The following is a 50,557-nucleotide window of genomic DNA, read 5'->3' on the forward strand; positions in this document are numbered from 1 at the left end:
GACACCAGCGACGCCGCCGCGCCGGCCAGCCCGGCCACCGGCACGACCCCCAGGACGGCGGCCCTCCCGACCGCCGGCACCCCGGAAACGGCCTGGACGCCGGTCACCTCGCCGGCCACGCCGTACGCCAGCGGGTGCGCGTCGGCAACGGCGCCGTACGCCGGCGTGGACGCGTTGCCCGCCGCGTGCTGGGCGAGCGGCTGGACATCCGCCACGACCCCGTACGCCAGGTCGCTCGCGTTGCCGACGGCGTGCCCCGCGACCGGCTGCACGCCGTCGACGACCGTCCCGGCGACCGGCGGGAGGACGGCGGCGGCCGTCTCGGCGACGACCGGCGTGACGGTGCCGGGCACGCTGCCGACCGTGCCGACGACCTGCTGCTTCACGCCCCTGACAACGCCCGTGATGTGGCCCGGCACCGCTGCGACACTGGCGTCGGCGGCGTCCGTCACCTCACCGGCCTTCCCCTGCGCGGTGGCGACCGCACCGGCGGCCCGGCCCTGTGCCCCCGCGAGGTCCTGCTGCGCGGCGCCCTGTGCACCCGCCGCGGTGCGGCCGGCGCCCGCGACCGTGCTCTGCACCTTCGTACGGACCATGCCGTCGAGGCCCTGCGCCTTGGTGCGCGCGGCGTTCTGCACGCCCTGGAGCTTGGTCTGTGCGGCCGCGAGCGCCTGTTCCAGCTCGGGGGCGAAGGCCGACAGGGGGCCGAAGAGGTAGTCGATCTCCTGCTGCGGGTTGGCCGCGTCGGAGACGGCTGCCGTGGCCGCGCCCTTGGCATGATCCGCGACCGGGGCGGCCTTGGACGCGACGGTGTGTGCGGCGCCCTTCACCTGCGACAGGTGCGAGACGCGCACCTTGGCGTCCACGTACTGGCGGGCCTGGTCGGTGGAGGGCACCGCCTTCTTCACCTGGGTCCCGGCCTTGGCCTCGGCGGCGGCCGGGGTGCTCGTGGCGCCCGTGACGGTGGACTGTGCCTCGGCGGCGGTGTCCGTCACCGTCGAGGCCGCGTCGTTCACGGCCGTGCCGTGGGTGACACCGGAGACGGTGCCCTGCACGCCGGCGACGACGCCGTCGACGGTGCCGGCGACCGCGCCGACCGTGTCCGGGACGCCGATGCCGACGTCGGGCGTGGACATGGTGGAGGCCGGCAGCTCGTCCGCGCTGGCGATGGTCGAGCCGAGCGCCCATGCGCCGGTGACACCGGCGGCTATGACGATGGAGCGGCGGATGTTCTTGTTCATGCGTGCGTCAGATCCTTCGGGATTCCGGGAGTTCGGGACGTACCGGTGCCGGGGCCTGTCGCGGTGTTGGCCGGTGTCGGTGTGGGGCCGACGGATCCATGGGCGGTCCGGGGGTGGGACCGGCGGCCACGGATGCGGTCCGGCAGCGACGGCTCGGGGTCCGGTGGCTTTCCGTCCGGGGGTCGGAGGGGTGTCCGGACGGCGGGCAGACCTGTTCCGCCCCCGCGCGGCAGGTCTCGCGGGGAGGAGGTGCTGCCCTAGCCGGGGAACTCGGGGATGTCCCGGTGCCGGTCCCGGGTCCCGTCCACGGTGACGACCGCGGTGGCGCCGGGCACGAGCCGCAGCGGCGCCCGGTGGTTCGACGCGACGGCATGCCCGTCGCCGTGCCCCGGCGAACCGCCGTCGGTGGCAGGCTGCCCGCCGAACACGCCGGTCGGGTCACCGTCCGGCGCCTCATGCCGGGGCGGCTGCGCGGTCGGTACGAGGTGGGAGGCGCGGTGCGCGTACTCCTCCGCCGTCGCCCCGGCCGCCCCGGTGAGCAGCGGCCCGTAGGCAGCGGTCTCCCGCTGTTCCACCGTGCCCTGTCGTTCGGTCCCGGCGCCCGGCTGCTGCGGCGCCGACGGTGCGGGCACGGTGTGCACCGGGGACGTCGGCAGGCCGGGAAGCCCCGGCACACCGGCAAGCCCCGGGAGGCAGGGCAGGGACGGCAGCGACGGCCACTGCGCCGACGGATCCGCAAGGCCCTCGGTCACCGTCTGCACCAGACCCCCGATGGGCCGGTCGACCCTTTCGCCGACCGGCCGTACGAGACCGTCGGCGACGGGGCGCACGACCTTGCGGACGGTGTCGGAGAGGGCGGGGACCGTCCCGGTCACGGAGGTGACGGGGGCAGCAGGGGCCGCGGGGGCGCCGAGGGCCCCGGAAAGGGCCGCGGCGTGTCGGCCGGAGGACGGCGCAGGGAGCTTGCGGTGAGCCGGAGGCCCGACGGGAGCCGACGGGCGCACCCCGTGTGCCGTGGCTTGGGGTGCAGCACTCTGCAAGGCCTGCCCGGCCGCGCTGCTGACGGTCCCTTCGATGCGGTGAACCGCTTCCCCCACCGGCCGCACGGCACCGGCCGTGGCGCCGGGAGCGGCCGGGGCCGTCGAGGCCGCGGGCGTTCCGTCCGCCGCCTGTGCCTGTTCCCCGCAGAGGAGCCCCAGCGCGAACAATCCGCCCACCAGCAGTGCCAGATGCAGCGCACGCCGCCCGGCCGCCGTACGCATCGCGCGCAGTGCGGCACCCGTGAAGGGCAGTGCGGCTGGCAGGGTCAAGACGGGGAGAGCCTCCGTGCGGCGGAACTGAGAGGTGCGGGGCGGACACGGCGCACCGTCGATGGCGAAGCGCCGTCGATCCTCGCACGGAACGCCCGAGGTTGCGCAAGCCCCCTGTTACCGATGGGTAGTCATATCCGGTTTCCTCACTGCATTCCGCAGTGTCCGTTTTGGCGAGGAGCCGGGAGGGCCCCCGCCACCGGCATCACACCGTCTCCGGTATCGGCAGCGGCCGTTTCTCGATCGCCGCCGCCATCACCTCCGGGAACAGGTCGGGTGTGCAGGCGAACGCCGGTGCGCCCAGCGCCGCGAGCGCCGCCGCGTGTTCGCGCTCGTACGCGGGCGCCCCTTCGTCGGACAGTGCGAGCAGCGCCACGAACTGCACCCCTGAAGCCTTCATCACCGCCACCCGTTTGAGCATCTCGTCCCGGATCCCCCCTTCGTACAGGTCGCTGATGAGCACCACGACCGTCTCCGTGGGCCGCGTGATCTGCGACTGGCAGTACGCCAGTGCCCTGTTGATGTCCGTACCGCCGCCGAGCTGGGTGCCGAAGAGGACGTCGACCGGGTCGTCGAGCTGATCGGTGAGGTCCACGACGGCCGTGTCGAACACGACGAGCCGGGTGGCGATGGACCGCATGGACGCGAGGACCGCCCCGAACACGGACGCGTACACCACCGACGCCGCCATCGACCCCGACTGGTCGATGCAGAGGACCACTTCCTTCTTCACCGACTGGGACGCCCGCCCGTACCCGATCAGCCGCTCCGGCACGATCGTGCGGTACTCCGGCAGGTAGTGCTTGAGGTTGGCCGCGATCGTGCGGTTCCAGTCGATGTCGTGGTGACGGGGCCGGCTGACACGGGCGCTGCGGTCGAGGGCACCGGTGAGCGTGGCCCTGGTGCGGGTGGCGAGCCGGTTCTCCAGGTCCTCGACTACCTTGCGCACCACCGCCCGTGCCGTCTCCTTGGTGGTCTCCGGCATCGCCTTGTTCAGCGAGAGCAGCGTGCCCACCAGGTGCACATCCGCCTCGACGGCCTCCAGCATCTCCGGTTCGAGGAGGAGCGTGGACAGCCCGAGCCGGTCGATGGCGTCGCGCTGCATGACCTGGACGACGGACGAGGGGAAGTACGTCCGGATGTCCCCGAGCCAGCGGGCGACGGACGGCGCGGACGCCCCGAGCCCCGCCGAACGGTCCCGCCCCTGCTGGGGTTTGTCCCCCTTCCCGTACAGCGCGGTCAGCGCCCCGTCCATCGCCGCGTCCTGCCCGGTGAGCCCGTACCCTGTGCCGTCCGCCGTGTCTCCCCCGAGCACGAGCCGCCATCGCCGCAACCGCTCATCGGCTCCCGTCGTCCGGCCGTCCGAGGGCCTGGTGTCCCCGCGGTCGTTCGTGTGTGTGCTCATTGGGCCACCCCCACAAGGTCGTTGACTTCGCTGCTGTCGGATTCGTCCAGGCCGAGCAGCAGTCGCAGCACCGGGACCACCGCGTCCGCCCGCCCGGCGTCGAGGTCGGACGCGAACCCCGGCATGCCGGCACCGGCGGGCACCGCGCTCCCCCGCGCGCCCGGCCCGCGTCGCACCAGCTCGCCGAGCGTGCGCCGCACCCCCGGTTCGTACGCCGAGAACGTGCGCCGCAGCAGCGGCAGTACATCGGTGAACGCCTCCGCCGGTACCCCGGTCAGCCATGCGTCCACCAGGCCGAGCAGCCGCTCGTCGTGCACGAGCAGCATCCCGCCGCCGGAGCCGCCCCCGACGAACCCCTCGATCCATGCGGCCGCGTCCGCGGGAGCCGTTCCCGGCGACAGCACGAGTCCCATGAGCCGCGCGGCCTCGTCCTGAGTCAACTCGCCCTCGTCCAGGAGCAGTCGCACGGCACGCCCGCGGATGACCCCGGGAACGGTGTCCCGCCCGGACAGCACCCGCAGGACGGAACGCCACCTCCCGCGCAGGTCCCCCTCGGCCGCTCCTGTCCCTTCGCCGAGCAGCCCCACCGCCCCGTGCACCGCGTCCACATGGCGCCGCATCGCCTCGGCCGCCTCCGCGTCGAGCGACGCGCACGCCGGTGGCAGCCCGACGAACACACGCTCGGCGAGGCCCGCCGCGACACCCGCCAGGGCCCGGGTGTCCGTGGCGCGCACGTCTCCATAGCGCAGGGAGCGGACCAGGGCGGGCAGGGCCTGGGCAAGATGGCCGACGTCAGCGTCGAGGGCCGCGCGGTCGGCGAGGACCCGCATCACCGCGGGCAGCGCGTCCGGCAACTCGGCCAGCAGACACCGCTCGGCGAGCGCCGTGACATCGGCGAGCGTCTGCGCGGCGATCGCGTCCGCCTCGGCCCTGGCGGTCGCGGCGGCGAGCACGGTCGTCCCCCACACCCCGGCTTCGGCGACCCGCACCGCGAGCTCCGGCTCCCAGCGCAGCCGCCACGTCTCCCGGAACGTCCCCGTGCTGCCGCGCGATGCCGCCGGCTCGCCCCAGCCGATGCCGAGGATCCGCAGCCGGTGGAGCAACCGGCTGCGCTCGGCGTCGGCGTCCTTGCGCAGGTCCAGATCCAGCTCCCGCTCCAGCGGCTCAGGTTTGAGCCGCAGCCGCTTCTGGAGCCGGGCGAGGTCGCGCTGGAGGGGGACGGCGGGGGCCGAGGCCGGCACCTCCCCGAGGACATCCCCCACCACGAGCCGGTCGTGGACCAGTGCCAGCGGCACGTCCGAGCCCTCACACATCACCGCCCGCACCGCGTCGGTCGTCTCGGCCAGCCCCGGCAGCGGGCGCCCGCGCATCGCCGCGAGCGTCTCCGCGAGCCGCACCGCCTCGATGACGTGTGCGGACGACACGATCCGGTCCTCCTCACGGAGCAGCCCGGCCACCTTGGTCAGCCACCGCTCGACGGGCCGGTCGGGGGCGCCGAACAGATGGCCGTACCAGCCGGGCGAGTCGATCCCCGCGCCGTAACCGCTGGCCCGGGACAGCCTGCGGTGGGTCCAGGGCACCCAGGTCATGTCCGTCTTCACCTTGGGCAGCCCCTTCAGCAGGGCGCGGTCGGCGGCGACGGAGGTCCTCTGCCGCAGCGCCGGCACATGCCAGGCCCCGCACACCACGGCCACGTCGTCGCCGAACTCCCGCTGGACCGCGCGCACTTGGAGCCGCATGTACGCCTCCCGCACGAGGTCCCGCTCGTGTCCCCCGGTGCCGTATGTCTCCCGCAGCGCCGCCATGGCCTCCCCGAGCACGGCGAACGGCGCGAGCGCGTCGCCCTTCCCCACGCCCCGGTGCTCGACGACGTCCTCCCACCACCGCTCCGGATCGTCGTACCCGGCGGCCTCGGCGAGTACGGCGAGGGGGTCGACGCGGATGATGTCCTGGGTGGCGGGCGTGGACGCGTCCGCTTTCTCCTGCTCGCCCTTCCCCGCCTTCTCCTGCTCGCCCTTCCCCTCTTTCTCCTGCTCGCGCTCCCCCGCTTTCTTCTGCTCGTCCTCCTCGTCGCCCGGCAACGCCGTCGGCTCCTCCTTGTCCCACGCCAACGTGTGCGTGGCCGGCAGATCGATGAACCGAGCCGGAACGCCCTGCTCCAGGGCCCAGCGGATCGCCACCCACTCCGGGGAGAACTCGGCCAGCGGCCAGAACGCCGACCGTCCGGGCTCGTCCACCGCGTGCGCGAGCAGCGCCACCGGCGGCCGCATCTCCTCGTCCGCCGCGAGCGGGATCAGGGCGTCCGCCTCCGGGGGCCCCTCGATCAGCACGGCCCGCGGTCGCGCCGCCTCCAGCGCGGCCCGCACGGCCCGCGCGGACCCCGGCCCGTGATGCCGCACCCCGAGCAGCAGCGGGCCCTCGCCGGCCGGAGCGCCCGGCGGCCTGTCCATGCCCGTCACACGATCCCCCTCTCCGCCGGACCGCTCGCCCCGTTCAGGAAGTTCCACGTGGAGTCGGAGTCGGAGTCGTTCATGCGCTCACCTCCCGGCACGCGCGGTAGAAGTCCGTCCAGCCGTCGCGCTCGCGGACCACGGCCTCCAGGTACTCCTGCCAGACGACGCGGTCGGCCGCCGGGTCGCGGACGACGGCGCCGAGGATGCCCGCGGCGACATCGCTCGCGCGCAATACGCCGTCGCCGAAGTGGGCTGCAAGCGCGAGCCCGTTGGTGACGACGGAGATCGCCTCCGCGGTGGACAGCGTGCCGCTGGGCGACTTCAGCTTCGTACGGCCGTCCGCCGTGACGCCGCTGCGCAGTTCGCTGAAGACCGTGACGACACGGCGGATCTCGTCGATGCCGTCGGGCACGGTGGGCAGATCAAGCGAGCGGCCGATCTGGTCGACCCGGCGGGAGACGATCTCGACCTCTGCGTCGGCGCTCTCCGGGAGCGGCAGCACCACCGTGTTGAAACGGCGGCGCAGCGCACTCGACAGGTCGTTGACCCCGCGGTCGCGGTCGTTGGCCGTCGCAATCAGGTTGAAGCCGCGGACGGCCTGCGCCTCCTGCCCCAGCTCTGGTATCGGCAGGGTCTTCTCCGACAGGATCGTGATCAGTGTGTCCTGTACATCTGCCGGGATACGCGTCAGTTCCTCGACGCGCGCGATCATCCCATCGGCCATGGCCCGCATGACGGGGCTGGGCACCAGTGCGTCGCGGCTGGGGCCGTGCGCGAGCAGTTGCGCGTAGTTCCAGCCGTAGCGGATCGCCTCCTCCGGGGTGCCGGCGGTGCCCTGTACGAGCAGGGTCGAGTCGCCGCTGATGGCCGCCGCCAGATGCTCGGACACCCAGGTCTTCGCCGTGCCGGGCACACCCAGCAGGAGCAGGGCGCGGTCGGTGGCCAGTGTGGTGACGGCGACCTCGACGATGCGGCGCGGGCCCACGTACTTCGGGGTGATCACCGTGCCGTCCGGCAGCGTGCCGCCCAGCAGATATGTGGCCACGGCCCACGGCGACAGCTTCCAGCGGGCCGGGCGGGGCCGGTCGTCCTGCGCGCCCAGCGCGGCGAGTTCGGCCGCGAAGGCGTCCTCGGCGTGCGGTCGCAGCGCCTCGGCCCCCGCTCCCCCTCCCCCGCCCCCGTTCGCGGGCGCGGACTCGCTCGGGCTCGGTTCCACGGACTTCGGATCTACGGACACAGACATGGCCTCTTCCCCCTCCAGCTCGGCCGGTTCGGATCTGTCACCAACCGTGCACCACGCCACTGACAATGCGTTGTGACCTGCACAAACGCTCTCGCAGCGGTCGATTGTCAGTGCCGGGACCTACCGTCGACGACATGACTGAGCAGGGGGTGCGCTGGACTGCGGACCAGGTGCTGGCACTTGCGCCTGACGCCGCGTCACGCAAAGCGGGAAGCAAACTCGGCGCGGCCGGGCCGTGGTCGGAGGCGGGCAGTTCTGACGAGGGGACGGTGTGGGGGCTGTGCAAGGGCAGCGGCAGCAAGCCGTATCAGACGGTCATCGACATCGCGGACGCGGCGGGGCCGGCGTACAGGTGCAGTTGCCCGAGCCGCAAGTTCCCGTGCAAGCACGCGCTGGGACTGCTGCTGCTCTGGGCGGGCGGGGACGGCTCGGTGCCGCCGGGTCGGGCGCCGGACTGGGCCGAGCAGTGGATCAAGGGGCGCCGAGAGCGCGCGCAGGAGAAGCGGACGCCGGGCGGATCGCACACCGCCGGGTCCGCTGATCCGGAGGGGGCCCGGCGCAGGGCGGAGCGCCGGGCCGAGCGGATCACGGCGGGGGCGACGGAGCTGGAGCAGCGGCTGACCGACCTGCTGCGCGGCGGCCTGGCCTCGGCCGAACAGGAGGGGTACGGGCTGTGGGAGGAGACGGCGGCTCGCATGGTCGACGCGCAGGCTCCGGGACTGGCCGCGCGGGTGCGGGAGTTGGGGGCGGTCCCCGCGTCCGGACCGGGCTGGCCGGTGCGTCTGCTGGAGGAGAGCGCGCTGCTGCATCTGCTCGACCAGGGCTGGCTGCGCCGCGAGCGGCTGCCGGAGGGGCTGGCGGCGACGGTCCGTTCGCGGGTCGGCCTGCCGGGCTCGCCCGACGGGCCACCGGTCCGCGACCGCTGGCTGGTCCTGGCGCAGTACGACACCTCGGACAGCCGGCTCACCACGCGCCGGATCTGGCTGTACGGGGCGGAGTCCGACCGCACCGTGCTGCTGGTGTCGTACGCGCCGCCCGGGCGCGCACCGGAGCTGGCGCTGCCGGTGGGCCTGGCCTTCGAGGCGGAGGTGTCCGCGTATCCGGGGGCTGGGCAGCTGCGGGCCGCGCTCGGCGAGCAGTTCACGCCTCCCGCGCCGGCAGCGGTACGACCGCCGGGTGTGACCACACCACAGGCGGCGGCGCGCTACGGGGAGGCGCTGCGGGCCGACCCGTGGCTGGAGTCCTTCCCGGTGACGCTGAGCCGGGTCATACCAACTCCGGTCGAGGACTCCTGGCAGCTGGCGGACGCGGACGCGGGCACGGCCCTGCCACTCACGCCGCCGGCGGGCACCCGCCCCGGCCTGTGGCGCCTGGTCGCCCTCTCCGGCGGCGCCCCGGTCACGGTCTTCGGAGAGTGCGGCCACCGCGGCTTCACTCCGCTCACCGCCTGGCCGGAGGGCTCGGGAGAGGCGGTCCCGCTGTGCTGACGACACCCCCGAGCAGCTCCGCACCGACCTGGAAGGGACTGACATGAGTGCGACGCCCGCCCCGCCGGACACACCCTCCGCCGTGCCCTGGGAGGAGCTCGTGACCGTGGCCCTGCTGGGCACCGACCGGCGGACGCCGCCCTGGCTGCCGCCCGGCCGACAGGCGCCGACGGCGCTGCTGGACCTGGCCGCCGTGGAGACCGTGCGCCGCAGAGCCGGACTGCGCCCCTCACCGGCGGGGGCCCGGCCGGAACCCGCGGCGGCGGACCCACGCCCACTGCTGCCGCCCGCGGCGGCCCGCAGACTGGCCATGCTGCTGTCCGACCGCCCCGGCACGGGCGCCGGTGGCCGCCGGGGGGCGGCCCCGGACCTCATGGAGCTGCTGCCGCAGTGGCTGGCCCTGGCCAACGAACGCGGCTTCGCGCCGCCACCGGAAGCGCTGCCAGCGCTCCTGGACGCCGCCCGCGGCCGTACGGATCTGCGGCCGGCGGCGCTGGCCTTCGCCGGCCCGCGCGCCCTGTGGCTGGCCCGGCTGAACCCGGACTGGCGCTTCGCGCTGCGCTCCGCGCCCGGCGGCGGCTCCGAGCTGCCGCTCCCGGAGGAGACGGACCGCATCCAACGCCTGTGGCAGGAAGGTCTGTTCGCGGAACGGGTGGCCCTGCTCACCGCGCTCCGCGCACGACAGCCTGCCGTCGCCCGCGAACTGCTGGCCACCACCTGGGCGACGGAGCGGGCGGAGGACCGTCTGATGTTCCTCGACTCGCTCCGCACAGGGCTGGAGCCGGCGGACGAGCCGTTCCTGGAGCAGGCTCTCTCCGACCGGAGCCGCAATGTGCGGGCGACGGCGGCGGAATTGCTGTCGGCGCTGCCGGGTTCGGCGTTGGCCGGCCGGATGGCGGTGCGGGCGGCGGCCTGTGTGGCGGTCGACTTCACACAGGGGGGTCCGGCCCTCGTGGTCGAGGCGCCGCATGAGTGCGACCCGGGCATGGAGCGCGACGGGGTGGTGCCGAACCCTCCGGCCGGGCGCGGCGAACGGTCCTGGTGGCTGGGCCAGCTGGTGGAGGCGGCACCGCTCGGCTCATGGCAGGCCCGGCTCGGGGGGCGTACGCCCGAGGAGATCGTCGCGCTGCCGGTGGCGGACGACTGGCGGGGCGAGTTGCACGGGGCATGGTGCCGGGCGGCGGTACGGCAGCGGGACCCCGGCTGGTCCCGGGCCCTGCTCGGACCGCCCTCGGCGCCGGAGGCCGGGGGGCCGGGGGCGGTGTCCCTGGCCGAGCGGGCCAAGCTGCTGTCGACGCTGGGCGCTGAGGAACGGGCCGACTGGGTCGCGGGGTTCATCGCCAGGCACGGACTGTCGGAGGCGTTCCAGCTTCTCGGGGTGTGCGCGGTCCCGTGGGCGGCTCCACTGGGACGGGCGGTCGTGGACGCGCTCAACATCGCCCGGGACGCGGGAAGTTACCCGTGGAGCTTCAGCGGGGTGATGGGCCTGGCGGAACGCTGCCTCGATCCCGCGGAGGCAAGCCGCCTCGACACGCTGACGGCAATACCCGACGAGACCGAGGACTCTTCGCCGGGGGCTGGCAGTTACTGGGCGGAGGCGTTCCAGCGTCTGACGACGACGCTGCGCCTGCGCGCGACGATGCGAGAGGAAATGGGGGAGCCGTGAGGCGGGTGCGGGCAGGCCGCAGGGGACCAGGGGCCGGGGGCTTGTTCCGCCCCCGCCGCCCCTGCCCTCCCGCCCCGGGGCTGTGCCCCGGGTCCCCCGGCAGCGGCTCTACGCCTCTGCCGGCTGCCGTACGTTCGCCCGTACCCAGTCCACGATCGCCGCGGTCGTGGCGCCGGGCGTGAAGATCTCCGCGACGCCCTTCTCCTTCAGCGGGGGAATGTCCGCCTCGGGGATGATCCCGCCGCCGAAGACCAGGATGTCCTCCGCGTCCCGCTGCTTCAGCAGATCGATCACCGCGGCGAACAGCGTGTTGTGCGCGCCGGACAGGATCGACAGTCCGATCGCGCCGGCGTCCTCCTGGATCGCCGTGTCGACGATCTGCTCGGGCGTCTGGTGGAGGCCGGTGTAGATGACCTCCATACCCGCATCGCGCAGCGCCCGCGCGATCACCTTGGCCCCCCGATCGTGGCCGTCGAGCCCCGGCTTGGCCACCACCACGCGGATCGGACCGGCTGCCACACCCATCACTGCCTCCATGAAGCGACTACTCCACACCCTGTACCGATGTACTGCCCCGCCGCCACATCACCGCACCGGCAGACACGAACCGCACCATCGGCACAGTCCGCACCAGTGGACACACGGACCGCAACGGCAGCACAGTCCGCGCAGGCCACGCGCATCGCAACGCCCCACGGCACCGGCGCCCCGCGCCGCACCGACCCGGGAAGTGAACGAACGTTATCGCCAGCATCCCGCAACCGGCAGTTTCACGGTGCAGACCGAGGGGGAAATCACACGATGGGACACATTCGCCGCGTGGGGTCCTCTCTCCCCGCGGCACACGGGCCGCAGAACCAGCGGCTCGCGCGCCGTGGACCGAGGGGATCGCGCGCAAGGAGAGCCGCCACGAGGCGGCCGCACCACCGCATCGCCAGCGGGGCGCCGTGGTGGTGGGCCTCCTCGGCGAAAGGAATGCAAGGGCACGAAAGCGGGGAGCGAGCCGGAACCGTACAAGGAGGACGGGACACAGCGCCAGGCCGCACGGCGGGGTAACGTCATTACGACGACAAGTCGCCCGTCGCGCCACCGGCGCTTCGTATGCCGCATCCGCGGCACGGCCGTACCCGCGGCACCTGCCCCTCAGGCCACCGCCGCCACGGCTTTCCACGAGGGCACACGGGGGACAGAGGCGTCCTCGCGTGCGCCGACGGGAGGTCGGCCATGAAGGTCACCGGGGCAGTGCAGCCCTTGCTTCCGCTCTGCCAGCGCCTGTTCCCGACCAGGCTGGCCGGACTCTCCATCGCCCTCCTGAAGGCGACCGCCCTGGAGCTCGCGATCCTCGCCGGGCATCTGCTCCTCTACCCCTCGGGAATCATCCAGGAGCGGCATTCCGCCCCGCTCCTCCCCCCGCCGGACGCCGCACCGCTGCCCACCGAGGCCAAACCCCCGGTCATCCTGCTCCACGGGTTCATCGACAACCGCTCGGTCTTCGTCCTCCTGCGCCGCAACCTCGCGCAGCACGGCAGGCAGCACATCGAATCACTCAATTACTCTCCGTTGACATGTGACATACGTACCGCAGCCCAGCTGCTGGGTCGCCACATCGAGGAGATCTGCGAGCGCACCGGGCAGCCGCAGGTGGACATCGTCGGACACAGCCTGGGCGGACTGATCGCGCGGTACTACGTGCAGTGCCTCGGTGGAGACCTGCACGTCCGTACGCTCGTCACGCTGGGCACGCCTCACTCCGGCACCCGTGTCGCACCGCTCGCAAACGCGCACCCGATCGTCCGCCAGATGCGTCCGGGCTCCGCATTGATCGAGGAGCTGCGCGCGCCCGCCCCTGGCTGCCGTACACACTTCGTGAGCTTCTGGAGCGATCTGGATCCGCTGATGGACCCGCTGGAGACGGCCTGCGTGGACCACCCGGACCTGGTGGCACAGAACGTCCGGGTGACCGGCATCGGCCACCTCGCCCTGCCGGTGCACCCCGCGGTCGCGGCCGGTATACGGCAGGCACTCGACCTCGAGCAGCCGGGCACCACCGCCGCCCACAGCGACGGACTGACCGTGGCCTGAGCATCGGCGCGCGCCCGCCCGGGCACGGCGGGCAGCACACCCCGGCCGTCACGGGCCCCGGGACGACGCCCACTCGCCTCCGATCAAGCCGTCCGCCGGCTCCCGGACACCCATCGGCTATCGAACATTCATCGAACGCAGAGCCAAAGCCTCGCCGGAGCCTGCCGAAACACAGCCGAATGCCCGTTTCCTGCCTGCCGGAAACCTGCCGAAGATTGTCGCGCCCGCCTACCGCCGGGTACAGTCGCCGCACTGCTCTGCCAGCCCCTGTTGTCGAGGCGAAAGAGAAGTTGGTGAACGACCGTCACCCGTCGGGGACCGCAACTCCCCCGGCTCCGGCCTCCGATGCCGACTCGGCGCACTACGCGCCGTATGGCCAGCAGGGAGGTCAGTACGGTGAGTTCACGACGTACGCCGACCCCGCCACCCTCTACGGCGACAGCGGCCGGGCGACCACGACCTTCGCGGCCGACCCCCTCTTCGGCAACCTGCCCGTCGACGGCTCGACCGGCTCGTACGACACCACCCAGTGGTCCACCGGCAGCCACACGACCCTCGGCGCGGGCACGCACCAGACGCTGAACTACGACGCGTACGCCGCCCAGCACTATGCGGCGTTCGACACCGGCGCCCATGACACCACCGCCTGGGCGGCCGGTTATCAGCAGCTCGCCGGTATCCCCGCGCAGGCCACCGCTCCCGAGGGCACCGGCCAGTGGGACGCGCACGCCTGGCTCGAGGCGGGCCAGGCTGCGGACCCGACCCAGCAGTGGGAATGGGGCACGCAAAGCTTCGACACGGGCGCGTACGACGCCACGCAGTGGAACTCGGACGGCGCCCCCGAGCACGGGATACACGATCACCAGGCCGTGGCGACGGACACGGCGACCGCGATGGCTACGTTCGAGCAGGTCGTCCCGGAGTCCTTCGACCAGCAGGAAACCGCCCTCTTCGAAACGGCGGAATCCTTCGAGCAGCTCCCGTACGAGCAAGACGCCATCGACGACGCCGAGTTGGAACACGCTCCCGGGACCTCCGGTGACGCCCCGCTGCTCGAAGACCAGGAGGAGATCACCCCCCTCCCGGCCTCGCGTACCGCGTGCCGCACCGCGAACCGGTCCCGCCGCCGCACCCCGGCGAAGCGTTCCGCGCTGCTGACGGTCGCCGTACCGTCGGTGTGTGTGATGGGGGTCACCGGGATCGCCGCCGCGTCCGTCGGCATGGTCGGAAACGACAGCAAGGACACGACGGCCAGCACGCCCGACGCGGCTCCGGTGGAACCGTCCACCGTGAACAACAAGCTGGACTCCCAGCTCGAGAGCCTCTCCGCGGGCGCGAACGACTTCGCGGACCGGGCGAGCCGCACGCAGGAACGTATCGACCTCAAGGCCCAGCAGGAGGCCGACAAGAAGAAGGCGGCGGCGGAGGCGGCCCTCAGGGAACGGCTTCGCCCCAAGTTCGTACTGCCGGTCACACAGAGGGGGCTCAGCGCCTACTTCGGCCAGGCCGGCGTCAACTGGATGTCCGTGCACACCGGCATCGACTTCCCGGTGTCGTACGGGACGACGGTGATGGCCGCGACCGACGGCACCGTGCAGACCAAGTGGAACAGCGCGTACGGCAACATGATGATCGTGACCGCGAAGGACGGCACGCAGACGTGGTACTGCCACCTCTCCAGCTACCGCGTGCCCTCCGGTACGACGGTCAAGGCCGGCCAGCCGATCGCGTACTCCGGCAATTCGGGCAACTCGACCGGTCCGCATCTGCACTTCGAGGTGCGGCCAGGCGGAGGCGCCGCGATAGACCCGCTGCCCTGGCTGCGGAGCCACGGACTGGATCCGACCTGATCAACTGACTCCTGCGTGAGCCCCCGCCGTTCGGCGGGGGCTCAGCTGTGCTGACTACAGCTTCTCCACCGGCGCATAGCGCAGCAGCAGCCGCTTCGGCTTCGCGTCCCCGAAGTCGATCGTCGCCTCCGCGTTCATGCCCGTTCCCTTCACACCGACCACCGTGCCCAGACCGAACTGGTCGTGTGTGACACGGTCGCCGATCGCCAGGGCGATCACCGGCTTCTCCGTCGCACCGCCCCGGCGCGTGGCGAAGCCGGACGCGCCCGCGGCCGAGGACCTCGACCGGGACGACGACAGTGAGGCCGCCACACCCGAGACCGGACCCGATGACACGGGGGCGGAGGAGGCGCCCGTGCGCTTCCACTCCACGTGCTGGTCCGGGATCTCCTCCAGGAAGCGCGAGGGCGGGTTGTACGAGGGCTGGCCCCAGGCGCTGCGCATGGCCGACCGGGTGAGGTACAGCCGCTCCCTTGCGCGTGTGATGCCGACGTATGCCAGGCGCCGCTCCTCCTCCAGTTCCTTGGTCTGGCCGAGGGCGCGCATGTGCGGGAAGACACCGTCCTCCATGCCGGTCAGGAAGACCACCGGGAACTCCAGGCCCTTGGCGGTGTGCAGGGTCATCAGCGTGATGACGCCGTCGCCCTCTTCCTCGTCCGGGATCTGGTCGGAGTCGGCGACCAGAGCGACCTGCTCCAGGAAGTCGGCCAGCGTGCTCCCCGGGGCGGCAGCCCCTGATGTCGCTCCGCCCTCGCCGCGCTCCTGCTCGAATTCGAGGGCCACGGCCGCGAGTTCCTGGAGGTTCTCGATGCGGGTCTCGTCCTGGGGGTCGGTCGAGGCCTGCAGTTCGGCCAGATAACCGGTGCGTTCGAGGACCGCTTCCAGGACCGTGGCCGGGCCGGCTCCCGACTCCACGATCGTCCGCAGGTCCTCCATCAGCGCGTTGAACTTCTTGACCGCGTTCGTCGAGCGGGCCGCCATGCCGTATGCCTCGTCCACGCGGCGCAGCGCCTGCGAGAAGCTGATCTTCTCCCGCTGGGAAAGGGCGTCGATCATCGCCTCGGCGCGCTCGCCGATCCCCCGCTTCGGCACGTTCAGGATCCGCCGCAGCGGCACGGAGTCCTCCGGGTTCGCCAGCACCCGCAGATAGGCGAGGACGTCCCTGACCTCCTTGCGCTCGTAGAAGCGGACGCCGCCGACGACCTTGTAGGGCAGGCCGACGCGGATGAAGACCTCTTCGAAGACACGGGACTGGGCGTTGGTCCGGTAGAAGACGGCGACGTCGCCCGCCTTCGCCTCGGCCTTGTCGGTGAGGCGGTCGATCTCGTCGGCGACGAACTGCGCCTCGTCGTGCTCGGTGTCGGCGACATAGCCGGTGATCCGCGCGCCCGCGCCCGCGTTCGTCCACAGGTTCTTGGGGCGGCGGGACTCGTTGCGCTCGATGACCGCGTTGGCTGCGCTCAGGATCGTCTGCGTGGAGCGGTAGTTCTGCTCCAGGAGGATCGTCGTGGCGTCCGGGTAGTCCTCCTCGAACTGGAGGATGTTGCGGATGGTCGCGCCACGGAAGGCGTAGATCGACTGGTCGGCGTCACCGACGACGCACAGTTCGGCCGGCCGCAGGTCGTACTCGCTCGGCGGTACGTCCACGGGATGTTCGGAGCTGCCGACGAGTTCCCGTACGAGGGCGTACTGGGCGTGGTTCGTGTCCTGGTACTCGTCCACGAGGACGTGGCGGAAGCGGCGGCGGTAGTGCTCGGCGACGTCCGGGAAGGCGCGGAGCAGGTTGACCGTCGTCATGATCAGGTCGTCGAAGTCGAGCGCGTTCGCCTCGCGGAGCCGCGACTGGTAGAGCGCGTACGCCTGAGCGAGGGTCTTCTCGAAGCTGTCGGCGGCCTGGGCGGCGAAGTCCTCCTCGTCGATCAGCTCGTTCTTCAGGTTGGAGATCTTGGCGCTGAAGGACTTCGGCGGGAAGCGCTTGGGGTCGAGGTCCAGATCGCGGCAGACCAGCGCCATCAGCCGCTTGCTGTCGGCGGCGTCGTAGATCGAGAAGGAGGATGTGAAGCCGAGCTTCTTCGACTCGCGCCGCAGGATGCGGACGCACGCGCTGTGGAAGGTCATCACCCACATCGCGTTCGCGCGCGGGCCGACGAGATGCTCGACGCGCTCCTTCATCTCGCCCGCGGCCTTGTTGGTGAAGGTGATCGCAAGGATCTGTCCCGGGTGCACGCCCCGCTCGGCCAGCAGATACGCGATGCGGTGGGTGAGCACTCGGGTCTTGCCGGAGCCGGCGCCGGCCACGATGAGCAGGGGGGAGCCGGCGTGCACGACGGCCGCGCGCTGGTTCTCGTTCAGCCCCTGGAGCAGCGCCTGCGGGTCGATGACCGGGCGGGGCGCGCCGTCGCGGTAGTAAGCGTCCCGGTCCGGCGGCATGTCGAACTTCCCGTCGAACAGATCGTCCGGAACCGACTCCGGTGCGTGATCGTCCTCGGGTGGCGGGGGCTCCTCCTCGTGGGCCGGATTGGCCTTGAGGTCCGCCAGGAAGCTGTCGTCAAAGAGGCTGCTCATCGCTCTCCGAGTCTAGGCCGCCCCACCGACAACCGGCCGCCGCCCCGGCAATCCGTCCCCGGGATCGGTCTCCGGCCGGGCGCTCCTCCGGAATTGACCGCTTGATTACTGTTACTTTCCGGGTCGGTCCGACCACGTTCGGCAATCGACCGTACGGGACATACGCCCACGTCGGAGCCCCGAAGGAATCCCGGCTCCACTGGAATTCCGACTCCGGAGAAGTCTCATACTCCACGGAAATCCCGACTCCGGAGGAAAAAATCGACCAACCCGCCACAGATACCTCCGCATTGACCATGGGCGGCACACCTCAAGGTCAAGGTCACGAAAATGTATCGGGCATATCGCACATCAACCTTCACACGGGCCACACCAGTTGGCTAGCGTGCCCGGCAGGCCGCACGACAACCACCGGCGAAGGTCGCCGGGTCGCGGGGCCTCCGCCGAGTCCGGTGCGCCCCCGCGGCAGCCGGAGCCGGGGACCCACCGACCTTGGGGTGAATCGGCCAACTGCCCTTCGGGGCACGGCCGTAGGGCACACCTTCCGGAACCACCCGCCCGAACCCGACAGCTAACTCGGTAGGCGGATTACGGAAGGAGTCGCCTCTCAATGGCGCCGCACCGCAAGCCGCGTCCCTCCGGCACGCGCATCGCAGGCATACGGACCCCCGCCCTCGCGACGGCCGCCCTCACCTCCGTGGCCCTGCTCTCCCAGACCGCCAACGCCGCGCCCTCCGCCGACAACAAGCCGAGCATCGAGGAGGTCGAGAAGAAGGTCAACGACCTCTACCGCCAGGCGGAGTCGGCCACCGAAAGATACGACGCGGCGACGGAGAAGACGGCCACGGAGCGCAAGCACGTCGACACGCTCCTCGACGACGTCGCCAAGCGCACCCAGAAGCTCAACGAGGCACGGGACGAGCTGGGCACGTTCGCAGCGGCGCAGTACCGAACCGGGGCCGCGGCCCCCGACACGGCCACCTTCCTGCTGGCCGACACGCCCCAGGACTACTTCGACCAGACCCAGCTGATGAGCCGGCTGACCAGCCGTCAGAAGGAAGCGGTCGACCAGTACATCACCGCGCAGGCCTCGACGATGAAGAAGCGGCAGGAGGCCAGCCGGAGCCTGCAGTCGCTCACCAAGTCGCAGGAAACGCTCAAGTCGAGCAAGGCGGACGTCCAGCAGAAACTGAGCGAGGCGCGGCAGCTGCTCTCCCAGCTGACCGCGGAGCAGAAGGCGCGGCTCGCCGCGATCGAGAAGCAGAAGCAGGAGGAGGCCCAGCGCCAGGCCGCGGAGCTGGCACGGCGGCAGGCGGCGCAGCAGAAGTCGTCCTCGGGCACCACGTCCGGCTCGTCGAGTTCCTCCGGATCCTCCGGTTCGTCCGGCTCGTCGAGTTCCTCGGGCTCATCGGGCACCTCCACCGGCACGGACTCCTCCTACGCGACCAAGGCCGCGAAGGTCCTTGCGTTCGCCCGCGCGCAGATAGGCAAGCCGTACGTGTGGGGCGCCACCGGGCCCGGCTCGTACGACTGCTCGGGCCTGACCCAGGCAGCCTGGAGCGCCGCCGGGGTGACGCTGCCGCGCACCACGTACGACCAGGTGAACGCCGGCACGACGGTCTCGCTCACCGATGCGCAGCCCGGTGATCTGATCTTCTTCTACGACGACATCAGCCACGTCGGCATCTACATCGGCAACGGCATGATGATCCACGCACCGAAGCCGGGCGCGTACGTCCGCGAGGAGTCGATCTACTACGGCGGCGCGTCGATCATCCACAGCGTGGTGCGGCCGGCCTGAGGCCTCGGCTCCCGTTTTCGTGCCCCACGCGCGCGTGGGCGTTTTCGTACGCCCCGCACGCGTGGGGGTTGTTTGCCGTCTCCGCGCGCGGGGGGTTGTTTGCCGTCTCCGCGCGCGTGGGGTGTTTTCCGTCTCCGCGCGCGCGTGCCCCGTACGCAACCCGCGTACGCGTCCCTAGCATCGGGCGCATGTCAGGCACCTCCGCGCTCCGTATCCGGTGGGCGCAGCGTCCGCCCGCCACCGGGGCCGCCGTCATGGCGACCGGCATCCTGTCGGTCGGGCTGCATCTGCCCGGGTACGAGGCCCTCTCCCGCATCGCCCTGGTGCTGACCGGCATCTCATGGCTCGGGCTCGCCGCGGACTTCGCCGTACGGCTGCCGCGGGAGCGCGAGCGGTGGGCGGCCGAGGCGCGCTCGCCGGTCGCGCTCACCCCGGTCGCGGCGACGGCCGTGTTGGGCGCGGCGGTGGCCGACCTGGGCTGGCAGCAGCTCGCCGAGGCGCTCCTCGCGCTGGCCTTCGTGCTGTGGGCGGGCCTGATCCTCCCGGTGATGTGGCACTGGGAGCGCCGTATGCCGGGGGTGGTGTTCCTCGGGTCCGTGGCGACGGAGGGGATCGCGGTGCTCGCCGCGGTGCTCGCCGGGGCCGAGGGGGTTGCGTGGCTCGCGCACGCGGCGCTGGTGTTCTTCTGGCTCGGGCTCGTGCTCTACCTGGCCGGGCTGTGGCGCTTCGACCCGCGGCAGGTGCTGACCGGCGCGGGGGACCACTGGATCGCGGCCGGCGCACTCGCCATCTCCGCGGTGGCGGGGGCACGGCTCGTCGCCGCGGCGCAAAGTGGCCTGTATCTCTGGAACAACGACGACAACGACACCCTGCGGGCCGTCACCGTCGGCCTCCTCGTGCTCGCCTGCTCCTGTTACTGCGTACTGGCGGCGGCCGAGATGCTCCGGCCGCGGCTCGGTTACGACGTACGGCGCTGGGCGACCGTCTTCCCCATGGGGATGACCGCCGTGGCGGCACTGTCCGTCGCCGCCGCTCTCGAAGTGCACTGGCCGAGCGGACTCGGCCGGGTACTGCTGTGGATCGCGGTGGCCGTCTGGTGCGCGGTCCTCGCCTCGGCCGTCCGGTCCGCCCTGGGAACCGTCAGGTCCAGAGCACCGCGATGAAGATGTTCGCCATGGTCAGCGCGCCGACGAGGCCGAAGAGGGGCTTCTCGACCGTCTCCTCGTCGCGCTTGACGTAGACCAGGCCGAGGATCACGATCAGCAGAGCCAGCTTGATGCCGATCTTGATCGTGTTGACCGAGTGGTGGTCCGCCTGATTGAGGCCCACCAGAACGACGCCCGTGACCAGCATGGTCAGCGCGCCGTGCAGCATTCCGGGCACGAAGCGGGCCGTGCCCTGGCCCATCGCCTTCATCTGGGTGAGGAAGCCGCCGAGCAGCGCGGCGATCCCGATGATGTGCAGGCCGACGAAGAGATGGATGAGTACGTCCATGGGGCCGGAGCCTAATGAGGGGCGCGCGGTCCACTCGACACCGGCCCTCCGGATGCACCGGCGCCCGTTACGGACGCCCAGGGCCCGCATATATGCGCCCTATAGCACTCCGCGACCCCTCGCGCCCCCGGAACGGCCGCATCGGTCATCACACAGCGTGAAATCAGCGAGCCCAGGACGGGATCACGGTCACATAAGGTCACCAGGTAGTCCGCTCGCGCCAGTTCCGTACTTTGCGTCACAGTGCCATCACGGTGAGGTTTAGCGTCCTCCCCCAGGTGACCGGCTCCCCAACGCCGCCCGGGCCAGGGGCGGCCGTCGGACACCACCGCCGAGAAGGTCCGGCGGCGGCCCGTTCCCCCTGTGCGGGCCGCCGCCGGACGCGTGAGACCGCCCGTGGCCCCGGCGGTCGTACGAAAGGACGTGACGTCCCAGGTGGCAGCGCACCGCAAGCCCAGACAGCGTTCGCTCGGAGGCAACACGGCCCGGACCGCCGCCACGATCGCCCTCGCGGGAGCGGCGTCCGCGACCGGCTTCGACGGAACGGGGCATGCCGAGCCGCGGCTCTCACCGGCACAGGTCAAGGCCGAGATGGACCGGCTGTACCGGGAGGCGGAAGCCGCGACCGAGAAGTACGACGGTGCGAAGGAGCAGGCGGACAAGGCCAAGGCGCGGGTCGACGCGCTGCGGGACGAAGCGGCCCGCCGCACGGACCGGCTCAACTCGGCGCGCGAGGCGCTGGGTTCGGCCGCGGCGGCCCAGTACCGCAACGGGGGCATGGACCCCTCGGTGCAGCTCCTGCTCTCCTCGGATCCCGGGCGGTACCTCGACAACGCCGCGTTCGCCGAGCGGATCGACGGCCGGCAGGCGACGGCCGTGACACGCGTTCGCAGCCAGCTGCGGGAGATCGAGCGGCTGCGCGGGGCGGCACGCGTGGAACTCGCCTCCCTGAAGTCCCAGCAGGCGGAACTGCAGCGGCAGAAACGGACGATCAACGAGAAGCTGGGCGAGGCACGGCAGTTGCTGTCCCGGCTCACCGCGGGGCAGCGGGCGCAACTTGCGGCGGACGGGGGCGCCGGACGGGCGTCACGGGACGCGGTACGGGGACTGGGCCCGGTATCGGCCTCGGCGGCGACCGCGGAGGCGCCCAACACCCGGGCGGCGGCCGCGGTGGCGTACGTGTACGGCAAGCTCGGCAGCCCCTACGTCTGGGGTGCCACCGGCCCGGACGCCTTCGACTGCTCAGGCCTGGTGCAGGCCGCGTACCGCTCGGCGGGCATCTCGCTCCCCCGGACCACATACGCCCAGATCGACGCGGGCCGCCGCGTCTCGCGCTCCGAACTCCTCCCCGGTGACCTGGTGTTCTTCTACTCCGGGATCAGCCATGTGGGGCTCTATGTGGGGAACGGCCAGATGATCCACGCGCCGAATCCGTCGGCGCCGGTACGACTGGCGCCGATCGACGAGATGCCCTTCGCGGGGGCCACGCGGGTGACATGACCCGCCCTCTCCCGGAGCTGGGACGGCAGGCCCGGTGAGGGCCTGTCACACCAGGCCCTGTCACACCAGGCGGCGGGCCGTCGCCCAGCGGGTCAGCTCATGGCGGTTCGACAGCTGGAGCTTGCGCAGGACCGCCGAGACATGGGACTCGACCGTCTTCACCGAGATGAACAGCTGCTTGGCTATCTCCTTGTACGCATAACCGCGTGCGATGAGGCGCAGGACCTCGCGCTCACGCTGGGTGAGGCGGTCGAGGTCCTCGTCGACCGGCGGGGCGTCGGTCGAGGCGAAGGCGTCGAGGACGAAGCCGGCCAGGCGCGGCGAGAACACCGCGTCGCCGTCCTGTACCCGGAAGATGGAGTCGACGAGGTCCGAGCCGGTGATGGTCTTGGTGACATAGCCGCGGGCGCCGCCGCGGATCACCCCGATCACGTCCTCGGCGGCGTCCGACACGGACAGCGCCAGGAACCGGACCGGCTGCTCGGTGTCGGCCATCAACGGGGCGCAGCGGCGCAGCACTTCCACCCCGCCGCCGCCCGGCAGATGGACGTCGAGAAGGACCACCTCGGGCCGCGTCGTCGTGATCACCGATACGGCCTGGTCGACGTCCGCGGCCTCGCCGACGACCTCGACCCCGGTCCGCTCGGTCTGCCCGATCTCGGCCTGGACGCCTGTACGGAACATACGGTGGTCGTCCACGAGCACGACCCGTACGCGCCGCTCCCCCGCGCCCCCGCTCACGCGCTCCGGCTCCACCGGGCCGACCGGCTCGTTCGCGTCGCTCATGACGTCTTCTCCGCCCTCTCCATCTCCAGCTCGACCTCCGTGCCGCCGCCCGGAACCGCGCGCAGCCGTGCCGTCCCGCCGTTGCGCTCCATGCGGCCGATGATCGATTCTCTGACACCCATACGGTCGGCGGGAATCGTGTCGGGGTCGAAGCCGGGGCCGCGGTCACGGACGGACACGAAGACCGTCCTGCCCTCGACCTCGGCGTAGACCTGGACGGCGCCGCCCTCGCCACCGTACTTGGCGGCGTTCACCATTGCCTCGCGCGCGGCCTGCATCTGTGCGCCGATCCGCTCGTCGAGGGGGCAGTCGCCGACGATGACGACCTCGATGGGGACGCCGTGCTTGTCCTCCACCTCCGCCGCATTGCGCCGGACCGCCTCCGCGAGGGTGCCGGGCTCCTCGTCCTCGTCCTTGCCGGTGCCCTCCGGTTTGTAGAGCCAGGCGCGCAGGTCGCGCTCCTGGGCACGGGCGAGACGGCGTACCTCGTTCGCGTTCTCAGCATTGCGCTGGATCAGGGTCAGGGTGTGCAGGACCGAGTCGTGGACGTGGGCGGCGACCTCCGCGCGTTCCTGGGCTCGGATGCGCATCAGGCGCTCCTCGGACAGGTCCTGGGTCATCCGGATGAGGTACGGCCCGGCGAGCAGGGTTATGCCGACGAGGACCGCGAGCGCCGCCTGCAGGACGGAGCCGAGGTGGGCGGCGGAGCCCTGCAGCACGAAGATGCCCGAGACGCCGGCGGTGACCAGCAGGACACCGGCCGCGGCGCGCAGCAGGGTGAGGGTGCGCCGGCGGCTGCCGACCTCCATCCAGCGGGCCCGCCGTGCGTTGTCCGCCTGGCGCCAGACCAGGGCGACGCCCGCCGCGACCAGGACCGCCGGGATCAGATACGCCTTGGCCCCGCTGCTCAGGTTCACGCTGCCCACGAACGTCAGCGCGACGACGACCATGAGGAGCAGCGCGACGATCTGGCCGCGGTCGGGCTTGCGGGCGACCAGTCTGCGGCGACCGTCGGGCGAGGTCTCGGTGCTGACCAGGGACGGGGGTCGCCGGTCGTCGACACCGCCGACACCGAGCGGGACGAAGAACCAGAACGCGGCGTACAGCAGCGCGCCCAGGCCGTCCGCCATCATCAGGCCGACGAAGACCAGGCGCACCCAGATCACGGGCAGCCCGAGATGCCCGGCGAGCCCCCGCGCCACGCCCCCGAGCCAGCGTCCGTCGCTGCTGCGGTAGAGCTTGCGCGGCGGCCGCGGGTCGGTGAGGGGCACTGCTGCGGCGTCCGGCATGCCATCGATGGTCACACGACCGGCCCACCCGGGCATCAGGGTCGGTCCCCTAGACTCCCCTGATCTTCATCTCACGGTGATCGAACGCTTCCCCCGAGGCTGTCAGGGCAGATTTCAGGGTTCGGCCAGGGTCGTCCCGACTGCCGCCGGGCCGCCGCGCCGGAGACCATGGACGCATGACAGATCAGCAGCACGCGGCAGCGGGGCGGGGCCTCGGCGCGGAGCGGGGCTCCGGCGCGGGGCCCGGCCCGGCCGGCGACCCCACGTCCGGCGGCTCCGCGCGCGCCGTGGGAGAGGAGCCGCGCGCGCACGGGGCCGACGCGGGTGGCCCCGCGGACGACGGCACCGCGGTGGCCGAGGGCCCCGACCGGTTCCGGCGCGACCAGCGGTACAAAATGCTGGCGGGCGTCTGCTCGGGCCTGGCCCGGCAGTGCGACATGGACCCGGTGATCTTCCGTATCGTCCTCGCGGTGCTCTCCGCGACGGGCGGCCTCGGCCTCATCTTCTACGGCTTCGTCTGGCTCCTCGTCCCGTACGAGGACGAGGAGGAGAACGAGATCCGCAAGCTGCTGACGGGCCGCGTCGACGGGCAGGCCCTGGCCGCGGTCCTCTTCGCCCTGGTGGGCTGCGGAGTCTTCCTGTCGATGCTCAGGAACGGCGGGGTGCTGACCTTCGCCACCATACTGTCCCTGCTTCTCGCGGGCGCGGGGTACTGGTCGCGCCAGCGCGGCGCCGCCGACCCCGACTTGCTCGCCGCGCAGGCCGTGGCGGACGCCCCGCCGGAGGCGACGGCACCGCCGGTCCCCGCCTCCTACCCCTCCTGGTGGCGCGACCCCATCGTCAAGGACGGCACGCACGTGGGCGGCACGGGCTATCTGTGGGGTCCGGCCGACACGCCCAGCCGTGACGTCTCGGCGGCGGTCAACATCGCCCGCGGCTCGTCGTACGCACAGCAGATGGCGTACGCACAGCAGATACGGACCGCGCAGCCGCCGAAGCCGCGGGGACCGCGTTGGATCGGCGGCTGGGTGTTTCTGCTCGCCCTGGTCGCGGGCGCTCTGGGCACCGGCCTGACCTGGAACGGCCAGGTGCTCGGCACCAGCCTGCAGACGGGCCTGGCCTGCGCGCTCGTCGTGTTCGGCGTGGGCATCGCGGTCAGCTCGTTCCTGGGACGTACGGGCGCGGGCTCGATCTTCCTCGCGATCCTCACGGCAGGTCTGCTCGCCGCGTCCGCCGCCCTGCCGAAGGACATCAGCACGCACTGGACGCGCACGACCTGGGCACCGGCCTCGGCGGCGGCCGTCCAGGAGAGATACGAACTGGGCACCGGCGTCGGCACCCTGGACCTCACCCATGTGAAGCTCGGCAGGAACGACACGCTGACGACCCGGGCGGAGGTGGGCGCGGGCCAGCTCAAGGTGGTGGTCCCGCCCAACGCGACGGTGAAGCTCAAGATCGACACGGGAGTCGGGGACATCCAGTTGCCGGGCGACAACAAGAAGGACGTGGACGTTCAGCCGGGCAAGCACCGGCAGCTGACGCTCGCCCCCGCGTCCGGGACGAAGAGCGCGGCCACGCTCGACCTCAGCCTCGAGGTCGGCGTGGGCCAGGTGGAGGTGTCCCGTGCTGCGTCATGAGTTCCAGCCCGGCCGGCTGATAGCTGGCGTCGCCCTGGCCACCGCGGGCGCCCTCTACCTGGGGGACGCGGCCGGGGCCTGGGAGACTCCGTGGTTCGGGATCCTCCCGGTCGTCAACGGCGGCCTGTGCCTCGCGGCCGTGACGGGACTGCTGACCCGCGCGATACGCAAGGGCCGCTCGGCCCGCAGGGAACAGCACGCCGAACGGGACGAGGTGGCGGCCCCGTAGCGGCGAGGTGGCGGCCCCGCAGCTCCGGAGGACAGGCCCTAGCGATACTCGCCCGCGCGTTGCCGCCGCCGTGAGCGGATGGCGGCGTCGAGGGAGAGAACCGAGGCGCCGGCAAGGATCAGCGGGAGCCAGGCCATGAGGTAGGGGAGGTCGTTGCCGTAGTAGTAGGGGCTGGAGGACCAGCTCACGGTCAGCCACAGGCTCAGTGAGATGAGCGCGCCGCCGAGCGCGGCGAGCCGGGACAGCAGCCCGATGAGCGTGCCTATGCCGACGGCCAGTTCGCCCAGGGCGATGGCGTAGCCGAAGCCGACGGGGTTCTTCAGCGCGAGGTCGACCATGGCCGGGATCGCCGACGAGTCGCGCACGCCGCGCATCATGTCGCCGATGGAACCGGAACCGGAGTCGTGCATGAAGGCGCTGCTGGTGAGTTTGTCCAGGCCCGCATAGATGAAGGTGACGCCCAGGAAGACGCGCAGGGGGAGCAGGGCGTACCGGGTGGCGGTGTCCCGCCAGGCGCGGCCTTCGTCGAGATAGGGACTGTGGGTGTCCGTGCGAATGCCATGAGTCATCGTGTCTGCCGCCTCTCGCCCGCCTGTCGTTGACCCCTCAACAGAACATACGTGTCAACAGACCATACGTACGAAAGGCGGCAGCCACTCAAGGGCTGCGCACCCTGTTTCCGTCAAATCCCGCCCCTGGGGGCTCCGCCCCTCAGCCCACCCGTATGGGGGCTGGGTCGGCTCACTCCGTCACATCGATGGCCACCCTGTTCGTCTCCACACCCGCGGCGGTCACCACCTGGACCTCCACTCTTCCGGGCTCCACGTCCGCCGGTACCGGCACGGTCAGGAGCGTGTCCGTGGGGTTGCTGAAGCCGCCGGGCACCGGAACCAGGGGGACGTGGACGTGTACCGCGCCGATGCGGACCACCATCCGGGACAGCCGGTCCGCGCTCTGGGCGCCGGGCGGTACGAAACCGGCACCGCGGATCTCGATGTCGTCGCCCGTGCGGATCGGGGCATCCAGATCGCCCGCCTCCCGCGCGCGGACCACCGAGAGAACCACCGGACGGCCGCCCTCCGCGTACTTGCCCGCGAGATACGTGGCCGCCGAGACCAGCACCAGCAGTGCCAGGCCCCACGGCAGGTCGGGCAGCTGGTCGGGGCGGCGGGCCAGCCGGACCACCGCGAAGGCCAGGGCGACCGCGCTGGTCACCACGTACTGCGTGTCCGCGAAGCTGCCCCGCCCGGAGTCGTCCGTCAGCAGGTCCGCCGCCCGCGGCCGGTCGGCGCGCACCTTCTGCAGGCGCTGGCCCAGCACCCGCAGCCCGACCACGCGCCGCACCAGCACCGCGATTCCGCACGCGACCGCGATCACGGTCACCACGCCCACCCCGCGCGCGAGGTCGAGCCCGGCGATCAGCGCGTCCCGCCGGCCGTGCGCGGAGGCTGCGGCCAGCTCGCAGACCAGCACCAGCACCGCGTACACCACGAACAGCACCCAACTCGCCGCCACCGCACGGGAGGTCGACAGCCGGTTGTCCTCCCCGATGACGGGCGCCAGCGCCCCGCCGCGCGCCCGGTGCAGATACCCCGCGGCGGTCAGCGCGGAGCCCACCAGCACCGCCGCGACCAGCCCGGCCGTCCGCGCCACGGACCACCCCGCGCCGATCGCCGTCAGCGCCTGGACCAGCAGCAGGACGCCCACCACGCCCCACACCCAGGCCGCGGTACGCCGCCACAGCCGGCCCAGCCAGGCCTCGCCGTCGGCCCGGCTCCGCTCGGCGACGAGGTCCGCGGACTGGGTCAGCTCATCGGACACCCACTGGCGGGACGCGGACACGGAGTGCGCGACCGCCGAGGGCAGCCCCTGCCCGGACGCGAACTCCTCCCGTTTCGCCAGGAATTCGGCAACGGCGCGCCTGTGCCCCTCACGCGCGCCGTGCGGGCAGTCCCCGCAGGTGCAGCCACCGTCGTGCGCACCCGGACCGCTCCCGCGCCCCGTGCCCTGCCTCGCCTCCTGCACCGCCACGCCCGCTGCCGCCTTCCCGCGCCGGATCACCATGCGGCATCCGGCCGCCGTACGGCCGGACACCCCCGCCCGGCCGCCTCCCGGACGGGCTCTTCGTCCGCACGGCCGGCCGGACGGCCACGCCTTGCAAGCGCTCTCCAACCGCCGTACAACTGCCGTGCGACGACAGCGAATTGTGCCCTACGAAACACGCCCCGCGTTCGCCTGGTCCGGTCCGGGCGGGTGAAAGAGCGAGCCCTTGGTTGACCGTCGTCGAAAACCCCCTGTTGACCAGGCTGCGAGAATTTCCCTATGGCCGAGATCATCCAGCGCGACGGGACCTGGGCCTTCGACGGCAGCACGGTCCGGATCACGCCGGGGCTCCACCGCTCGGTGCCGCTGTTCCGGCAGACGTACGGGGAGATCGCCGTGCCCCTGGAAGCGATCGCCGGCGTCGTCTTCGAGCCCGAACGCAAGCGCGGCCGACTCCGGCTCCGGCTGCGCGAGGGCGCCGATCCGCTGCTCCAGGCGACGGGCGGCCGGCTGCCGGACGCGGCGGATCCGTACCGGCTGACCGTGGACATCGACCGCTCCGGCGTCGCCGAGTACATCGCGGAGGAGATCCGCCACTGTCTGCTGCTGGAGCAGATCCCCAAGGAACCGGCCAAGGCCTATCTTCTCCCCGGGCCGCCCGTCCCCGTTTCGGTCCGGTCCAGCGACGGCACCGTCTCCTTCGACGGTGCCAAGGTACGGATCGACTGGAGCGACACCTCCGACCGGGTGAAGCGCGCGACCGGCCCGCGCATCATCAACACAGGGGACCTGGTCCAGGTCGAGTGGCTGCCCAACTCGGGTTACGAGGACGGTTTCCTGCGCTTCGTCACGCGCGAGACCGTGTTCTCCAAACTGCCGGCCGAGAAGGACCCGTACGCCCTCGACCTGTGGGGCAGCGCCCGCCGCGATCTGCTCACCGCCCTAGTCGCAACCGCGGTCACGGCCCGTCTGCCGCATCCCTCCAGCCGTGCGGTGGACCATCTGGAGCGCCCGCAGCTCGCCGCCGCCGTGCCGCCGTCCGCCGACCACCACGACGTACTCCTTCGCCGACTGCGGGAGTTGGGGGAACTGCACCGCGAGGGCGTCCTCACGGACGAGGAGTTCGCGGCGACGAAGGCGGCCGTACTGCGCGGCTTCTGACCACCCCCGGTACCGCCGTCAGCTCAGCAGATCCGGCTCGCTGCGGCTGATGTCCTGCCACAGCGGCTGGTAGTTGATCCAGGCCACCAGGTCCCCGCCGAGCTGCTCCCGCGTCGCCACCGCCTGCCGGTGGTCGATCAGCATGGGCCGTCCCGCCGCCTTGGCGGTCAGCTGGACCTGGCAGGAGCGCTCCATCGAGACAAACCACCAGGCCGCCGCGTCCACCGAGTCGCCGACCGTCAGCAGCCCGTGGTTGCGCAGGACGAGCGCCTTGCGCGAGCCGAGCGCGGTCGCGATCCGGCGTCCCTCCTCCGCGTCCACGTTGACGCCGGTGTAGGCGTCGTAGAGGGCGTGGTCCTCGTAGAAGGCGCAGGACTCCTGCGTGATCGGGTCGAGCAGGTCGCCGAGTGCGGACAGGGCCCGCCCGTGCACCGAGTGGCAGTGGGCGACCGCGACGACATCGGGGCGGGCGGCGTGCACCTGGGCATGCACGGTGAACGCCGCCTGGTTCACGTGGTAGCGGCCGTCGATCACCTGCCCGTCCTGGTTGGCCAGCACCAGGTCGCTCACGGTGACGTGCTTGAACGGCATCCCGAACGGGTTGACCCAGAAGCAGTCGCTCCATTCGGGGTCGCGTGCGGTGATGTGCCCGGAGACCCCGTCCTCGAAGCCGAGCCGTCCGAAGATCCGCAGTGCTCCGGCCAGCCGTTCCTTCCGGTGCTGTCGCTCGTCGTCCAGCGACTCGTGCATCGGCGGCATGGCGAACTGCAGCTGATCGGTGGGCAGGGGAAGCGGCGGGGTCGGCCCGTGCATGTGTCCTCCAGCACTGGGTTCCTTTACGGAGCGGAAGTTACCGTCGGTCTCCGCAGGAGAACAGGGGCGTTCCGTGAAGAGAGTGCGCAACCGTTACCTGCTTTCCGGGCCGGAATACCGGACAGAAGATGTCGGATATGGGCGCGAGACTCGGTCGTATGAGCCGTACGAGCCCCGTGAACTGGTCCGCTTTCGCTTCCGCCGCACCCGCACTCGCCGAGATCGCCGAGGCGCGCTTCGGCGGCGGGGGTGCGGAGATGTCCCCCGCAGAACACAGCACCCATCATGTCCTGGCGACCCTCCGCAAGGACGGCTCGCCCCGGACCTCAGGTCTGGAGGTCCGTTTCCTGCACGGCGAACTGTGGCTCGGCATGATGCCGGGCTCGCTCAAGGCGCTGGATCTGCACCGTGACCCGCGTTTCGCGCTGCAGTCGAACCCGGGGCCGGGCACCGACATGGCCGGCGGCGACGTGCGGATCAGCGGGCGGGCCATCGAGGTCGAGGACGCCGGAACGAAGGGCGCCTACATGCAAGAGGTGGAACCGCCGCAGCCGTTCCACCTCTTCCGCACCGAGCTGACGGAGGTCGTACGGACCTACGTCGAGGACGACACCTATCTGGTCGTCGAGATCTGGAAGCCCGGAGAGCCGGTGCGCACCCTCAAGCGGACCTGAGCGCGAAGGGGCTCACTCCCACTCGATGGTGCCCGGCGGCTTCGAGGTCACGTCGAGGACGACGCGGTTGACGTCGCGGACCTCGTTGGTGATCCGGGTCGAGATCTTCGAGAGCACGTCGTACGGGAGCCGGGACCAGTCGGCCGTCATGGCGTCCTCGGAGGAGACCGGGCGCAGCACGATCGGGTGGCCGTACGTCCGGCCGTCGCCCTGGACGCCCACGCTGCGGACGTCGGCGAGCAGGACCACCGGGCACTGCCAGATCTCGCGGTCGAGACCGGCCGCGGTCAGCTCCTCGCGGGCGATGGCGTCGGCCTCACGGAGCAGGTCGAGCCGCTCCTTGGTGACCTCGCCGACGATGCGGATGCCGAGGCCAGGGCCCGGGAAGGGCTGGCGCTGGACGATCTCCTCCGGCAGGCCGAGCTCCTGGCCGACCATGCGGACTTCGTCCTTGAACAGCTTGCGCAGCGGCTCGATGAGCTTGAACTCGAGGTCCTCGGGGAGGCCGCCCACGTTGTGGTGGGACTTGATGTTGGCCGTGCCGGTGCCGCCACCGGACTCGACCACGTCCGGGTAGAGGGTGCCCTGGACGAGGAACTCGACCGGCTCGCCGCTCTCGCCGGCCTCGGCGATGATCTCCGCCTGGGCCTGCTCGAAGACGCGGATGAACTCGCGGCCGATGATCTTCCGCTTCTCCTCGGGGTCGGAGACGCCCTGGAGTGCGGTGAGGAAGCGCTCCTCCGCGTCGACGACCTTCAGCTGGACGCCGGTGGCCGCGACGAAGTCCTTCTCGACCTGCTCGGTCTCGCCCTTGCGCATCAGGCCGTGATCGACATACACGCAGGTCAGCTGGGAGCCGATGGCCTTCTGCACGAGGGCGGCGGCGACGGCGGAGTCCACGCCGCCGGACAGACCGCAGATGGCGCGCCTGGTGCCGACCTGCTCGCGGATCGCCTCGACCTGCTCCTCGATCACATTGCCCGTGGTCCAGGTCGGGGTCAGGCCCGCGCCGCGGTACAGGAAGTGCTCCAGCACCTGCTGGCCGTGCGTGGAGTGCATGACCTCGGGGTGGTACTGGACGCCGTAGAGCCTCTGCTCGTCGTTCTCGAAGGCGGCGACCGGGACGACGTCCGTGGACGCCGTGACGGTGAAGCCCTCGGGGGCGGCGGAGCAGGCGTCGCCGTGGGACATCCAGACGGACTGCTCTGCGGGAGTGCCCTCGAAGAGGGTGGAGGACGGCCTGGAGACGGCCAGCGCCGTACGGCCGTACTCGCGCGCCCCCGTGTTGACCACCGTGCCGCCGAGGGCCTGGGCCATCAGCTGGAAGCCGTAGCACATACCGAAGACGGGGACTCCGGCCTCGAACAGAGAGCGGTCGACGGTCGGGGCGCCCTCCTCGTAGACCGACGAGGGGCCGCCGGAGAGGATGATGGCCGCCGGGTTCTTGGCGAGCATCTCCTCGACCGGCATGGTGCTCGGCACGATCTCGCTGTAGACCCGGGCCTCGCGGACGCGACGGGCGATGAGCTGGGCGTACTGCGCGCCGAAGTCGACGACCAGGACGGTGTCGGGGGCGGCGGTTGTCGCTGATGACACGGGTTGCCTTCCGGCGGCTTGACAGGGGGCTGTAGAAGCGATTCTAACGGGGTGGCCGGAAGCACCCTCCCGCTTCAGCGAGTACTCCATCCGCCTGCTCGTGCCCTCTCACCATCCGAGCCTGCTTGGACACGGCCTGCAACCGCGGCATACTGAGCCCATGCTCACGCACCCGACCTTCGTCTTTACCTATGGCAACCGGCCCGCCGGATGCCATGGTCGTGCTGCTTGAGCAATTGACAAGCGACTTCCCAGGCGCCCCGGGCCGATACGGTCCGGGGCGCCTGGCGTTTGCGGACCGTACCGATCCGGGGCACCTCATCCCGACACCGATCCTGAGGAGACCCGGACATGACCACCATCAGCAGCGAGCAGAGGGCCGCCGACGAGACGGCGACCGAGAAGACGCCGGCCGAGAAGACCGGCGCCCGCACCCCCGAGGCCGTCCAAGTGATCTCCGGCGCCCGCGAACGCATCGACGCCCTCGACGACCGCATCATCGGACTCATCCAGGAGCGCATGGCGGTCTCCGCCGTCATCCAGGAGGCCCGTATCGCCTCCGGCGGACGCCGGGTGAACCTCTCCCGCGAGATGGAGGTCCTCGGCCGCTACCGGGAGGCCCTCGGCAAGCCCGGCACCGCCCTGGCGATGACCCTGCTCGAGCTGTGCCGGGGCCGCATCTGACGACGGGCGCAGATCCTTGTACGACGGGCGTCCAGTGCACCCACGTTCCCATGCCCACTCACCCGTACGGCGCGTGACCGGGCCCGCGCGGGGTTCGTTGGTCCCAGTGTCCGTGCCAGCCAGGGGCGGGCCCGAAAGAACCACGCGTGGCTCCACTGGAGCGGTGAGGCGTACGGATCGTGCTGTGCGTCGTGGGACCTCGCTCCAGGATTGTGACCGGGCGGCAGGGGACAGCAGCCCGGTCACCCAAGAGAACGGCCGGCTCCGGGGACGCCCGGGGCCGACCGGCGGAATCTGTTCAAGGGTGGCCGAAACGGTTGCGCAGGCCGTGACCCATCCAGCACGATGCGAAGAACAACCCGTCGGCAGAAGTACAGACAACCGGACAGCCCCGAGTCCTCGAGGACTCGAGTCCCCGGCAGACAACTGCATCGCTCCCCCACCCGACTGCCAATGGTCGACACCACGCGCGCTCCCCGAGCGCGCCGGGCGCACCACCGGCGGTCACGCAGGCAAGCGGCGCAACCCCCCGGCGCCGCTCCCAGGCACCGGCGCTGCCCTGACGTCGGTGCTGACGGAGAAGGGCCCCGCGGACTCCCCCGCCCTCTCGGCTCAGCCCGAGCGGGGGTTCCCCCCGCCGCGGGGCCCTTCGCTTGCCCTTTCATCTGCCCTTTCACCTGCCCTTTCACCTGCCCTTCAGGGTCCCCCAGGTCCTGGTGGCCGCATCAGCCGGTGTTCGCCCTGCGGCGTTGGGGCGGTGGGCCAGGCATGGCCCGGTCGCGAGCTGTCCGGACTACGCTGCGGCGCGTGAGCCACCATGTCACCGAGGTGCCCGAGGGGCTGAGCCGGATGGCCGACTCCTTCCTTCACCTTCACGCTGTCCGGGTAGGGCGGCTACCCGTGGAGCGATTTCGAACGAAGTGGCTGGATTTGGGTATTCCGGGCGCAGTCATCGATCGGGTGGCGGAGTACGAGATGCGATGGGGCGGGCTCGTGCTGCCTCCGGCGCCCTGGTACGAAGGCGGACCTCGCGTGCTCAGCGCGGACCTTCCTGAAGGTTCCCCGGAAGAAGGCTGGTGGCTCCCGGCAGGGGACCAGCGCTGTTCCCTCTCGTTCAGCTTCCTGATCGGCCCTGATGGCGAGTTCGGGATCCACGGCGACCGATGGACCCCGCTGCATTCCAGTGTCGAAGGTTGGGTCGAGTCCGTGGCCCTCGCTCACCACGCGGCGAGGTCGGGATCCACGGCGACCGATGGACCCCGCTGCATTCCAGTGTCGAAGGTTGGGTCGAGTCCGTGGCCCTCGCTCACCACGCGGCGAGGTCGGCGCAGAGGATCACCTCGGTGTCGGGAGAGGCCGTGGAGGGCCTTGATCTCGACGCCTTGGAGCCGGTGTCGCTGGTGGCGGGCGTTGCCGACGCCTGGTGGCGAGGTCCCGACTCATTGGTGGCGGTCTATCGGGGTGAGGCCGATTGCCCGGGGAGGCCGGAGTTGCTGCAGGCTCACATCTACGACGGCCTGTCCAAGCACGCGTTCCGGTTCGACCAGGGCCTGTTCTGAGTTCCCCGTCGTCCGCGCGGCGCGGGCGACGGGGAACTCAGAACAGGCCCTAGGTCCGCGACACCGTCCCGCACGTGCGGTCGTCCCCCTGGCCCAGGTCCCGGCTGCGGTCGTACGGGTCGGTCGTCGGGCCCGACGGTGCGGTGCCCGTGGGGGCCGTCGAGGGGAACTGCGGGTGCAGGAATCCGTCGTGGACGCCGCAGGCCGAGTTGCCGGAGGACTCGTCGTAGCGGATGAGCTGGAGCTTGCCCGGTGTGACCGTGTACTTCGCCGGGTCGACCAGCTCGGTCTCGACGACGCGGCGCACGATGGTGCGGGCCACCTCCTTGGAGTCGCCCCGGGACAGCGGGTAGACGAAGGTGTAGTCGGCGTGGATGCGGACCGAGGCCTGCTCGCCGGGGGCGAAGGTGATGCGGCCGCGGACCTTGACGACCGTCCCCACGAGCCGCACCTCGCCGGGATCGAAGCGGCTGAAGAGCAGCAGCGGGTCGTACTTCTTGTCGGGGGTGGTGAGGGACCGGTTCAGGTTGTCGAGGACGTCCGGCTCTTTGGGGTCCAGCACCCCGAGCGCCGCCGTTGGACGACCGCCGAGCAGGGTCTTGGGGTTGAGGTTCGCGTCGACGAGCAAGGCCTTCGTCTGCTGCAGTGCGGTGGCCACCTGGGCCTTGGAGAACGAACCGACCGCGGTGGCCGGCGGCAGCACGACCCCGGCCGCGCCGTCCGCCCAGCGCAGGGCCGGGGAGCCGGCGAAGGGGTGGTCGAGGGTCGGGGTGTCCGGGTCCGCGGCGGAGGGCGGCGCGGTGGGGCGCGCGGTCTCGACGGGCAGCGGGGACGCCTTCCCGCCGGAACGGGTGCCGAACGGATCGCCGGGGATCAACGACGGCTTCATGGCCACCACGCCGACCGCGAGCACGAGCAGCAGACCGAGCACCGTCCACACGCGACGGCGCGTCCGGCGGGCGGCGGCCGGAGGGGCGCGCCAGCCCTCGGGGCTCACCCCCTGGGCGTCCTGCTGCCGCAGCCGCTCGGTCACCATGCGCGCGCGTGCGGACGGTTCCTTGGGCGCGGAGGCGCGGATGTCGCGCTCGGTGTCGCGGGCGAATCGTTCCCAGACGTCGTCGGGGAGGGAGGGTTCCTCTGAGTGCTGGTCAGACACGAGGGTCAGTTGTACGGGGAGTCAAAGGGTGTTCACAAGGCGCACCCGCATGTGACTCAGCCCACATAAATTCCCTGTGAATACGAGGGCAACCATTCACAGGTTGCACAGGTCACATGTACCGAATCACGGGCCACACCCGCGCCCCACACGCGGAGGCCTCCCCCAAGATGTGTGTGCCGCACCGGGGCGGCACCACCGGACTTTTCGAGGTCTTCATGAAGCTTCGTCGTGCCCTGGCCGCTGCGGCGGCCACGGCCGCCATAGCCCCGCTCGCGCTGCTGTCGGCGCCGGCCGCCTTCGCCGAGGAAAGCCCGACGGCCTCCGTCACCCCGGCGGGGAGCATCAGCGGGTCGCCGAGCAGCTCCGCGTCCGAGACCAGCACCACGACGCCGGCCGCGACCGAGAACACGGGGACGTCCTCGTCGACGCCGACCGCCTCGTCGCCCGCGGGCAAGTCGTCCGCGTCGGCCACCACGTCGGCCACGCCGACCCGGAGTGCGGAGCCGACCAGCCCACCGACGCCCTGCTCCGACGGCATCGACGACCCGGACTCCCAGCTGACCATCTCCGTCTCCGGCCTTCCGGGCAAGATCGTCGCGGGCAGCGGCTGGCACAACTTCAAGCTCACCGCGGCCAACCACAGCGACCAGTCCCTCGGCCAGGTGCAGTGGCTCGCGGCCATCGACAACGATGCGGAGAGCGACAACGAGAAGGACTGGCTGAGCACTTACGCTCAGCTCGAGTACTTCAACCCTGCGACCAAGGCCTGGGAGTCCCTCGCGGACGAAATCGGCAACGGCTTCTACTTCGGGGAGACGCCGCTGGGAGCCAAGCAGACGGTCGACATCAAGCTGCGGGTCAACATCACGGCCAAGGCCCCTGCCGGGGCAGGCTACAGCGTGGGCCTGGGCGGATACGTGGACCAGGAGAAGAACTGCACTCACAGTGCATTCGACTACTACGAGTTCACCGTCCTCAAGCCCGGCAGCACCAACAACGACCCGGGCCACGCCAAGCCCGGCAAGGGTCAGAAGCCGGCCGGCGGCAAGCAGCCGCAGGGCGGTGCCGCCGAGATCCCGGCCACCGGCAGCCTCGCCTCCACCGGTTCCTCCTCCGCGCTCCCGATCATCGGCCTCGTCGGCGGTGTCGCCGTCGTCGCCGGTGGCGGTGTCGTGTTCGCGGTGCGGCGCCGGAAGACGGGTGGCCACGCCGCGTAAAGCCGGCATCCGTACAAGGACTGCGTAGGGCGCCAAGCGCGCCCCGCACAAAGGAAGAAGGACCTGGGCTCGGAGGGGGGCACAGGTCCTTCTTCCGTGTGTGCTACTTCTTCGGCGGTACGGCCGGCATGCCCAGGAACGGCAGCCGCAGCGCGCCGAACGCCTCTGCCGGCACCGCCGGTTGGCGCGGCTCCACCGGCTTGAGGCGTTCGTACGCCGCCCCCTGCGCCGGACGCGGGTCCGCCTCCCCCTTGTTCGGCCAGTACGACATCGCCCGCTCGGCCTGGGCGGTGATCGTCAGCGAAGGGTTGACGCCCAGGTTCGCCGATACCGACGCGCCGTCGACCACCGAGATACCGGGGTGGCCGTACAGCCGGTGGTACGGGTCGATCACGCCCGTCTCGCGTGAGGCGCCGATCGGGCAGCCGCCGAGGAAGTGCGCGGTCAGGGGCGTGCCCATCAGTTCGCCCACGTTGCTGCCCGCGAAACCGTTGATCTCGGCGGCGAGCGCGGACGCCGCCTCCGACGCCGCCCTGATCTGCTTCGGGTTGGGCGCACCGTGCCCCTGGCGGGCCGTGAGCAGGCCCTTCCCCGCGCCCTTCGGCTTCAGGTACGTCGTCAGGGAGTTGTCCAGCGACTGCATCACCAGGCCGATGATGGTCCGTTCCGACCAGCGGCGGTTGGAGAGGGAGCGCACCATCAGCCACGGGTGCCGCGCCGCGTTCGCCAGCCACGCCAGGGCCCGGGAGGAGCCCTCCGCGTACGGGACCTGGAGGATCGACAGACCGCCCATCGCGTTCGACCCCTTGCCGTAGCGGACCGGCTCGATGTGCGTGTTCTCGTCCGGGTGGATCGATGACGTGATCGCCACGCCTTGTGTGAAGTCCGCCTTCGCCGTGCCGTGCGCCCTGCGGTAGCGGCGGTTGTCGGTCTGCGCGCCCACCAGCGCCTCGGAGTTGGTGCGGGTCAGCTCGCCCAGCCGGTCGGAGAGGTACGGCAGTTGGCCGTTCTCCTTCATGCGGTGCAGCAGGGTCTGCGTACCGTATGTGCCGGCCGCGAGGACGACCCGCCGGGCCTTGAAGATCCGGCCCTTCCCCTTGCGCTTCTCGTCCGTCGGCAGGGTCGCGACGGCGTACCCGCCCCGCGAGTCGTCCGTGACCGACACGACCGTCGTCATGGGGTGGACGACCGCGCCCGCCTTCTCGGCGAGGTGGAGGTAGTTCTCGTTGAGGGTGTTCTTCGCTCCGTGGCGGCATCCCGTCATGCACTCACCGCACTCGGTGCACGCCCGGCGGGAGGGGCCGACGCCGCCGAAGTACGGGTCCGGGACCTCTGCTCCGGGCCTGGCCCTGGCCGTTCCGTCCGCGTCCTCTCCGTCACCGAAGAAGACCCCCACCGGCGCCATGTGGAAGGTGTCCCCGACGCCCATCCGCTGGGCGGCCGCCTTGAGGTGGACGTCCGAGGGGGTCATCGTCGGGTTGAGCCGCACACCCAGCATGCGCCGCGCCTGGTCGTAGTACGGCTTCAGCTCCTCCTGCCAGTCGGTGATGTCCTTCCACTGCGGGTCGTCGAAGAACGCCTTCGGCGGTACGTAGAGGGTGTTGGCGTAGTTGAGGGAGCCGCCGCCCACACCGGCGCCCGCCAGCACCATCACGTTGCCCAGCAGGTGGATGCGCTGGATGCCGTACATGCCGAGGGCGGGCGCCCACAGGTAGTTCTTGAGGTCCCAGGAGTTCTTGGGGAGGGAGTCGCGGGTGAAGCGGCGGCCGGCTTCCAGGACGCCGACGCGGTAGCCCTTCTCGGTCAGCCGTAGGGCGGTGACGGAGCCGCCGAAGCCGGAGCCCACGACTATGACGTCGTAGTCGTAACCGTCCTGTGGCACGTGCGTTCTCCCCTTTGCGTGTGCAGTGCGGGCCGTCTTTGGTTGCTCGCGCAGTTCCCCGCGCTCTTTTCGGGGATGCTCTAGCGCAGCCTCAGTACCTTCATCACCCTCAGGCTGCGGCTCATGAACGCCGCGTACTTCTCGTCGTCCATGCCCAGCGACGGGGCCATCGGCAGCAGTCGCTGGTGGGCGACGGTCTGGGCCTCGGTGTACTTGAGGATGCCCTCGGAGCCGTGGCGGCGGCCGAGGCCGGAGTCCTTCATGCCGCCCATCGGGGACTGGACGCTGCCGTAGGCGGACGCGTAACCCTCGTTGACGTTGACCGTGCCGGTGCGCAGGCGGGCCGCGACCTGACGGCCGCGTCGGCCGTCCTTCGTCCAGACCGAGGAATTCAGGCCGTACGCCGTGGAGTTGGCGTGCTCGACCGCCTCGTCCTCCGTCTTGAAACGGTAGATCGACACGACCGGGCCGAAGGTCTCCTCCGCGCACACCGACATCGGCGCCTCGACGCCGTCGAGGATGGTGGGCTCGTAGAAGTACGGGCCGATGTCCGGGCGGGCGACTCCGCCGGCCAGTACCTTCGCGCCCTTGGAGACGGCCTCCTCGACATGCCGGCTCACGGTCTCCAACTGCCGCTCGCCGACCAGCGAGCCCATGTCGGCGCCGTACGCGAGGGACGTACCGAGCCGCATCGCCTTGGTGCGGGCGACGAACCGCTCCAGGAAGGCGTCGGCGATCGACTCGTGGACGTACAACCGTTCGATGGAGATGCAGAGTTGGCCCGCGGACGAGAAGCAGGCCCGCACGGCGCCGACGGCCGCCTTCTCGATGTCGGCGTCCGCCAGGACCAGCATGGCGTTCTTGCCGCCGAGTTCGAGCGAGACGCCCACGAGCCGGGCGGCGGCGCCCTGCGCGACCTCGCGGCCGGTGCGGGTGGAGCCGGTGAAGGAGACGTAGTCGGCGTGCTTGACGACCTCCGGGCCCACGACCGGGCCGTCGCCGATGACGACCTGGAAGACCTCGGCGGGCAGCCCGGCCTCGATCAGCAGGTCGCGCGCCCACAGCGCGGTCAGACATGTCTCCGTGTCCGGCTTCATCACCACGGCGTTGCCCGCGACGAAGGCGGGCAACGCGTCGCCGACCGACAGTTCCAGAGGGTAGTTCCAGGGGGCGATCTGACCGACGACACCGCGCGGGTGGCGCAGTTCGGTGACGCGCGTGAGCGTCGGTACGGCACCCGTGTGCCGCTTCGGCTTCAGATACGAGGACGCCTTGCGGCCGTAGTGCCGGGCCGCGACGGCGACGGCCTGCACCTCCTCGTGGGCATGGAGGCGGGCCTTGCCGGTCTCCAGCTGGATGAGGTCGAGGACCTCGGCCTGGCGGGCGAGCACCAGATCGTGGAAGCGCAGCAGGACGGCGGCGCGCTGCCGTATGGGCGTGGCGGCCCAGGCCGGCTGGGCCCTGCGAGCCCGCGCGAACGCCTCCGCGACGTCCTCGGGCGTGGACTCTGGCAGGTCGGCCAGCTTCTCGCCGGTGAACGGCGTGTGGTTGGCAGTGCGGCCGGAACCGACCACGCCCTTGGTGAGCTGGGCGACCAGCTCCGGCGTGACCACGTCGACGGCGGTGCGGGTGCCGGCAGGGGCGGGCGCCAGGGGGTTGGTGCCGACCGTGCCCGTACCGGTCTTGTCTGTGGCCTTCTCCGGGGCCTGCGAGTCCGTCATGAGGCGCAGGGTATGCCGGGACGGACCGTTTGGGTACCCGTCGGTAACGGGCCTTCACCGGGCGTCCACATCGCGCCAGTGACCGCTGGCAGCAAATGCACTGATCAGCGAGTTGTCAGGAGCCCAGCATGGCTGTGCCGACTTTCAGACGCTCCCGGGCTCCATTGAACAGGGCTGTTCCCCGCTCCTCGTCCGGTGTGCCCTTGGGCATGTCCACGCGCAGCGCGTAGTACTCCCGCGCGGCGGTGACGATCAGCAGCTGCATGACCCGGTAACGCTGCCCCTGCGTCTGGTACGTGGTGTCGGTGGACACGGCCCGGGGCGCCCGCGCCCTCACCCGCTACACCACCGAGCCGCACGGCAACCACACCCTAGGCGTCGGTGAGAAGAAGCACCGTGTGCGGTCGCGGTTCACGTTCGGTGCCGTCCGCTGGAACGCCGGCTCCCCCGCCGAGCTGCAGGTCACCGGGCGGTGCTCGCTCGGCGCGTACCCGGTGGGCGCGCTCGGCGCGTACCCGGTGGGCGCGCTCGGCGCGTACCCGGTGGGCGCGCTCGGCGCGTACCCGGTGGGCGCGCTCGGCGCGTCCCTCACCGCGGACGGCGGTGCGACCGCCGTCCTCCCCGTCGTGCAGTCCCCGCACTCCGGCCTGTTCACCGTCCACGTGCCAGTCTCCGAGCTCGCCCCGGGCACCTGGAGCGGCGAACTCCGGCTCGGTGAGTGGACCGTCCCCTGCCGCCCTCCCCGGACGGCGGTCAGAGCGTGTCGATCTCCAGGTTCGCGATCGCCGTCCTCGCCACGTCGCGGCCGCGTTCCGTGAAGTCGCCCTTGCCCGGGTAGCCGACCGTGAGCTTGTACATGTTCCCCGCGGAGTTCTTGAAGTAGAAGATCTTCACCTCGCGGGGGCGCGGGTTCTGGCTGTCGTTGGTCGTGTAGACGACCGTGTTCTCGGCGGACTGCCTGCCGTGGTACGTGGTCTGCTCGGGGTCGGTCTTCGGGCCTTGGGGCATGCTCAGTTCGTAGGCGCCGCTGTCCTTGAACTCGCCGTTGTCGGCGTACATCTCGGCCGCGGACGAGTCCTTGATCCGATGGGAGGAGTCCTCGGACTTCTTCGCCAGATGCAGGTCGATCCAGATGCTGCCGCTCCAGTCGGTGTACGTCACCTGGTTCTTGTCGGTGGCGTCCTTCGCCGGCCTGCTCACCCGGTAGTCCGCCGGCACCGCCAGTGTGGCGCCCAGCGCCTTCTCCTGCCGCAGCTTCCAGCCGTCCGGCAGCGGACCCGCGAACGGGTCCGCGACGACCAGGTACACCGCCACCGCCGCAGCGACCACCCCGGCGCCGATCCCGAGCAGCGCCTTGTGGCCGAGGCGGATGCCCCTGCCGCCGGGGACGGCCGGTGGCACCGGCTGCGTCGGCTGCTGCGGTCGCGCCGCCTCCTCCAGCAGCCGGCGGACCTCGGGGGCATGCGGGCGGCGCGCCGGGTCCTTGTCCAGCAGGCCGTTGATGGCGTCGCCGAGCGGACCGCGGGCCGCGGCCGGAGCCGCCGGGGTGGAGTTGAGGACCGACTGGAGCGTGGCAGGGGTGTTGCTGCGGCGGAACGGCGAGACGCCCTCCGTCGCCGCGTACAGCACCACGCCCAGCGACCACAGGTCCGACGCCGGGCCGGGGCGCTGGCCCAGCACCCGTTCCGGCGCGATGTACTCGGGCGAGCCGACAATGCCGCCCGTGTCCGTCAGGTTCGTCTCGCCCTCGATCTGGGCGATGCCGAAGTCGGTGAGGACCACGCGGTCGTACCGGCCGAGCAGGACGTTGTCCGGCTTCACGTCGCGGTGCAGGATGCCCGCCGCGTGCGCGGCCTCCAGCGCGCCGAGGACCTCCAGGCCGACCCTCGCCGCCTCGCGGACCCCGAGCGTGCCCTCCTGGAGCACGTCGCCCAGGGAGCGGCCCTGCACCAGCTCCATCACGATCCACGGCCGGCCGTCCACGACCGCCACGTCGTGCACGTTCACGACCGCGGGGTGGTCGAGACGGGCAGCGGCCCGGGCCTCGCGGCGCATCCGCTCGAAGGCATTGGCCTGTTCACGCTCGGGAAGGTGGTCGGGGACACGGGGCTCCTTGACGGCGACCTCGCGGTCCACCGTCTCGTCCTTGGCCCGCCACACCGTGCCCATGCCACCATGGCCGAGCTTCGCGAGCAGCCGGTAGCGTCCGGCGATGAGCCGCCCGGCACCCGGGTCCCGTGGCGGCTCGGGCACGACCTGGGTGGGGGCGTTGTGCGGCTCGGGGCCCGTCTGTGCCGGCTGGGGCCGGGCGTACGGGTTTCCCGGGTACGGCACCGCCGGCTGCGGCGGTTGCAGCCCGAAACTCGTCGGCTCGTCGGACCGGTGAGGCCCTCCCCCGTAGTTGCTCATGCGTTCATGCTTAGCGCGCCGGGTGCTCCGTCAGCCACCCCCGTCCGGTTCCGGTCACAGACCCGTGACGCACCGCGCAACTTATCTCCCTTTTACGCCGGTACGAACGTGTCCACCGCCACGTCGAAGTACTCCTTTGCCTCCCGAATCTTGCCGACCGGCGCCGACACCCAGACGTCGTACATCCGGCCGCCCTGCTCCCAGCACAGGTCGTATGTGTGCCGGGGGCCCTCGGCCGCGGTGTAGCCGTTCCAGGAGAACTCCCAGAGCGCGGCAGGATTTCCGCCGTGCGAGGTCTCGGTGACCTGGCCGTCGTGGTAACCCGGGTTCGTGGACGGGCCGTCGGCGTCCGCGGCCCGCATCACCCCGATCGGGCCGCCCGGTTCGGGGTCCGCCATCTTGATGCCGATGCGGAAGGTCTGCCCCGGCGACAAGTAGAAGATCCGCTCACCCTGCGGACTGCGCGTGAAGCCGTCCGGCACGGCGAGCGTGAACCCGTCCGGGTCCCGCACCTGCCGGTACCCCGAGGGCGCCTTGTGGTCGGCTGCCGACGCCGACGCGGACACCGACGCCGGTGAGCGTGTCACGGTGACCGTGGGCGCGGGCGAGGGCCCTTGGGACGAGGGATGCGACGGACCGGCGCTCACCGACATGTGCGGCGGCCCCGAACTCGCGGGTGTGTTCCCGCCGCTGCCGCCGTCGTGCATCAGCAGCGCCGCCGCCGAGACGCCCGCGCCCGCCATGGCCGCGACCAGGGCGGCCGCCACGAGCACGCCGCGCGCGGACTGCTTCGCGTTCCGCGGCACATCGGTCGCCGGAGGTGTCGCGGCCTCGGGCACCTCCCGCACCGGCGGAAGCGGAGGCGGCGGCACCGCGCGCCGGGGCACATCCCGCTCCGTCGGTGTGTACGGCACCGGCACCCGCGGCGTCCGCCCCGTCTCCAGGAACTCCCGCAGCAGGCGCTCCGCCTCGGCCGCGTCGAGGCGCCGGTCGGGATCGCGCTCCAGCAGCCCCCGTACGACGGGCAGGATCGGCTGCGCCTGCGCGGGCGGACGGATCTCGTCGACGACCACCGCGTGCAGGATGCCGCCCAACGAGTCTCGGCGGAAGGGCGATTCCCCGCTCAGGGCGGCGCACAGCAGCGCGCCCAGCGACCACAGGTCGGACGCGGGCCCGGTTCGGTCGCCGGACATCCGCTCGGGTGCGGTGTACTCGGGCGAACCGACGAAGGAGCCGCTCTCGGTGAGCGTCGTGGCGCCCGCCACCTGCGCGATACCGAAGTCGGTGAGGACGACGCGGTCGGTGCCCGCCTCCATCAGGACGTTCGCGGGCTTGAGGTCGCGGTGCAGTACGCCCGCGCCGTGCGCGCGCCGCAGCGCGCCCAGCAGGGCGATGCCGATACGGGCGGCCTCGCGGGCGTCGACGGGGCCGTTTGTGCCGATGCGTTCGGCGAGTGAGCCGCCGTCGATCAACTCCATGACGATGTAAGGGCGTTCGTCGTGCTCCACGACGTCATGGACGACGATGATGTGCGGATGCCGCAGCTGGGCGACCGCGCGTGCCTCGCGCAGGGTGCGCTCGCGCTGGAGGCGGGCCTCCTCGGCGGAGAGCGAGGCGTCGAGGACGAGTTCCTTGACCGCCACCTGCCGGCCGAGCAGCTGGTCGGCCGCCCGCCAGACAACGCCCATGCCGCCCCGGCCGATCCGCTCCTCCAGCCGGTAGCGTCCCGCTATCACACGGACGTTCTCCCCCTCGGTCCCCATGAGCCCCATCATGCCGCACCGGAGGTCAACGCTCCGGGAGAGCGTCCCGACCGTGGCCGACAAGCGACGTACGAGGGCGTACGGGCGGGGTGCGGATGGCGTACGGGGGGCGTACGAGGGGGCGCGCCGGTGCCCGGTCCGTCAGCCGGACGGCGGACGCCACCCCCGCAGTACCGCGTTGAACTGTTCGTGGGTCGTCGTCCAGTCCGCCGCCGGGCCGGACATGTAGACGGCGTACTCGACGCCTTCGCGGGAGATGTACGTCTCCTCGATCGCGTGGCGCGGCCCCGGGAACGGCGTGTCCTTCGCCAGCGCGGTCCACGTGTACTCCCACAGGGAGCCCGGGCGGTCGCGGTAGATGTTCTTCTCCAGAGTCACCCGCTGGTAGTCGACCAGCCGCTGGAGCTGCTGCTCCAGGTCGATCTGGTGGTCGTACCCGGCGTCGAAGTCCGGTGAGGTGTCGATGGCTATGCGTATGAAGTGCTTTCCGCCGTCGGGCGTGTAGTCGGTCTGGTTCTCGTCGAACTTCTTGCGCTTCCACTGCTTGCCGGGCAGTGCGAGGCTGAAGCCCGCGGGATCCTTCACCCGCACCCAGCCGTCCGGGTCGGCACTCGTCGCCTGCTGCGTGCTGGAGGCGGACGGCGTGGCGGCGGACGATGTGTCGGCGGACGTAACGGTACTGCTGGTCAGGCCCTTGGCGTAGTACACGGCCGCCGCGCCCCCCGCTCCGACGACCGCTGCCAGCGCGAGGACGAGCGCGACCGTACGGCGCCGACGGCGCCTGCGCGGCGCGGGCGTCGCAGGGGGCTGGTGCAGGGTGCCGCCCGCCGTCTCCGGGGCATGGGCGTCCCGGGGGCGCGCCACGTGCGTGGTCGTGGTCCCGGTGCGGCTCAGGTCCACGTGCTGCGTCGGGACGTACTCCTGCGCCGCCTTCGGACGCCGTCCCTCCACGGCCTCGGCCAGCATCTGCTCCAGCTGCGCCGCGTCGGGCCGCTGCGCCGGGTCCTTGCGCAGCAGCGCCGTGATCACCGGCTCCAGCGCGCCCGCGAACCTGGGCGATGCCGGCTCCTCGTCGACCACGGCCTGCATGGTGGTCAGCGGTGAGGTCCGCCGGAACGGCGACCTGCCCTCCACCGCCGTGTACAGCGTGGCGCCGAGCGCCCACAAGTCGGAGGAGGGGCCCGGGTCATGACCGCGGACGCGCTCGGGCGCGAGGTAGTCGACGGACCCGACGATCTCTCCCGTACGCGTGATGGTCGTGTCGCCCTCGACCTGCGCGATCCCGAAGTCGGTGAGCAGCACACGCCCGTCGGCGGCGAGCAGGACGTTGCCGGGCTTCACGTCCCGGTGCAGAACACCCGCGGAGTGCGCGGCGCGCAGCGCGCGCAGCACCCACACCCCGATGCGCGCGGCCTCGACGGGGTCGACACGGCCGTGCTCCTTGACCGCGTCGGCCAGCGAGCCGCCCTCGACCAACTCCATGACGATCCACGGCCGGTTGTCGTGCTCCAGGACGTCGTGGACCGTGACCACGGCCGAGTGGTTGATGCGCGCGGCGGCTCGCGCCTCGGCATGGGTCCGGGCGAGGAGCACCGCGCGGTCACTCTCCGTGACGTAGAGTGCGGCCGTCAGCTCTTTGATGGCCACTGCCCGGTGCAGCACCTCGTCGTGGGCGCGCCACACCCGGCCCATGCCACCGCTGCCGATCGAGTCGACAAGCCGATAGCGGCCCGCGAGCAGCAGGCCTTGCATCTGATTCACGTTGCCCCGCAATGGTCTTGACGGAGGTCAGACTAAAGAGCACCCACCGCACAGGGAACCGGCGGGGTCATAACGGAGACCGTCCTGTGACGGTTCTCCCTTCCACGTACGGGATGGAACCACCGCACACTCAGCGCAATCGGACGTCGATGCACCCGGCCCCTCATGCTTACTGCGCGTGTCGACCGCTCGGAGCGACCGCTCAGCCGGTCGCCCGGTACGTCTGCTCCGCCTGCTCGTACAGCCGTGTCACCTCGTCCCGTTCGGCGTCCGGGCCGCGGACCTGCACCACGTGGTAGCGGCCGCCGACGAGGAGGGCGAGGTTGCGCACGAACAGCTCGCGCCCGTTCGCGTCCGTCCAGGTGAACTGCCCCTCGGCCATGGTGCGTCCGCCGACGTCGATGCGCCGCATCCCGCTGGAGGTGGCCCAGGACGAGTCGCGGAACGGCTGCAGTTCGGGCTCCGACTCCCGCTGGTACGTCAGCGGATCGCTGCCGTACCTGCTCGTGCCGTCCCGTCCGGGTACGACGATCAGCTCGAAGTCGCCCTGGGAGTAGACGACCTGACCGCTGCCGTTCTTCGGCGTACGGCTCCAGCCGTTCGCCACGGCGACGCGGAAGCCTTCGGGGTCCTGGCGCAGCGTGAAGCCCTGGGCGACCTCGGTGTCGCTGGTCTGCGTCTGCGGGGAACCGGCCGACTGCGAGGGACTCTTGGAGCCGCCCTGACCCGGCTGCTGGGTGCTGCCCGTACCGGTCCGTCGCGGGGCGGGGCTGACGTCTCCGGCGGCACCGGTGCGCTCACCCGCCGTACCGCTGCCGCTTCCGCTGCCGGTTCCGGCCTTCGGCATGAAAACCATGGCGTACGCGATCGCCGCGGCCAGCGCGAGCAGGATCAGCAGGAGCAGGGTGCGGCCGAGCCTGCGGGGCTTGTGCACCCGCTCGTCCTTGCCGCGCTTGTGGCGGGCGTGGGTGGTCGCGGGCAGCCCTGCGCGGCGCCGGCGGACCAGCTCACCGCGACGCCGTACGATCGGCAGCCGGCTGGGGTCGACGGGCGGTGCCGCGACGACGTGCGCGCCCGCCTCCGGCTCCGGCGCGGACCGTACGAGGGAGCGCAGCCAGCCGCGCAGCTCCTCGAAGTCCAGGCGCTCGGTCGGGTCCTGACGCAGCAGCGACTCCACGACCGGACGCAGCGGCCCGCACTCCTCGGCGAATGCGGGCGGTTCGGCACAGACGAGCTGGACGAGTTCGGCGGTGTTCTCCTCGGGGTAGGGCGCGTGCCCCTGCACGGCCCGGAAGAGCAGCGCGCCCAGCGCCCAGAGGTCGGTCGCGGGCCCGATCGGCGGGGCCAGCTGCCAGTTCTCGTGCACGGGCCCGGCCTGCTCGGGCGCCCACCGCTCGGTGACAGGCCCGACGACGGCCATCCTCGCCTGCCGCGCACGCTCGGCGGCGAGCGCGGTGCTGGGGCCGCGGTGGTTCCAGGGGGCGGTGGGGGTGGAGGGAGTGCCGCTGCCTGCGGGGACGGGGGCGCCATTTCCGTGCGGGCCGCTGCCGCCCGCGCCCTGGGGCTCGGGTGTGCCGCCGGGCAGTGCGGTGCGGTCCCGGCCGTCGGTGGCGGGCGCTGCCGGGCGTGGTACCGCGCCGTGCCAGGAGGTCGTACGGCCCACTCCGTACGGGTCGGCGATCTGCCCCGGCGGCGGGGTGCCGGGGAGGTGTTCCGCCCCCGGCCCGGGCGTCAGCGGCGGTGTCGTGACATCTGCGTCCGCTGGGCGGGGCGCGGGCAACGCAGCCCGGCCGCCACGCCGTTCCTCCTGCACCCGCGCCGCGGCCCGGGCCCCGGCCCGGTACGCCGCGATCGCCCCGGCGCGTGCCGCCCGCACGTCATCGGCCGACTCCAGCGCGCGGGGTGCCACGACGGGCACACCGCCACCGGGTGCACCGCCACCGCGTGCACCGCCGCCGGGTGCACCGCCGCCGGGAGGCGTGCCGTTCACCCGCGCCTCGATCGCGGCCCGCCGCGCGGCCTCGGGGTCCATGCCCTGCGCGGTCCCCCCGTACGAGCCGGCACCGGGCATGCCGCGACCTGGCCCCAGGAGACCGCCGGAGCCGCCGCCCGCTCCACCGGGCCTGCCGTCCCCGGCGACCGGTGCGTCCGCGCTCCGCTCGGGCGCACCGGGGCCCGTCTCGAACTCCCGAGCCGGAACCGGGTCATACCCGCACAGCGCCTCCTCGGCCGCCCCGGCCGCCAGGCCCGTCAGCATCACACGGCCGTCGTCGCAGATGAGTACCGTGCGCGCGGTGATGTTGCGGTGCACCCAGCCGTGGGCGTGCAGCACGCGCAGCGCCATGAGGACGTCGGAGGCGACCTCGGCCGCTCGGTAGGGCGTCAGGGGCTGGTCCGCGAGCAGCGCGGCCAGCGGCCGTGCGGCCACCAGTTCGCTGACTATCCACAGCGAGCCGCCCTCGGCGAACACATCGAAGACCTGGTCCAGCCGCGGGTGGTCGGGGATCTGCGCGGCGGCCTGCGCGGCCTCGATCGCGCGCCGTACGGCAGGGTCGGTGGGCCGGCGGGTGGCCGTCGGCCGGGCGGAGGCGCCGCGGGCCCGGCCGTCCCGTGGCACGAACCCCTCGGGCAGTCCGTCCGCGTCGAGCACCTCCGCCTCGACGACCTCGGGCAGCGGCACCTGCCGTACGAGGACTTCCTGCCCGCTGTAACTGTCGAAGGCCCGGGTCTCGGCGAACTCGTACTCGTCGGAGGGCGGCAGCGGCAGGCGGTAGCGGTCGGCGAGTACCCGTCCCGCATAGTCGTCCACGATGCCTCCCCCGGCCGCCCGGTTGGTCAATTCCGTTCGCGTTGCGCCCCGTTCCGGCTGCGTACGGTCCGCAATCCCTCACGATACGTGCCGGGGGCAACCTGCATCCCTGGGATGTCATATCTCCCCGGTACACGACGGCACGGAACGTCAGTTCGCCACGCGGTACGTCACGACTTCGGCTGGAAGGTCTGGGTCAGCGTGTTCCAGGTGTTCTTGCGCAGATCGCCGTCCCAGTCGGCCGCCTTCGCCGTGTACATCAGCCCGTAGCCCTGATGCGAGTTGACCCGGAATCCGCGGTCGATCACCTGGTATGTCGTACCGCCGTCGACATAGGTGAACTGCCAGTCGGCCGTGTTCCAGCCACGGAAATCCACCTTCGCGATGCTGATCCGCTTGTACTGGGAGCGCGTCATATAGCGCTCCTGGTTGTTCCAGTCCGCCACGGGGTCGCTCGGCGGTGAGGACGTCCAGCCGATGAGCAGCTTCTGCCCGTCGGGGCCGGTGAAACGGTCGCCCGCGGCGTCCGACGACTGGTATTTCCAGCCCGCGGGCAGCCCGATCGAATACCCCTGACTGCCCTTGTACGTCGTCGCCGCACCGGCGCCGCCCGACGAACCGGACGCCGCATTGGCACTCGCACTCGCACTCGCCGCCGAACCGGCCCCGGTGTTCTCCTGGTCCGACCCGGTCGTCGTCGAGCCACTCGATCTGCCGTTGTCCGTACGTGTACCGCCGCCGCTTCCGTTGCCCTTGCTCCCGCTCCCGGCAGTCGCACTGCTCGAGGCGGTGGCCTTGGAACCGCCCTTCTTGTTGTCCCCGGAGCCGTTGTCGCCGCCACCGAGGGTGAGCGCGAGCACCGTCCCGAGCACGGCGAGCACCACGACGACGGCGATGATCACCAGCGTCCGCTTCGGCACCACGTCGGTGAGCGGCGCCCGGGGCGGCGTCGCCGGCCGAGGCGGCCGGTCCGGGTCCGGCACGATGGGCCATCCCGAACTCGGCTTCGCAGAACCGGAGTTCGATCCGACGGCAGCCGTGGTGTCCCGCGTTCCCGCAGAGGTGGCCCCCGAACGTCCGGCTCCGGAGCCACCTGCCGCGTCGGACTCACGGGCCGCGGGCGCGTCGACGCTCGCAGACGCCGTGTCCACGCTCACGGACGCCGCGTCTTCGGACGCCTCGGGGGCGGCGGGCGCCGACGTCCTGGCGCGCGCGGCCGTCGCGGCGGCGGCGGCGGTGGCCGCACCCGCGGACGTCGCGGCCTTGCG

The 50,557-nt window shown here is 71.8% G+C and carries 38 protein-coding genes, 1 pseudogene and 1 riboswitch; of the genes and pseudogenes, 16 read left to right on the top strand and 23 right to left on the bottom strand.

What is annotated here, in order from left to right; genetic code table 11:
- The 5 genes from ABT186_RS35855 to ABT186_RS35875 all read right to left on the bottom strand — a co-directional run.
- A partial coding sequence (locus ABT186_RS35855) for a hypothetical protein (protein WP_351928623.1) occupies window positions 1–1,241 on the bottom strand: 1,241 nt, incomplete at its 3' end.
- Between the two features lie 257 nt (window positions 1,242–1,498).
- Complete coding sequence (locus ABT186_RS35860) at window positions 1,499–2,551, bottom strand: hypothetical protein (RefSeq protein ID WP_351928625.1); 1,053 nt, start codon at window positions 2,549–2,551, stop codon at window positions 1,499–1,501.
- A gap of 205 nt (window positions 2,552–2,756) precedes the next feature.
- A complete protein-coding gene (locus ABT186_RS35865; protein ID WP_351928627.1) occupies window positions 2,757–3,956 on the bottom strand; it encodes a VWA domain-containing protein in 1,200 nt (399 codons plus the stop codon).
- Window positions 3,953–6,406, bottom strand: coding sequence for a DUF5682 family protein (locus tag ABT186_RS35870; RefSeq protein WP_351928673.1), 2,454 nt, complete (start codon window positions 6,404–6,406; stop codon window positions 3,953–3,955). The genes ABT186_RS35865 and ABT186_RS35870 overlap by 4 nt, the downstream gene beginning before the upstream one ends.
- Before the next feature lie 79 nt (window positions 6,407–6,485).
- Window positions 6,486–7,652 carry an ATP-binding protein gene (locus ABT186_RS35875; protein WP_351928629.1) on the bottom strand — a complete coding sequence of 389 codons (1,167 nt, stop codon included), beginning with the start codon at window positions 7,650–7,652 and terminating at the stop codon, window positions 6,486–6,488.
- 134 nt (window positions 7,653–7,786) lie between these two features.
- Between ABT186_RS35875 and ABT186_RS35880 the strand changes: the two genes are divergently transcribed.
- Complete coding sequence (locus ABT186_RS35880; protein ID WP_351928631.1) at window positions 7,787–9,139, top strand: SWIM zinc finger family protein; 1,353 nt, start codon at window positions 7,787–7,789, stop codon at window positions 9,137–9,139.
- A 43-nt stretch (window positions 9,140–9,182) separates the two neighbouring features.
- Window positions 9,183–10,805, top strand: coding sequence for a DUF5691 domain-containing protein (locus tag ABT186_RS35885; protein WP_351928633.1), 1,623 nt, complete (start codon window positions 9,183–9,185; stop codon window positions 10,803–10,805).
- A gap of 108 nt (window positions 10,806–10,913) precedes the next feature.
- Here ABT186_RS35885 and icmB read toward each other — a convergent pair whose 3' ends face one another.
- Window positions 10,914–11,330: a coenzyme B12-dependent isobutyryl CoA mutase small subunit gene (gene icmB, locus ABT186_RS35890; protein WP_351225945.1), complete on the bottom strand. Its 417-nt coding sequence runs from the start codon at window positions 11,328–11,330 to the stop codon at window positions 10,914–10,916.
- A 699-nt stretch (window positions 11,331–12,029) separates the two neighbouring features.
- Between icmB and ABT186_RS35895 the strand changes: the two genes are divergently transcribed.
- Window positions 12,030–12,887, top strand: a complete 858-nt coding sequence (locus tag ABT186_RS35895) for a lipase family alpha/beta hydrolase (RefSeq protein WP_351225947.1) — start codon at window positions 12,030–12,032, stop codon at window positions 12,885–12,887.
- A 293-nt stretch (window positions 12,888–13,180) separates the two neighbouring features.
- On the top strand, window positions 13,181–14,737 hold the full coding sequence (locus ABT186_RS35900; protein WP_351928635.1) for a M23 family metallopeptidase: 1,557 nt from the start codon (window positions 13,181–13,183) through the stop codon (window positions 14,735–14,737).
- Window positions 14,738–14,791: 54 nt separating this feature from the next.
- On the opposite strand, the gene pcrA is transcribed toward ABT186_RS35900, so the two are convergent.
- Window positions 14,792–17,302 carry a DNA helicase PcrA gene (pcrA, locus tag ABT186_RS35905; protein WP_351225951.1) on the bottom strand — a complete coding sequence of 837 codons (2,511 nt, stop codon included), beginning with the start codon at window positions 17,300–17,302 and terminating at the stop codon, window positions 14,792–14,794.
- A 431-nt stretch (window positions 17,303–17,733) separates the two neighbouring features.
- Window positions 17,734–17,903: riboswitch (cyclic di-AMP (ydaO/yuaA leader) on the top strand.
- A gap of 9 nt (window positions 17,904–17,912) precedes the next feature.
- On the opposite strand from pcrA, the gene ABT186_RS35910 reads away from it, so the two are divergent.
- Together ABT186_RS35910 and ABT186_RS35915 are read left to right on the top strand one after the other, a co-directional pair.
- Complete coding sequence (locus ABT186_RS35910) at window positions 17,913–19,103, top strand: C40 family peptidase (RefSeq protein ID WP_351928637.1); 1,191 nt, start codon at window positions 17,913–17,915, stop codon at window positions 19,101–19,103.
- 188 nt (window positions 19,104–19,291) lie between these two features.
- Window positions 19,292–20,266 carry a tellurite resistance/C4-dicarboxylate transporter family protein gene (locus ABT186_RS35915; RefSeq protein WP_351928639.1) on the top strand — a complete coding sequence of 325 codons (975 nt, stop codon included), beginning with the start codon at window positions 19,292–19,294 and terminating at the stop codon, window positions 20,264–20,266.
- Here the strand turns inward: ABT186_RS35915 and ABT186_RS35920 are convergent.
- The gene (locus ABT186_RS35920; RefSeq protein WP_351225957.1) at window positions 20,244–20,597 is read right to left on the bottom strand and encodes a hypothetical protein; all 354 of its coding nucleotides are present in this window, start codon (window positions 20,595–20,597) and stop codon (window positions 20,244–20,246) included. The genes ABT186_RS35915 and ABT186_RS35920 overlap by 23 nt on opposite strands.
- Before the next feature lie 435 nt (window positions 20,598–21,032).
- On the opposite strand from ABT186_RS35920, the gene ABT186_RS35925 reads away from it, so the two are divergent.
- Window positions 21,033–22,097, top strand: a complete 1,065-nt coding sequence (locus ABT186_RS35925) for a C40 family peptidase (protein ID WP_351225983.1) — start codon at window positions 21,033–21,035, stop codon at window positions 22,095–22,097.
- Window positions 22,098–22,157: 60 nt separating this feature from the next.
- Here ABT186_RS35925 and ABT186_RS35930 read toward each other — a convergent pair whose 3' ends face one another.
- Both ABT186_RS35930 and ABT186_RS35935 read right to left on the bottom strand, forming a co-directional pair.
- The gene (locus tag ABT186_RS35930; protein ID WP_351225959.1) at window positions 22,158–22,883 is read right to left on the bottom strand and encodes a LuxR C-terminal-related transcriptional regulator; all 726 of its coding nucleotides are present in this window, start codon (window positions 22,881–22,883) and stop codon (window positions 22,158–22,160) included.
- Window positions 22,880–24,208, bottom strand: coding sequence for an ATP-binding protein (locus ABT186_RS35935; protein WP_351225961.1), 1,329 nt, complete (start codon window positions 24,206–24,208; stop codon window positions 22,880–22,882). Before ABT186_RS35935 ends, ABT186_RS35930 begins: the two co-directional genes overlap by 4 nt.
- 140 nt (window positions 24,209–24,348) lie before the next feature.
- On the opposite strand from ABT186_RS35935, the gene ABT186_RS35940 reads away from it, so the two are divergent.
- Window positions 24,349–25,809, top strand: a complete 1,461-nt coding sequence (locus ABT186_RS35940) for a PspC domain-containing protein (protein ID WP_351928641.1) — start codon at window positions 24,349–24,351, stop codon at window positions 25,807–25,809.
- The gene (locus ABT186_RS35945) at window positions 25,796–26,038 is read left to right on the top strand and encodes a hypothetical protein (RefSeq protein ID WP_351225965.1); all 243 of its coding nucleotides are present in this window, start codon (window positions 25,796–25,798) and stop codon (window positions 26,036–26,038) included. The genes ABT186_RS35940 and ABT186_RS35945 overlap by 14 nt, the downstream gene beginning before the upstream one ends.
- Before the next feature lie 38 nt (window positions 26,039–26,076).
- Here ABT186_RS35945 and ABT186_RS35950 read toward each other — a convergent pair whose 3' ends face one another.
- Window positions 26,077–26,607, bottom strand: coding sequence for a DoxX family protein (locus ABT186_RS35950; protein WP_351225967.1), 531 nt, complete (start codon window positions 26,605–26,607; stop codon window positions 26,077–26,079).
- Between the two features lie 172 nt (window positions 26,608–26,779).
- Complete coding sequence (locus tag ABT186_RS35955; protein WP_351225985.1) at window positions 26,780–28,069, bottom strand: hypothetical protein; 1,290 nt, start codon at window positions 28,067–28,069, stop codon at window positions 26,780–26,782.
- Window positions 28,070–28,360: 291 nt separating this feature from the next.
- On the opposite strand from ABT186_RS35955, the gene ABT186_RS35960 reads away from it, so the two are divergent.
- The gene (locus ABT186_RS35960) at window positions 28,361–29,242 is read left to right on the top strand and encodes a DUF4429 domain-containing protein (protein ID WP_351928643.1); all 882 of its coding nucleotides are present in this window, start codon (window positions 28,361–28,363) and stop codon (window positions 29,240–29,242) included.
- Window positions 29,243–29,260: 18 nt separating this feature from the next.
- Here ABT186_RS35960 and ABT186_RS35965 read toward each other — a convergent pair whose 3' ends face one another.
- Window positions 29,261–30,055, bottom strand: a complete 795-nt coding sequence (locus tag ABT186_RS35965) for a class II aldolase/adducin family protein (RefSeq protein WP_351928645.1) — start codon at window positions 30,053–30,055, stop codon at window positions 29,261–29,263.
- A 158-nt stretch (window positions 30,056–30,213) separates the two neighbouring features.
- Between ABT186_RS35965 and ABT186_RS35970 the strand changes: the two genes are divergently transcribed.
- Complete coding sequence (locus ABT186_RS35970; RefSeq protein ID WP_351928647.1) at window positions 30,214–30,729, top strand: pyridoxamine 5'-phosphate oxidase family protein; 516 nt, start codon at window positions 30,214–30,216, stop codon at window positions 30,727–30,729.
- 12 nt (window positions 30,730–30,741) lie between these two features.
- Here the strand turns inward: ABT186_RS35970 and guaA are convergent, their stop codons facing one another.
- On the bottom strand, window positions 30,742–32,325 hold the full coding sequence (gene guaA, locus ABT186_RS35975) for a glutamine-hydrolyzing GMP synthase (RefSeq protein ID WP_351928649.1): 1,584 nt from the start codon (window positions 32,323–32,325) through the stop codon (window positions 30,742–30,744).
- Between the two features lie 351 nt (window positions 32,326–32,676).
- On the opposite strand from guaA, the gene ABT186_RS35980 reads away from it, so the two are divergent.
- Both ABT186_RS35980 and ABT186_RS35985 read left to right on the top strand, forming a co-directional pair.
- Window positions 32,677–33,009, top strand: a complete 333-nt coding sequence (locus ABT186_RS35980) for a chorismate mutase (RefSeq protein WP_351928651.1) — start codon at window positions 32,677–32,679, stop codon at window positions 33,007–33,009.
- Between the two features lie 1,295 nt (window positions 33,010–34,304).
- Complete coding sequence (locus ABT186_RS35985) at window positions 34,305–34,568, top strand: hypothetical protein (protein ID WP_351928653.1); 264 nt, start codon at window positions 34,305–34,307, stop codon at window positions 34,566–34,568.
- A 49-nt stretch (window positions 34,569–34,617) separates the two neighbouring features.
- Here the strand turns inward: ABT186_RS35985 and ABT186_RS35990 are convergent, their stop codons facing one another.
- Window positions 34,618–35,724: a hypothetical protein gene (locus ABT186_RS35990; RefSeq protein ID WP_351928655.1), complete on the bottom strand. Its 1,107-nt coding sequence runs from the start codon at window positions 35,722–35,724 to the stop codon at window positions 34,618–34,620.
- Window positions 35,725–35,840: 116 nt separating this feature from the next.
- Between ABT186_RS35990 and ABT186_RS35995 the strand changes: the two genes are divergently transcribed.
- Window positions 35,841–36,944: an LPXTG cell wall anchor domain-containing protein gene (locus ABT186_RS35995; RefSeq protein ID WP_351222743.1), complete on the top strand. Its 1,104-nt coding sequence runs from the start codon at window positions 35,841–35,843 to the stop codon at window positions 36,942–36,944.
- A gap of 103 nt (window positions 36,945–37,047) precedes the next feature.
- Here ABT186_RS35995 and ABT186_RS36000 read toward each other — a convergent pair whose 3' ends face one another.
- From ABT186_RS36000 to ABT186_RS36010, 3 genes are all read right to left on the bottom strand, one after another.
- Window positions 37,048–38,826, bottom strand: coding sequence for a GMC family oxidoreductase N-terminal domain-containing protein (locus tag ABT186_RS36000; protein ID WP_351928657.1), 1,779 nt, complete (start codon window positions 38,824–38,826; stop codon window positions 37,048–37,050).
- Window positions 38,827–38,906: 80 nt separating this feature from the next.
- Window positions 38,907–40,547, bottom strand: a complete 1,641-nt coding sequence (locus ABT186_RS36005) for a succinic semialdehyde dehydrogenase (RefSeq protein ID WP_351928659.1) — start codon at window positions 40,545–40,547, stop codon at window positions 38,907–38,909.
- A 115-nt stretch (window positions 40,548–40,662) separates the two neighbouring features.
- Window positions 40,663–40,860: a hypothetical protein gene (locus ABT186_RS36010; protein WP_351928661.1), complete on the bottom strand. Its 198-nt coding sequence runs from the start codon at window positions 40,858–40,860 to the stop codon at window positions 40,663–40,665.
- Between ABT186_RS36010 and ABT186_RS36015 the strand changes: the two genes are divergently transcribed.
- On the top strand, window positions 40,853–41,365 hold the full coding sequence (locus ABT186_RS36015; protein WP_351928663.1) for a hypothetical protein: 513 nt from the start codon (window positions 40,853–40,855) through the stop codon (window positions 41,363–41,365). The two genes, ABT186_RS36010 and ABT186_RS36015, sit on opposite strands and share 8 nt — an antisense overlap.
- Here ABT186_RS36015 and ABT186_RS36020 read toward each other — a convergent pair.
- The 5 genes from ABT186_RS36020 to ABT186_RS36040 form a co-directional block, all read right to left on the bottom strand.
- Window positions 41,301–42,956 (bottom strand): serine/threonine-protein kinase, encoded by a 1,656-nt coding sequence (locus ABT186_RS36020; protein WP_351928665.1) that lies wholly within the window; start codon window positions 42,954–42,956, stop codon window positions 41,301–41,303. The genes ABT186_RS36015 and ABT186_RS36020 overlap by 65 nt on opposite strands.
- Window positions 42,957–43,048: 92 nt before the next feature.
- Entirely contained in the window at window positions 43,049–44,719 is a 1,671-nt protein-coding gene (locus tag ABT186_RS36025; RefSeq protein WP_351928667.1) for a serine/threonine-protein kinase, read from the bottom strand.
- 141 nt (window positions 44,720–44,860) lie between these two features.
- Window positions 44,861–46,471: a serine/threonine-protein kinase gene (locus tag ABT186_RS36030; protein ID WP_351222749.1), complete on the bottom strand. Its 1,611-nt coding sequence runs from the start codon at window positions 46,469–46,471 to the stop codon at window positions 44,861–44,863.
- A 211-nt stretch (window positions 46,472–46,682) separates the two neighbouring features.
- Entirely contained in the window at window positions 46,683–49,289 is a 2,607-nt protein-coding gene (locus ABT186_RS36035; protein WP_351928669.1) for a serine/threonine kinase C-terminal domain-containing protein, read from the bottom strand.
- 170 nt (window positions 49,290–49,459) lie between these two features.
- Entirely contained in the window at window positions 49,460–50,212 is a 753-nt protein-coding gene (locus ABT186_RS36040; RefSeq protein ID WP_351928671.1) for a serine/threonine kinase C-terminal domain-containing protein, read from the bottom strand.
- On the opposite strand from ABT186_RS36040, the pseudogene ABT186_RS36045 reads away from it, so the two are divergent.
- A pseudogene (locus tag ABT186_RS36045) lies at window positions 50,184–50,557 on the top strand (hypothetical protein); the annotation flags it as partial. The gene ABT186_RS36040 and the pseudogene ABT186_RS36045 sit on opposite strands and share 29 nt — an antisense overlap.

It is taken from the genome of Streptomyces sp. NPDC001634 (genome assembly GCF_040298185.1).
Taxonomy (GTDB): domain Bacteria; phylum Actinomycetota; class Actinomycetes; order Streptomycetales; family Streptomycetaceae; genus Streptomyces.

Coding starts and splice junctions, on each gene's coding strand:
- ABT186_RS35950 (WP_351225967.1), bottom strand. CDS start 26,607: ATGACTCATGGCATTCGCACGGACACCCACAGTCCCTATCTCGACGAA.
- ABT186_RS35940 (WP_351928641.1), top strand. CDS start 24,349: ATGACAGATCAGCAGCACGCGGCAGCGGGGCGGGGCCTCGGCGCGGAG.
- ABT186_RS35995 (WP_351222743.1), top strand. CDS start 35,841: ATGTACCGAATCACGGGCCACACCCGCGCCCCACACGCGGAGGCCTCC.
- ABT186_RS35970 (WP_351928647.1), top strand. CDS start 30,214: ATGAGCCGTACGAGCCCCGTGAACTGGTCCGCTTTCGCTTCCGCCGCA.
- ABT186_RS35870 (WP_351928673.1), bottom strand. CDS start 6,406: ATGGACAGGCCGCCGGGCGCTCCGGCCGGCGAGGGCCCGCTGCTGCTC.
- ABT186_RS35865 (WP_351928627.1), bottom strand. CDS start 3,956: ATGAGCACACACACGAACGACCGCGGGGACACCAGGCCCTCGGACGGC.
- ABT186_RS36005 (WP_351928659.1), bottom strand. CDS start 40,547: ATGACGGACTCGCAGGCCCCGGAGAAGGCCACAGACAAGACCGGTACG.
- ABT186_RS35980 (WP_351928651.1), top strand. CDS start 32,677: ATGACCACCATCAGCAGCGAGCAGAGGGCCGCCGACGAGACGGCGACC.
- ABT186_RS36030 (WP_351222749.1), bottom strand. CDS start 46,471: ATGCAAGGCCTGCTGCTCGCGGGCCGCTATCGGCTTGTCGACTCGATC.
- ABT186_RS36025 (WP_351928667.1), bottom strand. CDS start 44,719: ATGGGGACCGAGGGGGAGAACGTCCGTGTGATAGCGGGACGCTACCGG.
- icmB (WP_351225945.1), bottom strand. CDS start 11,330: ATGGGTGTGGCAGCCGGTCCGATCCGCGTGGTGGTGGCCAAGCCGGGG.
- ABT186_RS35910 (WP_351928637.1), top strand. CDS start 17,913: ATGGCGCCGCACCGCAAGCCGCGTCCCTCCGGCACGCGCATCGCAGGC.
- ABT186_RS35930 (WP_351225959.1), bottom strand. CDS start 22,883: ATGAGCGACGCGAACGAGCCGGTCGGCCCGGTGGAGCCGGAGCGCGTG.
- ABT186_RS35875 (WP_351928629.1), bottom strand. CDS start 7,652: ATGTCTGTGTCCGTAGATCCGAAGTCCGTGGAACCGAGCCCGAGCGAG.
- ABT186_RS35965 (WP_351928645.1), bottom strand. CDS start 30,055: ATGCACGGGCCGACCCCGCCGCTTCCCCTGCCCACCGATCAGCTGCAG.
- ABT186_RS36020 (WP_351928665.1), bottom strand. CDS start 42,956: ATGAGCAACTACGGGGGAGGGCCTCACCGGTCCGACGAGCCGACGAGT.
- ABT186_RS35880 (WP_351928631.1), top strand. CDS start 7,787: ATGACTGAGCAGGGGGTGCGCTGGACTGCGGACCAGGTGCTGGCACTT.
- ABT186_RS35885 (WP_351928633.1), top strand. CDS start 9,183: ATGAGTGCGACGCCCGCCCCGCCGGACACACCCTCCGCCGTGCCCTGG.
- ABT186_RS35960 (WP_351928643.1), top strand. CDS start 28,361: ATGGCCGAGATCATCCAGCGCGACGGGACCTGGGCCTTCGACGGCAGC.
- ABT186_RS35935 (WP_351225961.1), bottom strand. CDS start 24,208: ATGCCCGGGTGGGCCGGTCGTGTGACCATCGATGGCATGCCGGACGCC.
- ABT186_RS35915 (WP_351928639.1), top strand. CDS start 19,292: ATGTCAGGCACCTCCGCGCTCCGTATCCGGTGGGCGCAGCGTCCGCCC.
- ABT186_RS35920 (WP_351225957.1), bottom strand. CDS start 20,597: ATGGACGTACTCATCCATCTCTTCGTCGGCCTGCACATCATCGGGATC.
- pcrA (WP_351225951.1), bottom strand. CDS start 17,302: ATGAGCAGCCTCTTTGACGACAGCTTCCTGGCGGACCTCAAGGCCAAT.
- ABT186_RS35895 (WP_351225947.1), top strand. CDS start 12,030: ATGAAGGTCACCGGGGCAGTGCAGCCCTTGCTTCCGCTCTGCCAGCGC.